This is a genomic window from Micromonospora sp. NPDC007208 (assembly GCF_042869175.1).
Classification (GTDB): Bacteria; Actinomycetota; Actinomycetes; order Mycobacteriales; family Micromonosporaceae; genus Micromonospora; species Micromonospora foliorum.
The window spans coordinates 151726-209396 of record NZ_JBIAFG010000003.1 but is presented as its reverse complement, the minus strand read 5'-3'; the positions used below and the strand labels follow the sequence as shown (position 1 = coordinate 209396).

The 57671-nt window shown below is 72.0% G+C and carries 46 protein-coding genes and 1 tRNA gene (2 of these 47 only partly in view); 29 read left to right on the top strand and 18 right to left on the bottom strand.

Annotated features, from left to right (window positions below; all coding sequences use genetic code 11):
- Positions 1-84, top strand: partial view of a chitinase gene (locus ACFYL6_RS07335; protein ID WP_387168708.1) — the 3' end only. It extends 1302 nt beyond the left edge of the window; the window shows 84 of its 1386 coding nt (coding positions 1303-1386); its start codon lies beyond the left edge, outside the window; the stop codon is at positions 82-84.
- A gap of 52 nt (positions 85-136) precedes the next feature.
- On the opposite strand, the gene ACFYL6_RS07330 is transcribed toward ACFYL6_RS07335, so the two are convergent.
- Both ACFYL6_RS07330 and ACFYL6_RS07325 read right to left on the bottom strand, forming a co-directional pair.
- On the bottom strand, positions 137-808 hold the full coding sequence (locus ACFYL6_RS07330; protein WP_387168705.1) for a DedA family protein: 672 nt from the start codon (positions 806-808) through the stop codon (positions 137-139).
- Positions 809-877: 69 nt separating this feature from the next.
- Positions 878-1492, bottom strand: coding sequence for a DUF1349 domain-containing protein (locus ACFYL6_RS07325; RefSeq protein WP_387168702.1), 615 nt, complete (start codon positions 1490-1492; stop codon positions 878-880).
- A gap of 77 nt (positions 1493-1569) precedes the next feature.
- On the opposite strand from ACFYL6_RS07325, the gene ACFYL6_RS07320 reads away from it, so the two are divergent.
- Positions 1570-3222, top strand: coding sequence for an alpha-amylase family protein (locus tag ACFYL6_RS07320; RefSeq protein WP_387168700.1), 1653 nt, complete (start codon positions 1570-1572; stop codon positions 3220-3222).
- Positions 3223-3311: 89 nt separating this feature from the next.
- On the opposite strand, the gene ACFYL6_RS07315 is transcribed toward ACFYL6_RS07320, so the two are convergent.
- On the bottom strand, positions 3312-7040 hold the full coding sequence (locus tag ACFYL6_RS07315) for a S8 family serine peptidase (protein WP_387168697.1): 3729 nt from the start codon (positions 7038-7040) through the stop codon (positions 3312-3314).
- Between the two features lie 171 nt (positions 7041-7211).
- Between ACFYL6_RS07315 and fabG the strand changes: the two genes are divergently transcribed.
- A complete protein-coding gene (fabG, locus tag ACFYL6_RS07310) occupies positions 7212-7970 on the top strand; it encodes a 3-oxoacyl-ACP reductase FabG (RefSeq protein WP_387168694.1) in 759 nt (252 codons plus the stop codon).
- A gap of 86 nt (positions 7971-8056) precedes the next feature.
- Here fabG and ACFYL6_RS07305 read toward each other — a convergent pair whose 3' ends face one another.
- From ACFYL6_RS07305 to ACFYL6_RS07295, 3 genes are all read right to left on the bottom strand, one after another.
- Positions 8057-8473 (bottom strand): hypothetical protein, encoded by a 417-nt coding sequence (locus ACFYL6_RS07305; protein ID WP_387168692.1) that lies wholly within the window; start codon positions 8471-8473, stop codon positions 8057-8059.
- Positions 8466-8858 carry a hypothetical protein gene (locus tag ACFYL6_RS07300; protein WP_387168689.1) on the bottom strand — a complete coding sequence of 131 codons (393 nt, stop codon included), beginning with the start codon at positions 8856-8858 and terminating at the stop codon, positions 8466-8468. Before ACFYL6_RS07300 ends, ACFYL6_RS07305 begins: the two co-directional genes overlap by 8 nt.
- Before the next feature lie 117 nt (positions 8859-8975).
- Entirely contained in the window at positions 8976-9317 is a 342-nt protein-coding gene (locus ACFYL6_RS07295; protein ID WP_387168686.1) for a cupin domain-containing protein, read from the bottom strand.
- Between the two features lie 284 nt (positions 9318-9601).
- Between ACFYL6_RS07295 and ACFYL6_RS07290 the strand changes: the two genes are divergently transcribed.
- Both ACFYL6_RS07290 and erm read left to right on the top strand, forming a co-directional pair.
- Positions 9602-10510, top strand: coding sequence for a Gfo/Idh/MocA family protein (locus ACFYL6_RS07290; protein WP_387168683.1), 909 nt, complete (start codon positions 9602-9604; stop codon positions 10508-10510).
- A 495-nt stretch (positions 10511-11005) separates the two neighbouring features.
- Positions 11006-11803 (top strand): ErmE/ErmH/ErmO/ErmR family 23S rRNA (adenine(2058)-N(6))-methyltransferase, encoded by a 798-nt coding sequence (gene erm / locus ACFYL6_RS07285; RefSeq protein WP_387168680.1) that lies wholly within the window; start codon positions 11006-11008, stop codon positions 11801-11803.
- 8 nt (positions 11804-11811) lie between these two features.
- Here the strand turns inward: erm and ACFYL6_RS07280 are convergent, their stop codons facing one another.
- Positions 11812-12003 carry a DUF2795 domain-containing protein gene (locus tag ACFYL6_RS07280; protein WP_355237418.1) on the bottom strand — a complete coding sequence of 64 codons (192 nt, stop codon included), beginning with the start codon at positions 12001-12003 and terminating at the stop codon, positions 11812-11814.
- Between the two features lie 128 nt (positions 12004-12131).
- Between ACFYL6_RS07280 and ACFYL6_RS07275 the strand changes: the two genes are divergently transcribed.
- Positions 12132-13388 carry an erythromycin esterase family protein gene (locus ACFYL6_RS07275; RefSeq protein ID WP_387168677.1) on the top strand — a complete coding sequence of 419 codons (1257 nt, stop codon included), beginning with the start codon at positions 12132-12134 and terminating at the stop codon, positions 13386-13388.
- A 141-nt stretch (positions 13389-13529) separates the two neighbouring features.
- Here the strand turns inward: ACFYL6_RS07275 and ACFYL6_RS07270 are convergent, their stop codons facing one another.
- From ACFYL6_RS07270 to ACFYL6_RS07260, 3 genes are all read right to left on the bottom strand, one after another.
- A complete protein-coding gene (locus ACFYL6_RS07270) occupies positions 13530-15755 on the bottom strand; it encodes an MMPL family transporter (protein WP_387168674.1) in 2226 nt (741 codons plus the stop codon).
- Positions 15755-16342 (bottom strand): TetR/AcrR family transcriptional regulator, encoded by a 588-nt coding sequence (locus tag ACFYL6_RS07265; RefSeq protein WP_387168671.1) that lies wholly within the window; start codon positions 16340-16342, stop codon positions 15755-15757. Before ACFYL6_RS07265 ends, ACFYL6_RS07270 begins: the two co-directional genes overlap by 1 nt.
- Positions 16343-16442: 100 nt before the next feature.
- The gene (locus ACFYL6_RS07260; RefSeq protein WP_328652330.1) at positions 16443-16877 is read right to left on the bottom strand and encodes a helix-turn-helix domain-containing protein; all 435 of its coding nucleotides are present in this window, start codon (positions 16875-16877) and stop codon (positions 16443-16445) included.
- Positions 16878-16952: 75 nt separating this feature from the next.
- Between ACFYL6_RS07260 and ACFYL6_RS07255 the strand changes: the two genes are divergently transcribed.
- The 5 genes from ACFYL6_RS07255 (at position 16953) to ACFYL6_RS07235 (ending at position 22865) form a co-directional block, all read left to right on the top strand.
- Positions 16953-18437, top strand: a complete 1485-nt coding sequence (locus tag ACFYL6_RS07255) for an MFS transporter (RefSeq protein WP_387168668.1) — start codon at positions 16953-16955, stop codon at positions 18435-18437.
- Between the two features lie 31 nt (positions 18438-18468).
- Positions 18469-19428 carry a DNA polymerase domain-containing protein gene (locus ACFYL6_RS07250; RefSeq protein WP_387168665.1) on the top strand — a complete coding sequence of 320 codons (960 nt, stop codon included), beginning with the start codon at positions 18469-18471 and terminating at the stop codon, positions 19426-19428.
- 160 nt (positions 19429-19588) lie between these two features.
- Positions 19589-20038: a helix-turn-helix transcriptional regulator gene (locus ACFYL6_RS07245; RefSeq protein ID WP_387168663.1), complete on the top strand. Its 450-nt coding sequence runs from the start codon at positions 19589-19591 to the stop codon at positions 20036-20038.
- 5 nt (positions 20039-20043) lie between these two features.
- A complete protein-coding gene (locus ACFYL6_RS07240; protein ID WP_354995274.1) occupies positions 20044-20454 on the top strand; it encodes a VOC family protein in 411 nt (136 codons plus the stop codon).
- Between the two features lie 29 nt (positions 20455-20483).
- The gene (locus tag ACFYL6_RS07235; RefSeq protein ID WP_387168660.1) at positions 20484-22865 is read left to right on the top strand and encodes an ATP-binding cassette domain-containing protein; all 2382 of its coding nucleotides are present in this window, start codon (positions 20484-20486) and stop codon (positions 22863-22865) included.
- 21 nt (positions 22866-22886) lie between these two features.
- On the opposite strand, the gene ACFYL6_RS07230 is transcribed toward ACFYL6_RS07235, so the two are convergent.
- Positions 22887-23345 (bottom strand): hypothetical protein, encoded by a 459-nt coding sequence (locus ACFYL6_RS07230; protein ID WP_387168657.1) that lies wholly within the window; start codon positions 23343-23345, stop codon positions 22887-22889.
- Positions 23346-23467: 122 nt separating this feature from the next.
- Here ACFYL6_RS07230 and ACFYL6_RS07225 point away from each other — a divergent pair, with 122 nt between their 5' ends.
- Complete coding sequence (locus ACFYL6_RS07225) at positions 23468-24847, top strand: hypothetical protein (protein WP_387168653.1); 1380 nt, start codon at positions 23468-23470, stop codon at positions 24845-24847.
- Between the two features lie 49 nt (positions 24848-24896).
- Here the strand turns inward: ACFYL6_RS07225 and ACFYL6_RS07220 are convergent.
- The 4 genes from ACFYL6_RS07220 to ACFYL6_RS07205 all read right to left on the bottom strand — a co-directional run bounded on the left by ACFYL6_RS07220 (position 24897) and on the right by ACFYL6_RS07205 (position 27533).
- Positions 24897-24971: transfer RNA gene (locus ACFYL6_RS07220), tRNA-Arg, on the bottom strand.
- Positions 24972-25061: 90 nt separating this feature from the next.
- Positions 25062-25754 carry a winged helix-turn-helix domain-containing protein gene (locus tag ACFYL6_RS07215; RefSeq protein ID WP_238657378.1) on the bottom strand — a complete coding sequence of 231 codons (693 nt, stop codon included), beginning with the start codon at positions 25752-25754 and terminating at the stop codon, positions 25062-25064.
- A gap of 301 nt (positions 25755-26055) precedes the next feature.
- Positions 26056-26724: a DUF305 domain-containing protein gene (locus ACFYL6_RS07210; protein WP_387168650.1), complete on the bottom strand. Its 669-nt coding sequence runs from the start codon at positions 26722-26724 to the stop codon at positions 26056-26058.
- Positions 26725-26732: 8 nt separating this feature from the next.
- Complete coding sequence (locus tag ACFYL6_RS07205; protein WP_387168648.1) at positions 26733-27533, bottom strand: DUF3105 domain-containing protein; 801 nt, start codon at positions 27531-27533, stop codon at positions 26733-26735.
- 97 nt (positions 27534-27630) lie between these two features.
- Between ACFYL6_RS07205 and argS the strand changes: the two genes are divergently transcribed.
- From argS to ACFYL6_RS07155, 10 genes are all read left to right on the top strand, one after another.
- Positions 27631-29295: an arginine--tRNA ligase gene (gene argS, locus ACFYL6_RS07200; protein WP_387168645.1), complete on the top strand. Its 1665-nt coding sequence runs from the start codon at positions 27631-27633 to the stop codon at positions 29293-29295.
- Position 29296: 1 nt separating this feature from the next.
- Positions 29297-30682, top strand: coding sequence for a diaminopimelate decarboxylase (lysA, locus tag ACFYL6_RS07195; protein WP_387168642.1), 1386 nt, complete (start codon positions 29297-29299; stop codon positions 30680-30682).
- An 8-nt stretch (positions 30683-30690) separates the two neighbouring features.
- Positions 30691-32001 carry a homoserine dehydrogenase gene (locus ACFYL6_RS07190; RefSeq protein ID WP_387169506.1) on the top strand — a complete coding sequence of 437 codons (1311 nt, stop codon included), beginning with the start codon at positions 30691-30693 and terminating at the stop codon, positions 31999-32001.
- A 139-nt stretch (positions 32002-32140) separates the two neighbouring features.
- Complete coding sequence (gene thrC, locus ACFYL6_RS07185) at positions 32141-33190, top strand: threonine synthase (protein ID WP_387168639.1); 1050 nt, start codon at positions 32141-32143, stop codon at positions 33188-33190.
- Between the two features lie 129 nt (positions 33191-33319).
- A complete protein-coding gene (locus tag ACFYL6_RS07180) occupies positions 33320-36598 on the top strand; it encodes an efflux RND transporter permease subunit (RefSeq protein WP_387168636.1) in 3279 nt (1092 codons plus the stop codon).
- Positions 36599-36741: 143 nt separating this feature from the next.
- Positions 36742-37578 carry a polysaccharide deacetylase family protein gene (locus ACFYL6_RS07175; RefSeq protein ID WP_387168634.1) on the top strand — a complete coding sequence of 279 codons (837 nt, stop codon included), beginning with the start codon at positions 36742-36744 and terminating at the stop codon, positions 37576-37578.
- 11 nt (positions 37579-37589) lie between these two features.
- Positions 37590-38834 carry an MFS transporter gene (locus ACFYL6_RS07170; protein WP_387168631.1) on the top strand — a complete coding sequence of 415 codons (1245 nt, stop codon included), beginning with the start codon at positions 37590-37592 and terminating at the stop codon, positions 38832-38834.
- A 64-nt stretch (positions 38835-38898) separates the two neighbouring features.
- A complete protein-coding gene (gene thrB / locus ACFYL6_RS07165) occupies positions 38899-39843 on the top strand; it encodes a homoserine kinase (RefSeq protein WP_387168628.1) in 945 nt (314 codons plus the stop codon).
- 297 nt (positions 39844-40140) lie between these two features.
- The gene (gene rho, locus ACFYL6_RS07160; protein ID WP_387168625.1) at positions 40141-42294 is read left to right on the top strand and encodes a transcription termination factor Rho; all 2154 of its coding nucleotides are present in this window, start codon (positions 40141-40143) and stop codon (positions 42292-42294) included.
- A gap of 157 nt (positions 42295-42451) precedes the next feature.
- Positions 42452-45946: a phosphodiester glycosidase family protein gene (locus ACFYL6_RS07155; protein ID WP_387168622.1), complete on the top strand. Its 3495-nt coding sequence runs from the start codon at positions 42452-42454 to the stop codon at positions 45944-45946.
- Between the two features lie 44 nt (positions 45947-45990).
- Here the strand turns inward: ACFYL6_RS07155 and ACFYL6_RS07150 are convergent, their stop codons facing one another.
- A complete protein-coding gene (locus ACFYL6_RS07150) occupies positions 45991-46887 on the bottom strand; it encodes an AAA family ATPase (protein ID WP_387168619.1) in 897 nt (298 codons plus the stop codon).
- 275 nt (positions 46888-47162) lie between these two features.
- Here ACFYL6_RS07150 and rpmE point away from each other — a divergent pair, with 275 nt between their 5' ends.
- Both rpmE and prfA read left to right on the top strand, forming a co-directional pair.
- Entirely contained in the window at positions 47163-47387 is a 225-nt protein-coding gene (gene rpmE, locus ACFYL6_RS07145) for a 50S ribosomal protein L31 (RefSeq protein WP_030333150.1), read from the top strand.
- A 133-nt stretch (positions 47388-47520) separates the two neighbouring features.
- Positions 47521-48609: a peptide chain release factor 1 gene (gene prfA, locus ACFYL6_RS07140; RefSeq protein WP_387168616.1), complete on the top strand. Its 1089-nt coding sequence runs from the start codon at positions 47521-47523 to the stop codon at positions 48607-48609.
- 136 nt (positions 48610-48745) lie between these two features.
- On the opposite strand, the gene ACFYL6_RS07135 is transcribed toward prfA, so the two are convergent.
- Positions 48746-50290, bottom strand: a complete 1545-nt coding sequence (locus ACFYL6_RS07135) for a diguanylate cyclase domain-containing protein (protein ID WP_387168613.1) — start codon at positions 50288-50290, stop codon at positions 48746-48748.
- A gap of 73 nt (positions 50291-50363) precedes the next feature.
- Here ACFYL6_RS07135 and prmC point away from each other — a divergent pair, with 73 nt between their 5' ends.
- From prmC to ACFYL6_RS07115, 4 genes are all read left to right on the top strand, one after another.
- Positions 50364-51311: a peptide chain release factor N(5)-glutamine methyltransferase gene (gene prmC / locus ACFYL6_RS07130; RefSeq protein ID WP_387168610.1), complete on the top strand. Its 948-nt coding sequence runs from the start codon at positions 50364-50366 to the stop codon at positions 51309-51311.
- A complete protein-coding gene (locus ACFYL6_RS07125) occupies positions 51311-51958 on the top strand; it encodes an L-threonylcarbamoyladenylate synthase (protein WP_238661293.1) in 648 nt (215 codons plus the stop codon). Before prmC ends, ACFYL6_RS07125 begins: the two co-directional genes overlap by 1 nt.
- Complete coding sequence (locus tag ACFYL6_RS07120) at positions 51959-52570, top strand: phosphotyrosine protein phosphatase (protein ID WP_387168607.1); 612 nt, start codon at positions 51959-51961, stop codon at positions 52568-52570.
- Between the two features lie 106 nt (positions 52571-52676).
- A complete protein-coding gene (locus tag ACFYL6_RS07115; protein ID WP_387168604.1) occupies positions 52677-54788 on the top strand; it encodes a transglycosylase domain-containing protein in 2112 nt (703 codons plus the stop codon).
- 158 nt (positions 54789-54946) lie between these two features.
- Here the strand turns inward: ACFYL6_RS07115 and ACFYL6_RS07110 are convergent, their stop codons facing one another.
- Positions 54947-56407, bottom strand: a complete 1461-nt coding sequence (locus ACFYL6_RS07110; protein WP_387168601.1) for an SDR family oxidoreductase — start codon at positions 56405-56407, stop codon at positions 54947-54949.
- A 35-nt stretch (positions 56408-56442) separates the two neighbouring features.
- On the opposite strand from ACFYL6_RS07110, the gene glyA reads away from it, so the two are divergent.
- Positions 56443-57671, top strand: partial view of a serine hydroxymethyltransferase gene (gene glyA, locus ACFYL6_RS07105; protein ID WP_091405895.1) — the 5' portion only. It continues 61 nt past the right edge of the window; 1229 of the gene's 1290 nt are visible here — the first part of the coding sequence; it begins with the start codon at positions 56443-56445; its stop codon lies beyond the right edge, outside the window.

Genomic DNA, 57671 nt, shown 5'->3' with positions numbered 1-57671 from the left:
ATGACCTGGTCGGTGAACTGGGACGTCAGCAACGGCAACGGCTTCGCCAACACGGTGGGCCCGCACCTGGACACCCTGCCCTGACCGTGCTCGCCGGCGTCCGTCCAGGGCGCCGGCGGGTGGGCGGTAACGCGGATCAGCGACCGGCGGTCACCGACCGCCGGTCGTCGCGCCGCCGACGCTTGCGGACCTTACGGATGACCCAGGTGGCCACCATCACGACGAAGACCGCGACGATCGCGTAGTTGAACCAGTCGCTGTAGCGGGCCACGTCCTGCCACTGGTTGCCGAGCGCGTAGCCGGCCCCGACGATGAGACCGTTCCACACCCCGCTGCCGATGGTGGTGAGCAGGATGAACTCGCCCAGCGGCATCCGGTTTGCCCCGGCCGGAACGGAGACCAGACTGCGAACCACCGGCACCACCCGGCCGATCAGCACCGCCCACCGACCGTGCCGCTCGAACCACTTGTCGGCCTTCTCCAGGTCGTCGCTGTCCACCAACGGGATGTGGTCCAGCCAGCGCTTGAGCCGGTCCTCGCCGAGCGCCGCGCCCAGCCAGTAGAGCACCAACGCGCCGACCAGCGAGCCGACGGTCGCGGCCAGCACCACGACGAAGACGTTGAACTTGCCCTCGTGGGCCAGGAAACCGGCGAGCGCCAGCACGACCTCGCTGGGGATCGGCGGAACGATGCTCTCCAGTGCCACCAGCAGCGCCACGCCGACCGGGCCCATCGCCTCGATCACCGTGGCCACCCAACCGGTCAACCCGGTGAACCCGGACGGGTCGCCAGCCTGGGCGTACGCCATGGTCGTCCTTCCGGTCGGCAGTCGGGGATCGGAGGGTCATACCCACCGAAGCCCGGCCTACACCTGCGCTCAGTGCTCCGGGTGCAGCGCGGTGTCCGCCGGCCCCTGCCGCCAGCCGGTGAAGACCACGGTAAGGCCGGCGCGGGACGGGGCGCAGCAGAACGGGCCGGCGACGGCGTCCGCCGCCGGGTCCAGTGGGGCGAGCCGGACCAGTCGCCACGGCTCGTCGTCGACCCGGGCGCGGACGGTCAGCGCGTCGCCGACCCGGCTGACCCGGACGGTCACCTCCCGGCCCGCCCACTCCGGCACCGGTCCCACCGACCAGTCGGAGAACTCCCGGGTCACCACCGCGCCGAGCTGCACCTCGCCGTCGCTGACCTCGACACCGGCCTTGGTCCAGGTCCGCTCGTCGACGCGGACGTACACACCGGCCTGGTCGAACTGCGCCGAGAAGTCGAGCCGGAAGCTCACCTCCATGGCGGTGCCCACCGGCAGCGGTGCCAGCAGGGCCGGGCCGTTGTCGTGGACGAAGCCGTAGCTGGTCCGCCGCCAGAAGTCGCTGTCCGCCGCCGGCTCGACGACCAGCTCGCCGGCCGGGCCTCCCTCGACGCGCACCGGCGGGTGCAGCCAGGCGCCCCGGGACCAGTCCAACAGTTCGCTCGGCGGTACGAGGTCGTTCTCCATGACGGCACGGTAACCAACGCCGCCCCCGGCCGCCGGACGGGTTTGCCGCGGTGATCGAACGGAGATGTTCCTTCGGCATGGGTGACCGTTGGTATTCCGAAGCCGTCGTCTACTGCCTCGACATCGACACGTACGCCGACTCCGACGGCGACGGGGTCGGTGACATCCGTGGGCTGATCGGGAGGCTGGACTACCTGGCCCGGCTCGGGGTGACCTGCCTTTGGCTGCACCCGATCCACCCGTCGCCCAACCGCGACGACGGCTACGACGCCACCGACTTCTACAACGTGGACCCGCGCTTCGGCACCCTGGGCGACTTCGCCGAGCTGCTGCACCAGGCGCAGAACCGGGGCATCCGCGTGATCATCGACCTGGTGGTCAACCACACCTCCGACGAGCACCCGTGGTTCCAGTCCGCGCGTTCCTCGCCGGACTCGCCGTACCGGGACTGGTACGTCTGGTCCGACACCGAACCGGACGACCGGCACCAGGGCATGGTCTTCCCCGGCGAGCAGGACGAGACCTGGAGTTACGACCGGACCGCCAAGGCGTGGTTCTACCACCGGTTCTACAAGTTCCAGCCGGACCTCAACTTCGCCAACCCGCAGGTCCGGGCCGAGATCAAGAAGGTCATGTCGTTCTGGCTCCAGCTCGGCGTCTCCGGTTTCCGGATGGACGCGGTGCCGTTCATCATCGAGCTGACCGAACCGGGCAACCCGAACTCCCCGAAGGACTTCGAGTTCCTCACCGAGATGCGCCAGCACGTCCAGTGGCGCCGCGGTGACGCCGTCCTGCTGGCCGAGGCGAACGTCGAGCCGGACCAGCTACCGACGTTCTTCGGCGACGCCAGCGGTTCCGGCAACCGGATCCACATGCTCTTCGACTTCATGCTCAACGGTCGACTCATGCTCGCCCTGGCCCGCGAGGACCCGGAGTCGCTGATCGAGGCGCTGCGCGACACCCCGAAGCTGCCGGTCGGTGGGCAGTGGGCCACCTTCCTGCGCAACCACGACGAGATCGACCTGTCCCGGCTGACGACCGAACAGCGCAACCAGGTGTACGCGCAGTTCGGCCCGGACGAGAACATGCGCATCTACGACCGGGGCATCCGGCGGCGGCTCGCCCCGATGCTCGGCAACGACCGGCGGCGCGTCGAGCTGGCGTACGCCCTCCAGTTCTCCATGCGCGGCACGCCTGTGCTGCGCTACGGCGAGGAGATCGGGATGGGCGAGGACCTGTCACTGCGGGGTCGGGACGCGATCCGTACCCCGATGCAGTGGTCGTACAAGCCGAATGCCGGCTTCTCTACCGCGGACCCGGAGAAGCTGGTCCGCCCGGTGATCGACAAGGGTGAGTTCGGCTACCAGAACGTCAACGTCACCGCCCAACGGAGCGACCCCAAGTCGCTGCTCGCCTGGTTCGAGCGCATGATCCGCACGCTGCGGGAGGCCCCGGAAGTCGGCTCCGGCTCGACGACCCACATCGACGTGGCGATGCCGGCCGGCGTGCTCGCGCACCGGGCCGACGGGCCGACCGGGACGATGGTCTTCGTGCACAACCTGGGCACCGAGGACGTCGAGGTGGACCTCAGCAGCCTCGAACCGGAGGCCGACCAACCGATCGACGTGCTTGCCGACCGTGGCTACGGAGAGTTGGGCAAGCTCGGCGCGGTGAAGGTCTCCGGCCACGGCTACCGCTGGATCCGGCTCTGCCGGGGCCGCGAGTTCTGAGCTGACCCGGGGGACCGCGCCGCTCGGCGTCGCGGTCCCCCTTTGCGTGCCCCATCGGACGATGTCACGCCCTCATCGCGGTGTGCCGATCAGCGAACGCCGAAGGCGCGGATGACGGTCTGCTCGACCGAGTTGCCGGAGCCGTCGGTGGCGCCGGCCCGCAGGGAGACGAACGTCGCCCCCTTCGGTGCCTGCAGCTTCGCCGTCCAGGAGCCGTCCTTCGCACGGCCCAGCGTCTGCTGGTGCCAGTGCGCGCCATCGTCGTACGAGATCTCCAGGCTGACCGGCCGGATGCTGCCGCAACCGGTGGCGCCGGGCAGATGCGCGGCGGAGAGGGTCAGGTCGGTCCGGGCCTTCGCGGTGCCGGCGGCGTCGGTGTCGACGCCGTAGTCGAGCTGGAGCAGCGGTAGCACGCTCGACTCCACCCCGGCGGCCGGCGCCTTCGACCGGAACGTCCACTCGGTGCTGGTGCTGGTGGAGTACCGGCCGACGGTCGGGTCCTGGGTGGTCCCCACCACCAACCGGTACGGCAGGTCACCCGCGCTCGGCGCGGTGCCGCTGATCCACGTGCTGGTGCTCTCGCCGAGCAACGTCCGGCCCTGGTAGAGCTTGTTGGTCTGCCCTGCGGCGCTCATCGCCATGCCGACGTGGTCGGCACCGCCCCAACCGGGCACGTCGAGGTTGAGCGCGTCGCCGGAGCGGGTCGGCAGCTTGAAGTTGTTGTTCAGGTGCGGCCGTTCGATCGGCTCGAAGAACTGCTCAGTGCTCCTGCTGCCAGCGCGGAAGCTGGTCCGGGGGTCGATCTGGTATGTCGCGGAGTCGAGGTACGCCTCCTGACCCCACGTGTACAGGTCGCCGGTGGACACCCAGTCGGTACGGACCGCCGCGAGCGGCCGGTTGCTGGTCTGGCCGATGCCCCAGTTGTTGTACGACGGCCAGTCGTACCGGAACTCGCCACCCCGGGTCTGCGGCGTCGGCACGTTGAAGCCGACGTCGATGCGGGCCAGCGTCTTCGGGGTCTCGACCCGGCTCAGGTCGCGCGGAATCCGGTTGTGGTACGCCTGGACCAGGTCGTACACGTAGTCGGCCACCGGCTGCGAGACCACCTCGACCGTGGTGGACCCGCGCTGGATCTGCCGGATCAACGCCTCGCCCTCGTCGGTGCTGAGCATCGCCACCTCGATCGGGGTGGGTGTGAAGAAGTCGATCGAGTAGTCGCGTACCTCGCGCCACGGGAAGTCGTTGACCACCAGCATCATCTTCGCCCCGGCGGCGGTCGCCGCGGCGGCCTGCTCGGAGTCGCTGACCTCCCAGTTGCGCCGGACCACGGCCACCGCGCCCCGGGCCTTCAGCCCGGCGTAGTCACTCGCCGCACCGTTGCCGGCGAAGACCGTCGGCAGGGTCCACCTGCCCTTCGGCAACTGGGTGGTGCCCTGCTGGCGCACCACGTCGTCGAAGTTCACAGTCGCGGTGCCGACGGTCAGCGCCGGCTGCTCCTTGCGCCAGCGGGCACCGAGGTAGAAGTCGCCGTGTCGCACGTCCCGGCTGGTGGGCTGCGCCCAGAAGCTGTCGAAGAACACGCCACCGGCGATGAACGAGCGCCACCGGCCCTCGCCCTGGGACCGGTAGTAGTCCAGCCGGGTGAAGGTGTCGGCGGTCTGCTGCGGCACCGACGACTCGACCCGGCGGGCCGCCTTTCCGTCCAGCCGCACCGTGGCGTCCGTGCGCAGGTCGATGTCGGGGTTGCCGAGCAGCGCCAGGCCGAGTGAGTTCGGGCCGTGGCTGCCGGTGACGTTTAGGAAGCTCATCGCCGAGTAGACGCCCTCGGGCAGGTAGAGATCCGCCGTGCCGTCCGGGTCGGTCTCGACGAAGCTGATGTCGTAACTGCCCGGCTGGCCCAGCTCGATGATGCCGCTGGCGGGCTTGCCGGCCCGGTCGGTCATCTCCAGGCGAAGGCGGTGGTACGGAGTGAACGTGCCAAGCCCGATGGCGGTGCGAGCCAGCACGGCCCGGTCCGGCCCCGCCGCGACGACCTGACCGGTGTAGCGGCTGCCGGCGCTGGCCCGGGAGCTGTCCGTTGTCAACGTGACAGTGGCGGTGCCGTTCGCCGGGACGGTCAGCTGCGCCGCGGACAGCGTGAACAGCCCGGCCGGCGCGCTCGGCGCGTCCACCGACAGGCCCAGCGTGATCGGCTGGCCGGTGGTGTTCGTGTACGTCACCGGGTGGGTGACCTTCGTGGCGTCCTTGCCCACGCTTGTGGAGACGGTGCCGGTGGCGACGATCGGGGCGCGCACCGCGGCGGCCACGTCGACCCGGCCGGTGCCGGCCTGGAAGGCGTCGTACTGCGGCGTGGCCTTGGTCGTGCTGACCAGGGCGTCCTTGAGCTGCTGGCCCGTCCAGTCCGGGTGCTTCGCGGCGAGCAGGGCGGCAGCGCCGGCCACGTGCGGCGCGGCCATCGAGGTGCCGTCCATGGTCTGGTACGAGCCCTCGCCGGGCGCGTACTGGGAGCGGGCCGCGAGCACCCCGACACCGGGCGCGGTCAGCTCGGGCTTGATGGCCTCGTCGCTGATCCGGGGGCCCTGGCTGGAGAACGAGGCGAGCTGGTCGCCGCCGTCGACCGCGCCGACGGTCAACGCCGCGTCCGCCGCGCCCGGGGCACTCACGCTGCCCGGCAGGCCGGCGTTGCCGGCGGAGATGACGAACAGGGCGCCGGTCTCCGCACTGAGCGTGTTGACCGCCTGGCTCAACGGGTCGGTTCCGTCGCTGGGCTGGTTGGAGCCCAGGCTCATGTTGACGACGCTGGCGTCGGCCTCCCGGGCCGCCCACTCCATGCCAGCGAGGATCCAGGAGTCCATTCCGTAGCCGTCGTCGCTGAGCACCTTGCCGACGGCGAGCCGGGCGTCGGGGGCGACACCCTTCTCGCGGCCACCGGACGCGGCGCCGGTGCCGGCGATGGTGGAGGCGACGTGGGTGCCGTGCCCGACCCGGTCGGTGATCTCCTCGCCCGGCACGAACACGGCGGACGCACTGATCCGGTTGGTCAGGTCCGGGTGGGCCGCGTCGATGCCGGTGTCCAGCACGGCAACCCGCACACCCGTGCCGGTGTCGCCGCCGGCCCAGACCGCGGGAGCGCCGATCTGCGCCGTGGTGTCGGCCAGGTCGGCGTGTACCCGCCCGTCCAGCCAGACCTTGGCGATCCCGCCGGAGAAGCGTCCCTTGTCGCCGGTCGCTGCGGTCGCCTTCGCCGTGGAGGCGGCCGTGATCGCCGCCCAGAACTCGTCGGCCCTGTCGCGATCCTCGCTCAGCGCGGCGCCCGAGATGCTGCTCAGCGTACGGGTGCGGGTCGCACCGGTGGGTGCGGCGCCGGCCCGCAGGCCGGCTGCCCCGGCGTCGTACGACACGATCAGCGGAAGGTGGTCCACCCGCTCGTCGTCATACCCGTCGGCGATCAACCGGGTGACGTTGAACAGCCGCTTGTCCAGGGTGTTCGCGGCCACGTAGGGCAGCGCCGACTGCGGGTAGACGTACAGGTCGTCGCCGGCCTCGACCACCCGTACCGGTGTCGAGGCGCCGTCTGGACGCCGTACGTCGAGGGTGCCGCCGTTGGCGCTCTGGCGGGTGGTGACCCGGTCACCGGTGATCAGGGTGACCGAGTGGGTGCCGGGTGGGGTGGGCAGGTCGGTCGCGGGGGCGGGGGTGGCGCCGGGATCGGCCGGGGCTCCGGGGGCGGCGGCCAGGGCGGATGATCCACCGGTCGCCGCGAGCGCCGCGGAGACCACGGCGGCGAGCCAGGCTCCACGGGTACGCGAGAATGTCACGTGATGTCGTTCCTTACCTCGTCGTCTGTTCGCTGGCAGGTGACAGCGATCGCGACGCTACGCGCGGAAGATCATCTCGTATAGATCATGAATCAAACCATGGTCAGCACCGCTAACTAGCAGTGGAAGGTTAAGCTCCTTCGATCGACCCCACGTTACCGGGAGGTAATCATGTCGGAGGAGCCCCGCGTCGCCATCGTCACCGGAGCCGCACGCGGCATCGGCGCGGCCACCGCCCGACGGCTGGCCGCCGATGGAATGGCCGTCGCCGTGGTCGACATCGAGGAGGCGGCCACCAAGGAGACGGTGGACGCCATCGCCGCCGCCGGCGGCCGGGCGCTCGGGGTGGGCGCCGACGTGTCCGACCGGGACCAGGTCGAGGCGGCGGTGAGCCGGGTCGCCGCCGACCTGGGCGCGCCCACCGTGCTGGTCAACAACGCCGGTGTGCTCCGCGACAACCTGCTGTTCAAGATGACGAACGCCGACTGGGACACGGTGATGGGGGTGCACCTGCGCGGCGCATTCCTGTTCAGCCAGGCCGCCCAGAAGCACATGGTGGACCGTAAGTGGGGGCGGATCGTCAACCTCTCCAGCACCTCGGCGCTGGGCAACCGGGGCCAGGCGAACTACGCCGCCGCCAAGGCCGGTCTGCAGGGCTTCACCAAGACCCTCGCCATCGAGCTGGGTCCGTTCGGGGTGACCGTGAACGCGGTCGCACCCGGCTTCATCGTCACCGACATGACCGCGGCCACCGCCGCCCGCATGAAGGTCGACTTCGACGACTTCCAGAAGCACGCCGCAGCCGAGATCCCGGTCCGTCGCCCGGGCTGGCCGGAGGACGTCGCGCACACCATCTCGTTCCTGGCGAGCGAGGGCGCCGGCTTCGTCTCCGGTCAGGTCATCTACGTCGCGGGCGGCCCACGGGACTGACCCGTACCCCCGACGAGGGCGCCCCGGCACCCGCCGGCGGCGCCCTCGTCGCCGTTCTCAGCGCGGCGCGGCCGGTGTACGGCGGGTCAGGCGGGTGCGCGCCGGGTGCGCCAGAGCCAGATCAGGCCGAGCACTGGCAGCACCAGCGGGATGTAGCCGTACCCGCTGCCGAACTGCGACCAGACCGTCTCGTCCGGGAAGAGCTCCTTGTCGACCAGGCTCAGGATGCCGACCGCGACCACCCCGACCAGCTCCACCGAGCAGCACGCCAGCGCGACCCGTCGACCGGTGTGCCCGGCGCGGGCCAGACCCACCGCCGCCACGATGTAGATGAGCGCGGCCACCCCGGAGAGCAGGTACGCCACCGGCGCCTCGTCGAACTTGGTGGCGAGTTGCAGACCCGCCCGACTCGTCGCCGCGATGGCGAAGAGCAGGTAGACCGCGATCAGCAGCCGACCCGGGCCGGAGTTCGTACGCCGCTGGGCAGGTCCGGTCTCAACCACCGAGCACCTCCCAGGTCTGCTGCAACCGGACCACCACCACCGGAGCCACCAGGCAGACCGCGCACACGATCGCCGAACCCCAGCGGGTCGGTTCCATCCGGGCCAGCACCCAGGCCAGTGGCGGCAGGCACACAAGCGTGACCAGATAGCCGTAGAAGGCGCCGGGCTCGCCGGGCTGATCCCCGCCGCCGACCGCGACGAGCGCCAGCACGGTCAACACCAGCAACACCACTTCGAGTACGGCCAGACCGACGAACTGCACCCGGTCCGGCGGCCGGTGGCGTACCGCCGCCACCAGCGCCCACACCGCCACGAGCAGCGACAGCACGATCGGCACGGTCGCGACGATCCCGTCCACCGGCGAATCGGCGCCCACGCTGGTCACCGGCACCACCCGGTCGTTGCCTCGGTCACCGGCACAGCCTACTAACCGTCGTAGTAAACGGGCGCCCTGCCTCTCCGGGTGTGACGCGCGCCCGTGCCCACGCTTCTCGAATGGGCGTCAGTCGCCTTCTTGCAGCCAGTAGACGGAGATGGCATGGAGCGGGTCCGGTCCGTCGTTCCGAATCTGGTGCGGCACCCTGCTGTCGAACGCCGCGACGTCTCCGGCCCGCAGGACGACCGTCTGGTCGGCGAACGTCAGGGTTCCGCTTCCGGACACGATGATCCACACCTCACGGGACCGGTGGACGTCGAGGTCATTGGACGTCTTAGGGGCCACCGACCAGCGGGCAACCTCGAACGGCGCGGGCGTCGTCGACGGAAACGGCAGCAGCGCGCGGTGCACGGGACCGCCCTCGGCGAAGTCGTACCAGTGTTCAAACGTCACGACACCGCTGGTCATCGCTGGATTCGTGCTCGGCATGTCGTCGAGACTGCCGCGCCGCACCCCGTGCGTCTGGCGGCAATCGGACCTGACGCTACCGAGGGCGGCGGGGACGGTGCCGGCAGGCCACGAGGGGACCGCCGCACCGACAGTTGGCCCCGCGGATAGCTCCAACCACCGAACCGAAAACGGAGGTGAGCTGCTTCGATTGGTCGAACCCGCCGCCGTCATGGCCGCCGGGGCGACTAGCGTGGATCACGTCCGTGGCGTTGCCACGGTGCGGGGAGACAGCGGAGGTACACGTGCTGCGGTTCGGTTTGTTCGGCACCGGTCACTGGGCGATCGAGACGCACGGGAAGGCGCTGCACGCACACCCCGACGCGGAGTTGGTCGGAGTGTGGGGTCGTAACCCGGAGCGGGCCTCCGCGCTGGCCGAGCGGTACGGGGTGCCCGCCTACGCCGACGTCGACGCGCTGATCGAGCAGTGCGAGGCGATCGCCGTCGCCCTGCCGCCGGACATCCAGGCCGACATCGCCGTCCGGGCGGCCCGCGCCGGCCGGCACCTGCTGCTGGACAAGCCGGTGGCGCTCAGCGTGGCCGACGCCGACCGCGTGGTGGCCGCCGCCGAGGAGTCCGGGGTCGCCTCGGTCGTCTTCTTCACCCAGCGGTTCCAGCCGAACGTGACCGCGTTCCTCGCCGCCACCGCCGCCGCCGGGGGCTGGCAGCACGGCCGGACCACCGCGTTCGCCTCGATCTTCCAGGAGGGCAGCCCGTACGGCGGCTCGTTGTGGCGTCGGGAGCACGGGGCGCTCTGGGACATCGCCCCGCACGCGCTCTCGATCCTGCTGCCGGTGCTGGGCCGGGCGACGCAGGTGGCGGCGATGGACGGACCGAACGGGATGGTGCACCTGCTGCTCACCCACGAGGGCGGCGCCACGAGCAGCGCCTCGCTCTCCCTGGACGCCCCAACCGAGTCGATGGCCCGGGAGTTCGTCTTCTACGGCGAGAACGGCATCGAGAACGTCCCGTTCGGCGAGAACGACGCCGCCACCGCGTTCGGCGTCGCCATCGACCAACTCATCGAGCAGGTGCAGGCCGGCACCCGGGACCACCGCTGCGACGTCCGCTTCGGCCGTGAGGTCGTCACCATCCTCGCCGCCGCCGAAACCGCCCGAACCGAATCCCGCACAATCCCCGTCCCCCTCCCGTAACCCCACCCACCCCCACCCCCACCCCCCACCCCCACCCCCACCCTCGTGATCAAGAGGTTTGGGTCACGTCGCGCGGCGTGTCGTGACGCAAACCTCTTGATCACCGCGCCAAGGCCGCGGGGTGGGGTGGGGTGGAAATGGGTGGGGGGTTGAGGTTCGGGTCGGTAGGGTGGCAGCCATGTTTACGCATGCCCTGATCGAGGGGGTCGGTACGCCGGCCGCCTGGGGTGCCCTGCTGGTGTCCCGTCCGCGTGTCCGGCGTCCGGCCCTGACGGGCTGGGACGTGACCTGCCGCTGATCGGTCCACTTCGCGGTGCGCCGGGGCTGCCGCCCCGCCGCCGCTGATCCTTCGCCACGGCACGAGGCTGTCGCCTCGTCATCGCGTACCCGCGCATCGTCCAGGGCCGTCCGAGTCCCGATCCATTCGGACAGGTCCGGCAATTCCTGCTGCCTGTCCAGCCCGTCGCCGAGCGGCGACAGACAGGACGACGACCCGTGGCGCCCCGCCCGTTTCGATCAACCGAACGCGACCGGTCCCGTCGCGTACTCAGTCAGAACTTTCTCGTCGACCGCGCGGCCGTCCAGCGGGTGGTCCGTGCCGCCGACCCCGATCCGGCCGGGCTCCTGCTGGAGGTCGGCGCCGGCCGGGGCCAGCTCACCCGACCGCTCGCGGCCCGGTGTGGGCGGCTGACGGCGTACGAGGTGGACCCGGCTGCCGGCCGCGCGTTGGCCGCCGTCTGCGCGACGCTGTCCAACGTGGAGCATCGACAGGCCGACTTTCTGGCCGCCGAGCCGCCACCGGAGCCGTTCGCGGTGGTCGGCAACATCCCGTGGTCGCTGACCTCCGCGGTGGTGCGGTGGTGCCTGGCCGCGCCCCGGTTGCGGTCCGCGACCCTGCTGACCCAACTGGAGTACGCCCGCCGCCGCAGCGGCGACTACGGTCGGTGGACCCGGCTCACCGTATTGACGTGGCCGGAGTTCGGGTGGCGGTTGGCGGGACGGGTGCCGCGCACCGCATTCCGGCCGGTGCCGGCGGTCGACGCCGGGATCCTGCGCATCGAGCGGCGAGCGGAGCCGCTGCTGCCGGTGGCGGCTCTGCCGGCGTACCAGAGGCTTGTGGGGTGGGGTTTCGAGGGCGTCGGCGGCTCGCTCGCGGCGACTCTGCGCCGGCACCACCCGCCGGCCCGGGTCGCGGCCGCCCTGCGCGCCACCCGGATCGGGTCGGACACCCCCGTGGGGTACGTCTGGCCGGAGCAGTGGCTGGTGCTGTTCCGGCTGCTGTACGCGCGGTGACCGGCCGGTCAGGCGAGGGTGGTCAGCGCCTCGCTCAGCTCGGCCGGCGACTCGAACTGCTCGGCCGGCAACGCCTGCAACATCTGCAACATGGCCGTGCTGGCCCCGTTCTCCTGCCCCCAACGGATGAGGTCCTCGCGGGAGACCGGGTAGTCGAGCCCGGCCAGGTACTCCTGCAACTGAACGCCGGTGACGGTCATGTCGGCCGGCTACCCGCTCGCGGTGGTCGTACACCGGCTTGGTTGGCACCCACGACGGCCCGGCGGTCGGCGTGTCGGCCCGCGACGCGCCCACGGTTTGCCGCAGCGGCGGCCGGGTAGCCGCTGGCATGCTGGTTCAGCGGCTCGGCGCGCCGAGCGATTTCGACCCGTTGCTGGAGCGCGTCCGGAACGCCCGGGTGGTGATGATCGGTGAGTCCACCCACGGCAGTTACGACTACTACCGGTTGCGCGAGCAGCTCACCCGCCGGCTGATCGCGGAGTGCGGCTTCTCCTTCGTCGCCGTGGAGGGTGACTGGCCCGACTGTGACCGGGTGCACCGGTCGGTGACGGCCGCCCCGGGCGGCGCCCTTGAACCGCAGCTCGCGCTCCACCAGTTTGAGCGATGGCCGACCTGGATGTGGGCCAATGCCGAGGTGGCCCGGTTCGCCAGCTGGCTGCGGGCCTGGAACGTGGAGCGGCCGGAGGAGCAACGGGCCGGGTTCCACGGGCTCGACGTGTACAGCCTCTGGGAGTCGATGCAGGCGATCTTCGACTACCTGGGGGAGGAGGACCCGAAGTCGCTGGAGGCGGCGCAGGACGCCTACCGGTGTTTCGAGCCGTACGGCAAGAGGGTCGAGGAGTACGGCGCGGCCAGCCGGTTCGTCTCCGCCCGCTGCGAGGAGGAGGTCGTCCGGTTGCTCGCCCGGACCCGTGAACACGCCCTCTCCGACGGCCCGGACCGCTTCTCGGCCTGGCAGAACGCGGAGGTGGTGGCCGGGGCCGAGCGCTACTACCGGGCGATGGTGGCCGGCGGGCCGGACTCGTGGAACATCCGCGACACCCACATGCAGGACACCCTGGACCGGCTGCTGGACCGGTACGGCCCCGACGCCCGGGGCGTCGTCTGGGCGCACAACACGCACGTCGGGGACGCGCGGGCCACCGACATGGCCGCCGACGGGATGGTCAACATTGGTCAGTTGGCCCGGGAGCGGCACGGCGAGGACGCGGTGGCGCTGGTCGGCTTCGGCAGTTACCGGGGCACGGCGATCGCGGCACCCCGCTGGGGTTCGCCGCCCGAGGCGATGGTGGTTCCCCCGGCTCGGGAGGGGTCGATCGAGCGGCGGCTGCACGAGCTGATGCCGGAGCGGGCGGTGCTCATCTTCGGTGGCGACGACCAGCCGGGCTGGGTCACCGACACCGTGGACCACCGGGCGATCGGGGTGGTCTACGACCCGTCGTTCGAGTCCTGGGGCAACTACGTGCCCACCCGGCTCGGCGACCGGTACGACGCCTTCATCTGGTGCGACGACACCACGGCCCTGCACCCGCTACCGGTGCCCGCGGCCCCCGGTGAGATGGAGACCTATCCGGCGGGTGTCTGACCGGCGTCGGCTGCGTCGATCCCGTCGGCTGAGTCGATCCCGTCGGCTGCGTCGATCATGGAGTTGTGGTGCTGGACGAAGGCCTCTGATCGGGGCACGACGGGCACCACAACTCCATGATCGACCGGGTGGGGCGGTGGGTCAGACGTGCGTCGGGGTGCGCTCTTCGAGGTGGGTGCGCAGGCCCTCGCCTTCGATGTCCACGTTGGGCAGGGCGCGGTTGAGCCAGCGGGGCAGCCACCAGGCGCGGTCGCCGAGGAGGGACATCACCGCCGGGACGATGGTCATCCGGACCACGAACGCGTCGATGGCGACGCCGATGGCGAGCGCGAAGCCCATCGACTTGATCACCGGGTCCTCCAGGAAGACGAAGCCCCCGAAGACCGAGATCATGATCAGCGCGGCGGCCGTGACCACCCGGGCGCCGTGCCCCATGCCGCTGATGGTGGCCTGTCGGGCCGTCTCACCGTGGACGAAGTCCTCCCGCATCCGGGACACCAGGAACACCTCGTAGTCCATGGCGAGCCCGAACAGGATGCCGATGAGCAGGATCGGCAGGAAGCTGATCAGCGGGCCGGGCGTGTCCAGGCCGACGAGGTCGGCGAGGTGCCCCTGCTGGAAGACGGCCACCGTGATGCCGAACGTGGCGGCGACGGTGAGCAGGAAGCCCAGCGCCGCCTTGATCGGCACCAGCAGCGAGCGGAACACCAGCATCAGCAGCAGCACCGAGAGCCCGACCACCAGCAGCAGGTAGATCGGTAGCGCGTCGGAGAGCTTCTCGGAGACGTCGATGCCGATGGCGGTGACGCCGGTGAGCAGCACGTCCGCGTCGGGGATACCGCTCACCGCGCCCCGGATGTCGTGCACCAGGGTCTCGGTGGCCTCGTCGGTCGGGCCGGTCTTCGGCACCACGCCGAGCAGCGCGGTCCGGCCGTCCGGGCTGAGCTGCGGCGGTGCCACCGCGAGGACGTTCTCGGTGCGCTGGAGCAGGGCGGTGACCTGCGGCACGGCGGCCGAGGTGGCCTGTGGCGTGTCACCGGCGACCACCACGGCGAGCCGGCCGGTGAAGCCCGCTCCGAAGCCCTCGACGGTCAGGTCGTTCGCCACCCGGGCGGGTGAGCCGACGGCGGCCGTCGCGGCGCCCGGCAGGGCCAGCCGCATGTCCGGCGTGGGCAGCGCGAGCAGCCCCAGGCCGAGCAGGCCGACCAGGATGACAGGTACGCGGAACCGGGTGACCAGTCGCGCCCAGCGGAAGCCGAACCGGTTGCGCTCGTCGGTCGTGGTCGCCTGCGCGGCCGGCCGGTCGGTGACGTCGCTGTCGTCCTCGTCGGCGGCCGTGCCGTCGGTGGCAACGGAGCGCAGCCGGCGGGGGAGCACCCGGCGACCGGCGAAGCCGAGCAGCGCCGGCTGGAGGGTGATCGCGACGAGTACGGCGACGGTGACCGTGCCGGCGGCGGCGAGACCCATCACGGTGAGGAACGGGATGTCCACCACGGCGAGCCCGGCCAGGGCGATGACCACTGTGGCGCCGGCGAAGACCACGGCCGAACCGGCGGTACCCACGGCCCGGCCGACCGCCTCCTCCGGGGACAGGCCGTCGAGCAGGTTCTGCCGGTGCCGGGAGGTGATGAAGAGAGAGTAGTCGATGCCGACCGCGAGACCGAGCATCAGCGCCAGGATCGGTGCGGTGCTGGTGAGCTGGACGACGCCGCTCAGCGCGAACAGCCCGGCCATGCCGGCGCCCACGCCGATCAGCGCGTTGAGCATCGTCATGCCGGCGGCGACCAGGGAACCGAACGTGATGATCAGGACGATCGCGGCGACCAGGACGCCGAGCGCCTCGGTGGAGCCGATCTCCGGCTCGCCGCCGAGCACCTCACCGCCGGGGGCGACCTGCCAGCCCTGTGCCTTGGCCGCCGCGCCAACCTGCTCGTACGCGGTGCGCTGTTCGTCGGTCACGTCGTCCCCGCCGGTGGCGAACTGGACCTGGACCAGCGCGTACCGGCCGCTGGGTGAGACCGCGCCGACCTGGAACGGGTTGACCGCGCCGACCACGCCGGGCAGTGTCGACGCCTGCTGGACGAGTTCCTGCACCACGGCCTGACCCTGCGGGGTGGCCAGTTGGCCGTCGGCGGGCGCCTTGACCGTGATGGTGCCGGTGGCGCCGCTGGCCGCGGGGAACTGGTCGGCCAGCAGGTCGAGCGCGCGCTGGCTCTCGGTGCCGGGCATGGTGAAGTTGCTCGCCGTCGGGCCGCGCAGGGTCGCCGCGGCCAGGCCGGCGACGACGAGTACGACGAGCCAGAGCGCGACGACGAGCCGTCGCCGGCGCAACGCGCCCCGGCCGAGCCGGTAGAGCAGGGTGGCCATCAGGAGTCCTTGTCCTCGGTCGTGGGTGGATGGGGCAGGGGTGCGTCGACGGGCTCGACGGCCCGCCGGGCGAGGGCGAGCAGGGCGGGGCGCAGCTCGTCGTCGGGGATGTCGACGAACTCGGCGCACGCCTCGGAGATGCCGGCGAGCAGCACCAGCGCGGCGATCCGGGCGCCCGGCCGGTCGGAGTGCCCGGCCAACGCGTCCCGCAGCCGATCGGAGATCTGCTGGATGTGTGCGAAGGCCGGCTGGCACAGCAGCTCCGGGAACTCGCCGCGCAGTACGGCGATCTCCTGCCGGAACCGGACCGCGAGGTCGACGAAGCCCTGCGCGGCGACCTCCTGGGCGGCCGCTCCGGTCAGGCCGTTGAGCCGGTCGTCGAGGCTGCGGAGCACCTCGATCGCGGGGGCCATCAGCTCGGCGAGCAGGGCTTCCTTGTTGGCGAAGTGGTAGAGCACGGTGGCCTTGGAGCAGCCGACCTCCCGGGCGATGTCCTGCAGGGAGGTGCCCCGGTAACCGCTCACCGTGAACTGCCGCGCCGCCGCGGCGAGGATCTCGCCGTGCGTGTCGGGTACCGCTCTGACCATGCCCGGTCCACCTCCCGCAGACCAGCATGCCTGACCGATCGGTCAGACCCTGACCGATCGGTCAGACGGAAGCGGTGGCGTTCACCACACCCCGGCCGGTTTAACCGGCGTGCTGGGCGTCGTACCTGGTCCGCGCCTCGGCGATGGCCCGGCGGTGCCGCTCGGCCCAACTGGTCAGCGCGACCAGCGACTCGTAGAGCTCCAGCGCCATCGGGGTGGCGGTGTATTCGACCTTGGGCGGGACGGTCGGGTAGACCGTGCGGTGCAGCAGGCCGTCCCGTTCCAGGTTGCGCAGCGTCAGCGTGAGCATCCGACGGCTGATGCCCTCGATGTGCCGCTCCAGCTCGGTGAAGCGCACCGGCCCGTTCGAGGCGGCCACCAGGATGCCGATGCTCCACTTGCCGCCGACCCGGTCCAGCACCTGGCGGACGGTGCATGCCCGGGCCTGACCAGGGGTGAACGGCACGTTCTCGGCCGTGCAGGTCAGCTCGGCCTCGACCAGTGCGGACACATCGCTGTTCCTCTGGGACATCAAAGTGCCTCCTTCCGCTCCGGTTCATGGTCACAGACGATGACCTCGGTAACAAACCGTGCACCAAGGAGGGTTCTCGTGGAGCGTGTCGTCCCGTCCCGCTGGCCGGCGCTGCTGGTGCTCTGCGCCGGCAGCCTGATGATCATCCTGGACGGCACCGTCGTCGCGGTGGCGCTGCCCGCCGTCCAACGCGACCTGGGCTTCACCGCCGCCGGCCTGGCCTGGGTGGTCAACGCCTACCTGGTCGCGTTCGGCGGGCTGCTGCTGCTCGCCGGCCGGCTCGGCGACCTGCTGGGCCGACGGAGGGTCTTCCTGGCCGGCGTCGCGCTGTTCACGGTGGCCTCGCTGGCCTGCGCGGTCGCCACCGGGCCGGCCCTGCTGGTGGGCGCGCGGTTCGGGCAGGGCGTCGGCGGGGCGCTTGCCATGGCGGTCAGCCTCGGCATGATCGTCCGGCTCTATCCCGAACCGGCCGAACGGGCCCGCGCCATCGCCGTCTTCAGCTTCACCGGCGCGGCAGGCGCGTCGGTCGGCACCGTCGCCGGAGGGGTGCTCACCCAGGCCGCCGGCTGGCGGACGATCTTCCTGGTCAACGTACCGATCGGGGCGGCCATCCTGATCGCGGCCCTCCGCCGGCTCCCGGCCGAACGGGGGATCGGCCTGCGCGCCGGCCTGGACCTGCCGGGCGCGCTGCTCGCCACCGCCGGTCTGATGGCCGCCGTGTTGGGCATCGTGGGGACGGGTGAACACGGCTGGACCAGCCCTCGGACGCTCGGCGCGGTGGCCCTCGCGGCGCTGCTGCTCGGCGGTTTCGCGCTGCGCCAACGGGTGGCGGCGACCCCGCTGGTGCCGTCCCGGGTGCTGCGCATCCCGGGTCTGGTGGCGGCGAACGCCGTGCAGTTCCTGATGGTCTGCGCGTACTTCGGGTTCCAGTTCCTGCTCGCCGTGGAGCTGCAACTGGTGCTGGGGCTGGACGCCGCCGCCACCGGCTGGGCCTTCCTGCCCACCCCGGTCGTGATCGCCGTGGTCTCGCTCGGCCTGGCCGGTCGGCTGATCGCCCGCTTTGGTGCCCGGATGGTTCTGCTGGTCGGGCTCGGCCTGGCGACCGTCGGTTTCCTCCTGCTCGCCCGACTGCCCGCCGACGGCGCCTACGTCGTGGACGTACTCCCCGCGATGTTGATCTTCGGGGTGGCCGGTGGCCTGACCCTGCCGGCGGTCACCACACTGGCCATGGCCGGCGCGACCGACACCGACGCCGGGCTCGCCTCCGGCCTGGCCAACACCACCCAACAGGTCGGCGGCGCGGTCGGCCTGGCCGCGCTGGCCACCCTGGCCGCCACCCGCAGCGACGGGCTGCGGGCCGCCGGCTGGGCCGAGACCGCCGCGCTCGCCGGCGGCTACCGGACGGCGTTCGCCGTGGCCGCCGGCCTCGTGGCCGCCGCGTGGCTGGTGGCGCTGACCACCGTGCCCCGACGCTCGGCCGGGCCGTCGTCGGTCGCCGATCCGGCGGGCCCGGCCGGAGTGGATGCCGGAATTGATCCGTACCGAAGCGCCGCGTCCGGTTGACCGACGGCACCGGGGCCGGGAGGGTGGTCGGGTGAGCGAGGCTGACGAGACCCGGGACGGCGTGGCCCTGACCAACCTGGACCAGCCGCTGTCCGACCGCGACGACGCGACGAAGCGTGACTTGGTCGACTACCTCGACGCGGTCCGGGACCGGATCCTCCCGCAGCTGCGGGATCGGCCGCTGTCGGTGATCCGGGTCCGCCCCGGTCAGCCGCCGTTCATGCAGAAGAACCTGCCCCGCTACACCCCGGACTGGGTTCGCCGGGCGCCGGTCTGGGCGGAGGCGTCGCACCGGGAGATCTCGTACGCCCTCTGCGACGACCGCCGCACCCTGCTCTGGTTCGCCAACCAGCGGGCGGTGGAATACCACCCGACACTCGCCACCACGGCGGATCTGCACCGCCCGACCCACCTGATCCTCGACCTGGACCCGCCGGACGGCGACGGGTTCCGCGCGGCGGTCGACGCGGCCCTGCTGGTCCGCCAGGCGCTCGCCGACGCCGGCCTGGCCGGTGCGGTCAAGACCAGCGGCGCCAAGGGCGTGCACGTCTTCGTCCCGGTGACCGGCGAACCCACGGCCGAGGAGTTGGCCGCCGCCACCCGGGCGCTCGCCGTTCGGGCCGAGCGGCTCGACCCGGCGCTGGCCACCACGGCGTACATCAAGGAGGACCGGGGTGGCCGGGTCTTCGTGGACGCCACCCGCGCGGGCGGGGCGACCGTCGCGGCCGTGTACAGCCCCCGGCTGCGCCCCGGGATGCCGGTCTCGTTCCCGGTCGACTGGGCCGACCTGACCGAGGTGAGCCCCGCCGACTTCACCATCCGGACCGCGCCCGCACTGCTCGCCGACAGCGACCCGTGGGCCGCGCTGATGCCGGCACCGCAGTCGCTCCCCGCCGACCTGGTGGCCGAGGGCCGGACCATCCCGGTGGCCCGGGTGCAGGCCATGCACGAGGGCAAGCGTCGGGCCCGCGCCCGCCGCGAGGCCAGCTGACCGGCTCGCCGGCTCCGCTCGCCCCGGCTCGTCGGCTCCGCTCGGCCCGGCTCGCCGGTCCCGCTCGGCTCCCGCCCGGCACCGGCCCGACCCCCCGCTCGGCCCCGGCTCGCGTCCGGCGAGCGGCCGATTGTCGGTGGGTTGTGGCACGATTTCGCAGGTGAGCAGCAAATCCGACGCCTCGCAGCGACTGGGCGACCTCGCGCGGCTGCGCCGGGTCCGCGACCGGATCGACCGGGAGTACGCGCAGCCCCTGGACGTCGAGGCGCTGGCCCGTGGCGCGCACATGTCGGCCGGGCACCTCAGCCGCGAGTTCCGCCTCGCCTATGGCGAATCTCCCTACAGCTACCTCATGACCCGTCGGATCGAGCGGGCGATGGCCCTGCTGCGCCGTGGCGACCTGAGCGTCACCGACGTCTGTTTCGCGGTCGGTTGTTCGTCGCTGGGCACCTTCAGCACCCGCTTCACCGAGCTGGTCGGCGTGCCGCCCAGCGTCTACCGGCGGCAGGCGGCGCAGGCGACGGCGGGCATGCCGTCGTGCGTGGCGAAGCAGGTGACCAGACCGGTCAGGAATCGAGAAGCGCGGGCCACCGAGCCGCAACTAGCGTGACCAGCATGGACATCACCATTCACTCGAGTTTCCTGCCGCACACCGATCCGGAGGCCTCGCTGGTCTTCTACCGCGACATCCTCGGCTTCGAGGTCCGCCTCGACGTCGGCTACGAGGGCATGCGGTGGATCACGGTCGGGCCGGTCGGCCAGCCCAGCACAGCCATCGTCCTGCACCCTCCGGCCGCCAACCCCGGCATCACCGACGACGAGCGCCAGACCATCCTTGAGCTGATGGCCAAGGGCAGCTACTTCGGCGTCAACCTGGCCACCACCGACCTCGACGCCACCTTCGCGAAGCTGGAGGCCAGCGACGCCGAGGTGGTCCAGGAGCCGACCGAGCAGCCGTACGGCGTGCGTGACTGTGCCTTCCGGGACCCGGCGGGCAACATGATCCGCATCCAGGAAGTGCGCTGAGTCCTGCGCGCCCGACAGATGGAGACACGATGAGCAGGGCCATCCAGCCGTCCGCGCCGCACGTCGCCGACAGCCACGACCTGATCCGGGTGCAGGGCGCGCGGGTGAACAACCTCAAGGACGTCAGCGTCGAGATCCCGAAGCGGCGGCTGACGGTGTTCACCGGTGTCTCCGGGTCCGGCAAGAGCTCGCTGGTGTTCGGCACCATCGCGGCCGAGTCCCAGCGCATGATCAACGAGACCTACAGCGCCTTCGTGCAGGGTTTCATGCCGACGCTGGCACGCCCCGAGGTCGACCTGCTGGACGGCCTGACCACGGCGATCATCGTCGACCAGGAGCGGATGGGCGCCAATTCCCGCTCCACCGTCGGCACCGCCACCGACGCCAACGCGATGCTGCGCATCCTGTTCAGCAGGCTCGGGCAGCCACACATCGGCTCGCCCAACGCGTACTCCTTCAATGTCCCCTCGGTGAAGGCGACCGGGGCGATCACCGTCGACCGCGGCGCCGGCAAGACGAAGACCGAGAAGGCGACCTTCAACCGTCTCGGCGGCATGTGCCCGCGGTGCGAGGGCATGGGCGCGGTGACCGACATCGACCTGTCGGCGCTCTACGACGACAACCTCTCGCTCAACGAGGGCGCGATCACCATCCCGGGTTACAGCATGGAGGGCTGGTACGGCCGGATCTTCCGTGGCTGCGGCTACTTCGACCCGGACAAGCCGATCGCGAAGTTCAACAAGCGGGAGCTGCACGACCTGCTCCACCGGGAGCCCACCAAGATCAAAATCGACGGGATCAACCTGACGTACGCGGGCCTGATCCCGTCGATCCAGAAGTCCTTCCTCGCCAAGGACATCGACGCGTTGCAACCGCACATCCGCGCCTTCGTGGAGCGTGCGGTGACGTTCACGACCTGCCCCGAGTGTGCCGGCACCCGGCTCAGCAAGGAGGCCCGGTCGTCGAAGATCAAGGGAAAGAACATCGCCGACGCGTGCGCGATGCAGATCAGCGACCTGGCCGCCTGGGTGCGCGGGATCGAGGAGCCGTCGGTGGCCCCCTTGCTGGCCGGCCTGCAACACCTCCTCGACTCGTTCGAGGAGATCGGGCTGGGCTACCTCTCGCTCGATCGACCGTCGGGCACCCTCTCCGGCGGCGAGGCGCAGCGCACCAAGATGATCCGCCACCTCGGCTCGTCGCTCACCGACGTCACCTACGTGTTCGACGAGCCGACGATCGGGCTGCACCCGCACGACATCCAACGGATGAACGAGCTGCTGCTCCAACTGCGCGACAAGGGCAACACCGTCCTGGTCGTGGAGCACAAGCCGGAGGCCATCGCCATCGCCGACCACGTCGTCGATCTCGGGCCCGGAGCCGGCACCGACGGGGGGACCGTCTGCTACGAGGGCACCCTTGACGGTCTGCGGGCCAGCGGCACCATCACCGGCCGCCACCTCGACGACCGGGCGGCCCTCAAGGAGGCGGTGCGGACGCCCACCGGCAAGCTGGAGATCCGGGGCGCCACGGCCAACAATCTCCAGGACGTCAACGTCGACGTACCCCTCGGGGTGCTCGTCGTGGTCACCGGCGTCGCCGGCTCCGGCAAGAGTTCGCTGGTGCACGGCTCGATCCCGGCCGGCGCGGGTGTGGTGTCGATCGACCAGGGCGCGATCCGCGGCTCACGACGCAGCAATCCGGCCACCTACACCGGGCTGCTCGACCCGATCCGCAAGGCATTCGCGAAGGCCAACGGTGTGAAGCCGGCGCTGTTCAGCGCCAACTCCGAGGGTGCCTGCCCGAGCTGCAACGGCGCTGGTGTCATCTACACCGACCTGGGGATGATGGCCGGCGTCGCCGCCCCCTGCGAGGACTGCGAGGGCAGGCGGTTCCAGGCGTCGGTGCTGGAATACCGCTTCGGCGGTCGTGACATCAGCGAGGTGCTCGCGATGTCGGTGACGGAGGCCGAGAAGTTCTTCGGCGCCGGCGAGGCACGTACGCCGGCAGCGCACGCCATCCTCGACCGGCTCGCCGACGTGGGGCTCGGCTACCTGAGCCTGGGGCAGCCGCTCACCACCCTCTCCGGCGGGGAGCGGCAACGGCTCAAACTGGCCACCCACATGGCCGAGAAGGGCGGCGTCTACGTCCTCGACGAGCCGACCACCGGCCTGCACCTGGCCGACGTCGAGCAACTACTCGGTCTGCTCGACCGCCTGGTCGACGCCGGCAAGTCGGTGATCGTCATCGAGCACCACCAGGCGGTCATGGCGCACGCCGACTGGATCATCGATCTCGGCCCCGGCGCGGGCCACGACGGTGGCCGGGTCGTCTTCGAGGGCACTCCCGCGGACCTCGTCGCCGCCCGCTCCACCCTCACCGGCGAGCACCTGGCGGCGTACGTCGGCACCTGACGGGTCGCCTCCGGTCGACCGTCACGCCACCGGCGGTCGGACGCGCCGTGCCGTCGTGCTGGCCAGGGCTCCGCAGGTGGCGGCGACCACACCGAGGGCAGCCGCGCCCTGGTTGACGTACCCGGGCACGGACGAGGTGACGTAACTGCCGCCACCGCTGAGGCGGCACTCGAAGCGGAGCGGTAGGAAGCTGACGTCGTACCCGACGACCAGGCTTGCCATCTGTGGTCCGGCCCGGCGGCAGGGTTCGATCGGGGAGGATCCGGCGCCGCCGTCCTCGGCCCGCAGCACCGCGTAGCCGAGGTGGAGCAGACCCCAGGCGTACAGGGCGACGGCAACCGCACCGACGAGGAACGCCGCCGCCCGCAGGCGGCCCGACCGTTCGCGGCTCCGGAACACCGCACGGAGCCCGCGGACGGTGAGGACGGTCGCGATGACGCCCCCACCCAGCGCGGCGAGGAGCAACCCGAGAAACAGCACGACGACATTCTTGATCTCGTGGCGTCGCGGATCCTCGTCGGGGGCGGAACGCGGCGACTGGCGCCGCCTGCTCCGCCGGGTCGAGAGGGCGACGCGGACAAACGCGCGACGCGGGGTACCGGGTGGTCGTTGCACCGGGTGTGACCTCCGGCCCCGTCGACTCGCCCACCGCCACCCGCTGGGGACACCGCATCGTCATCGGGCTCACGGTGGCCGCGTTCGGCCCGTACCTCGCACCAGGCCTCCGTACCGAACAGGTGGCCGTGTACGGTGCCGCCACCCTCCTGTGCCTGGTCGGGTTGTGGTTGCGCCCCCGCTTCACCGGCACCGCTGTCTGGGCCCTCGGGGCGCACCTCAGCCTGGTCGCGGTCGCCACCATCGGGGTGGTCCTCCCGCCGCAGAACCACACGATGTACGAGGCCGGGGACGTCGTCGCCGGCTTCGACAACATCGTCCTGCCGCTGGTGGTCGTCGCGGTCGTCGCGATGCTCGTGGGGGCTGGCGCGGACCCGGCCCGGATGCTCCGTGGGGTGTGCACGGTGACCGTCCTGGCGATGGCTGCCAACGCCCTCATCGCCGTGTCGTCGGCTGCCGGGGTCGAGAGCGACCTACTGGCCCGATTCCGGCTCTTCGGCGAGGGGGAGAGCGTCGCCGACCGCGCCGAGCAACTGGGCCGCTACTCAGGGATCTTCAACCAGCCGGCCGAGGCGGGGGTGCTGTACTCGGTGGCCGTCCTCGCCGCCCTCTACCTCTATCAGCGGCAGGTCGGCAAGCTCGCGGTCGCGCTGCTGCTGCTCAGCGTCGGCGGGGTCCTCTCCGTCTCGAAGATCTTCCTGCTGGTCGGAGCGCCGATCGGGATCGCCTACGTCATCCTGGCCTCCGGCCGGCGGCGGCGACTGGTGGCCGCCGCCGCGGCGAGCATCGCCGCCTGGTTCGCCGCCGACGCCTACCTGGACCAGTGGGACGGGCAGCGGTTCGCCATGCGACTGCTGCCCGGCAGCGGCGGTGACGACCAGCTCAGCCTCTACACCGCCGGCCGGGTCGGTGGCCAGTCCAGCCTGCAGCAGGCCGTGGACGTCATGACCACACTGTCCCCGGCGTCCGGGATGGGCTTCGGTGGGCTGCGGGTCGCCTACGACAACGGCTGGGTGGAGGCGCTCGTCGTCGCGGGCGTCATCGGCGTCATCCTGCACACCGCCGTCCTGGCCGCGCTCGCCCTCGGCTGGTTACGCAACCGGAGCCACCGCCCCGAGTCGCCGTTCACCGGCGCGCTGATCCTGATGCTCATCGGCGCCTCGACCGGGTTGCCCGCCCTCACGGCCAACCGCTGCGCGACGATCGTGTGGCTCCTGCTCGGGCTCCTGCTGCTGGTGAGAGCCGACGGTCGGGCCGGCACCTGGTGGCAGCGCCCCGGCCGTGGGCAGCACCGGCAACCACCGGCGGTCGTACCGAAACCGGTGCCGGCGGCTGCCCTGTCGGCGGGTGTTCGACAAACACGATGAAGGCCCCTGACCGAAATACTGGTCAGGAGCCTCTCGTGCAGATCAATCTTGGTGCCCCCGGCAGGATTCGAACCTGCGCCCCCGCCTCCGGAGGGCGGTGCTCTATCCCCTGAGCTACGGGGGCTCAGCGACTGGAGAAGACTAGCAAACCTCCCCTGCGTACGCCGAATCGGTATCGGGTGAGCCGATCGTGTCGGATCGGCCCACCCGGTGCTCAGGCGGCTACCGCCCGCCCGCAGCTGGGCAGCGGGTGCAGGACGATTCGCCGGGGGAGCCGGCGCGGCCACTCGTTGCGCGGCCAGGAGCCGTCCACGATCAGGTGGACGGTGCGCTGCTCCTCGCCGCTGAGCCGCAACACGAAGTCGCGGGGGAGCGGCGGGTCCACCGACGGCGTGGTGATCATGAAGCGCACCCGACCGCGCGACGAGACGGCGGAGATCACGTCGGCTGCCGGCATCGTGCCGCGCAGCCGGACCCGACCGATCCAGTAGACCTCCGCGAGGTGCTCCTGGGCGGCCCGGGTGATCGCCGGGTACTCGCTGCGGACCCACCGCTCGACCGCGCTGACGCAGAGCCCGCAGGCCCGCTCGCGCGGCTCCCGCGGACCCAACCCCCAGGCCCGCAGGTACGCCCCGACCGCTCCAGCGTCCAACGGCAGTTCGAAGCGCCGCTGGATGAGCGTGGTGAGGCTCTGCCGCGTCCACAACTCCTCGTCCAGGCCGAACTCGTCGGGGTGGACGCCCCGCAGCATGTCGATCAACTCGAGTTCCTGTTCGCGGCTGAGCATTCCCGGCTCGCCCTGCCGCTGTCCGCGACGGACGGCTGCCACCGCCCCGTCACCACCGATGGTGTGGCGTCGGCACCAACTGGTGACCGAACGCCGTGCGTCTCTGAGTGCAACCCCCACGTCTTGGGCAACGAGCCCGAATCGCAACTGGTCACGATATGTGGGGAGAAAACTCTCTAAGCAACGTAATCGCCTGTGCCACGCAAAACACCCACCAGGGACAAAGTGGGGCGTTTGAGCCGCAACCGGTCACCCCAGCCGGCCTTGATCGACTCGGGTTCCTGGAAGTCGGCCTGTCCCGATCGCCCGGACGGCGCGCTTTCCTGCAAACCGAGTCGATCAAAAGGCTCTCGACATGGCGCGGCCCGCGTCACCGCCACAGAGGGGCGGGGACGCGGGCCGGGTGCGCCCGTCCGGTCGGTCAGCCCTTGGCCTGCGCCTGGAGCTGCCGGAGGTTGTTCAACTCGGTCTGCTGGGTGGCCTTCATGGTGTTGGCCACCCGTACCACCTCGGCGTTGTCGGTCGCCCCGAGCGCGGCGTCGATCATGTGGATGCCGCCCAGGTGGTGTGCGTACATCAGGGTCAGGAACTGTCGGTCGACCTCGATGCCCTGGGCGTCGCGCAGGGCGGTCATCTGTTGCGGAGTGGCCATGCCCGGCATCAGGCCGTCCTTGACGGTGGCGCCGTCGGACATCCACGACATCGGCGGCTTCGACCCGGTCGGGCTGAGGCCCCATTCGCGCAGCCAGGTCTGCATGGCGCCGATCTCGCCCTGCTGCCCGGTGGCGATGTCGACGGCGATCTGCCGCACCTCGGGGAGGGTCGCCGACCGGTACGCGATCAGGCTCATCTCGACCGCCTGCGCGTGGTGGGTCGTCATGTCCCGGGCGAAGCCCGCCTCGACCGAGGCGTCACCGGGGCGGGTGAGCCGCGGGGTGAGCAGACCGCCGGCATACCCGAGGAGAAGCCCCACCACCAGCATGATGGCGAGTGCCAGCACGCCGTAGCGCGACGCCGGGGCCCGGCCGCCCTCGTCCGGGGCGGCCGGGATCTCGTCGTGCTCGCTGTCGGTGGTTGCCGGAGCGGTCATTGCCGTCCTTACTGGGTGGGCTGCTGCTGCTGGAGCTCACGCGGCGTGGTGCCGGTGGCGGTGATGCCGGTGTTGCAGAGCGCCGTCGGGCCCTCGACGGAGGCGTTCACCCGCAGGTCCTTGATGAACTCGTCGATCCGCGAGTCGTCGGCGTTGTCGAGCTTGAGCTGGTAGCCCCAGGCCTGCAGCGAGATCGGCTTGTCCAGGCCCTCGTACGGGCTCATCAGCATCTTCTCGACGCCGCGCACCTTGCTGGCGAGCTTGTCGACCTGGTCCTTGGGCAGGTCCGGGCGGTAGGTGATCCACACCGCGCCGTGCTCCAGGCTGTGCACCGCGTGCTCGCTGGCGATCGGGGCGTCGTAGACGTCGCCCATGCAGTTCTGCCAGGCGGCGTTGTGCACCCCACCCACCGGTGGCGAGTACTTGTAGGTCAGCGGGCCCGACTTGTGCGACTCGTACTTCAGGCTGTCCGGGTCGGACTTGCGGATATTGGCGATGCCGTCGATGGCGTTGGCCCGCTTGTCCCACGGCTTGGAGCCCTGGAACGACGCCCAGGCGCCGTACCCGATGATGCCGGCCGCGAGCACGCCCACCGCGACGAAGAGCGCGATCGGCCCCCACGCGCGGCCCTGGCTCACCTTGACCGGGGTGACCGGCTTGCGCGGGCCCTTGCCACCGGCGCGGGGGGAGCCCGTCGGCTTGCCGGAACCGGCCTTGGCGCCGGACGCCGGCCGGCCCGCGGCCGGCTTCTTGCCGGTGCTGACCACGGTCGGGCGGCGCTCAGGGCCACCCGGGGTGCTGATGCTCATCGTGCCTCGTCAAGTCGGTCGGTCAGGGGAGTGGCGGGCCGGATGACGCGCAGGGGAGCCGCCGAGTGCCCGAGTCTACCCCCGATAACATGGTTGGGTGACTCCTGCAGAACTAGCCTCGGTCGTCCTTGCCGCCGCCCACGCCGTCTTCGAGCAGCGTGGGCTCGACCGCGCCGCGCTGCCGGCGAGCACGGTGGTGGAGCGACCGCGCAACCCCGAGCACGGCGACTACGCCTCCACGCTCGCTCTGCAGTTGAGCAAGAAGGTTGGCGTCCCGCCCCGGGAGTTGGCTACGGCCCTGGCCGACGAGCTGGGTCGGGCGGCGGGTGTCAAATCGGTGGAAATCGCCGGGCCGGGCTTCCTGAACATCCGGCTCGACGCCGCCGCGGCCGGTCAGCTCGCGCGGGTGATCGTCGAGGCCGGCGCCGAGTACGGCCGCAGTGACCGGCTCGCCGGCGAGAAGATCAACCTGGAGTTCGTCTCGGCCAACCCGACCGGGCCGGTGCACATCGGCGGGGTCCGGTGGGCGGCCGTCGGTGACGCGCTGAGCCGGCTGCTGCGGGCCACCGGTGCCGACGTCGGCACGGAGTACTACTTCAACGACGCCGGTTCGCAGATCGACAGGTTCGCCCGGTCGCTGCTCGCCGCCGCCAAGGGTGAGCCGGCGCCGGAGGACGGCTACGGCGGGGCGTACATCGCCGAGATCGCCAGTGAGGTGCAGGCCCGCCGGCCGGAGGTGCGCTCGCTCGACGACGCCGCCGCCCAGGAGGTCTTCCGGGTCGAGGGCGTCGCGCTGATGTTCGACGAGATCCGCACCTCGCTGCGCGACTTCGGGGTGGAGTTCGACACGTACTTCAACGAGAAGGACCTGCACGACCGGGGTGAACTGGACCTGGCGTTGAACCGGCTGCGCGCGCAGGGGCACCTCTACGAGTCCGAGGGCGCCACCTGGCTGCGCACCACCGACTTCGGCGACGACAAGGACCGGGTGCTGCGCAAGTCCAACGGCGAGTGGACGTACTTCGCCGCGGACTGCGCCTACTACCTGGACAAGCGCGAGCGCGGCTTCGAGCGGGTCGTGATCATGCTGGGCGCTGACCACCACGGCTACATCGGCCGGATGAAGGCGATGTCCGCCTGCTTCGGCGACGACCCGGAGCGCAACCTGGAGATCCTCATCGGGCAGCTGGTCAACCTCCTGCGGGACGGCGCCCCGATGCGGATGAGCAAGCGGGCCGGCACCGTGATCACCCTGGAGGACCTGGTCGACGCGATCGGCGTGGACGCCTCCCGGTACGCGTTGGCCCGCTACTCCAGCGACTCCCCGATCGACATCGACATCGAGCTGTGGACCCGGGCGACCCGCGACAACCCGGTCTACTACGTGCAGTACGTCGCAGCCCGTACCGCAAGCGTGGGCCGTAACGCCGCTGAGGTGGGGCTGACCCGGGGCGACGCGGACGCGTTCCGGCCCGAGCTGCTCGCCAACGAGAAGGAGAACGAGCTGCTCAAGGCGCTCGCTGGGTTCCCCGCCACGGTGGCAACGGCGGCCGAGCTGCGGGGCCCGCACCGGGTGGCCCGCTACCTGGAGGACCTGGCCGGGGCCTACCACCGCTTCTACGACGAGTGCCGGATCCTGCCGCGCGGCGACGAGGAGGCCACCGACCTGCACCGCGCGCGGCTCTGGCTCAACGACGCCACCCGCACGGTGATCGCCAACGGCCTGTACCTGCTCGGCGTCTCCGCACCCGAGAGGATGTGACATGAGGGCTCATGAGGCTGGTGCGCTGCACGCGGACATCAGCAACCGGGAGCCGGCCTGGCTGCGTACCCCGGAGGACGTCAACGCCCTCATGCCGGCGCTGTGGCCGCGGTCGGTGACGCGCGGCGCCGACGGCGCGGTCGCCGTCGCGGGCCTGAGCGTCCGCGACATCGCGGCCGAGTTCGGCACCCCGGTGTACGTCCTGGACGAGGCGGACCTGCGCTCGCGCTGCCGTGACTTCCGGGCTGCCTTCCCGACCGAGGACGTCTTCTACGCGGGCAAGGCGTTCCTCTGCCGCGCGGTGGTCCGGATGATCGCCGAGGAGGGGTTGCACCTGGACGTGTGCACCGGTGGTGAGCTGGCCACGGCGCTCTCGGCCGGAATGCCGCCGGAGCGGATCGGCTTCCACGGCAACAACAAGTCGGTCGCCGAGCTGGGCCGGGCGCTGGACGCCGGGGTGGGCCGGATCATCGTCGACTCGTTCACCGAGATCGACCGGCTCACCGCGCTGGCCCGTGATCGCGGGGTCCGGCCCCGGGTGCTGGTCCGGGTCACGGTGGGCGTCGAGGCGCACACCCACGAGTTCATCGCCACCGCCCACGAGGACCAGAAGTTCGGCTTCTCGCTGGCCGGTGGCGCGGCCGCGAACGCCGCGTTCAAGATCCTCGACGAGGGTGTGCTGGAGCTGCGCGGTCTGCACTCACACATCGGCTCGCAGATCTTCGACGCCAGCGGCTTCGAGGTCTCGGCCCGTCGGGTGCTCGCCCTGCAGGCGCAGATCCGCGACGCGCGCGGGGTGGAGCTTCCCGAGCTGGACCTGGGTGGCGGCTTCGGCATCGCGTACACCTCGCAGGACGACCCGGCGACACCGCAGGATCTGGCCAAGCGACTTCGCAAGATCGTCGATTCGGAGTGCGCGGCGGAGAACCTGGCAGTGCCGCACCTGTCGATCGAGCCGGGCCGGGCCATCGTCGGGCCGGCCGTGTTCACCCTCTACGAGGTCGGCACGGTCAAGGACCTCGACGGCCTCCGGACGTACGTCAGCGTCGACGGCGGGATGAGCGACAACATCCGCACCGCCCTCTACGACGCGTCCTACTCGGCCACGCTGGCCTCGCGGGCCTCCGACGCGCAGCCGTTGCTCGCCCGCGTGGTGGGAAAGCACTGTGAGTCCGGGGACATCGTGGTGAAGGATGAATTCCTGCCCGCCGACGTGCAGCCCGGAGATCTTGTCGCGGTGCCCGGCACCGGTGCGTACTGCCGAAGCATGGCCAGCAACTACAACCATGTGCCCCGGCCACCGGTGGTCGCGGTGCGCGACGGCCAGGCGCGCCTGATCGTCCGGCGGGAAACCGAAGAGGACCTGCTCGCTTTGGATGTGGGATGACGTCACCTGTGCGCTTGGCGCTGCTCGGCTGCGGCACGGTCGGCCAGGAGGTGGTCCGGCTGCTGCACGAGCAGTCGGCCGACCTGGCCGCGCGGATCGGCGCTCCGCTGGAGATCGCCGGCATCGCCGTCCGTCGGCTCGGCCGGGACCGGGGTGACCTGCCGGTCGACGAGGACCTGTTCACCACCGACGCGCTCGGCCTGATCAAGCGCGACGACGTGGACGTCGTGATCGAGGTGATCGGCGGCATCGAACCGGCCCGCAGCTGGCTGGTCGAGGCGCTGCGCGCCGGCAAGAGCGTGGTCACCGCCAACAAGGCGCTGCTCGCCGAGGACGGCGTGACCCTGCACGAGGCGGCCGCCGAGGGCGGCGGCGACCTCTACTACGAGGCGTCCGTGGCCGGGGCCATCCCGCTGCTGCGCCCGCTGCGGGAGTCGTTGCACGGCGATCGGATCAACCGGGTGACCGGCATCGTCAACGGCACCACCAACTTCATCCTCTCCGCGATGGACGCGACCGGGGCCGGCTTCGCCGAGGCCCTCGAAGAGGCCACCGCTCTGGGGTACGCGGAGGCCGACCCGACCGCCGACGTGGAGGGCTTCGACGCGGCGGCGAAGGCGGCGATCCTCGCCTCGCTGGCGTTCCACACCCGGGTCGGCGCCGCCGACGTGCACCGCGAGGGCATCACCGAGGTGACCGCCGCGGACATGGCCAGCGCCCAGGCGATGGGCTGCACCATCAAACTGCTCTGCATCGCGGCTCGCGGCGTCGACCCCACCGGCCGGGAGACGGTCAGCGTGCGGGTGCACCCGGCGATGATCCCGCGCAGCCACCCGCTGGCCAGCGTCGGCGACGCGTTCAACGCGGTCTTCGTGGAGGCGGACGCCGCCGGGCAGCTGATGTTCTACGGTCGGGGCGCCGGCGGCGCGCCCACCGCCAGCGCCGTGCTCGGTGACGTGGTCGCGGTGTCCCGCAACCGGCTCGCCGGGGTGCGCGCGGCCAGCGAGAGCGCGTACGCGGACCTGGCGGTCCGGCCGATGGGTGAGGCGTTGACCCGCTACCACGTGAGCCTCGACGTGGCCGACCGCCCGGGTGTGCTGGCCTCGGTGGCGAGCGTGTTCGCCCGGCACGACGTGTCGATCGCGACCGTGCGGCAGGGCTCGGCCGGCGGGCCGGCGGGCCGCGACGGCGACGCCGAGTTGGTCATCGTGACGCATGTGGCGCCGGACGCCGCGCTCGCCGCGACCGTCGGCGAGCTGCGTGGTCTGGACATTGTCCGGTCGGTGACCAGTGTGCTGCGGGTCGAGGGCGACGCCTGAGTCGTTGCATCATCGACGGGACGACTCGCGCGTCCCGCCAGGTGGGTAAGCCGGGGTGTGCCATCGACCACTGCGGCAGGCTGGTCCAGGGTGGCCCTGATGCTCGGGTGGGCGCGGCGGTAGAGGCGAGGAGAACGACATGTGGCGGGGTCTGATCGAGGCGTACCGGGATCGGCTGCCGGTCACCGCGGCCACGCCGGTCATCACGCTGCACGAGGGGAACACCCCGCTGCTGCCGGCGCCGGTGCTGTCCGCCCGGCTCGGTTGCGACGTGCACCTCAAGGTGGAGGGCGCCAACCCGACCGGCTCCTTCAAGGACCGGGGGATGACCCTCGCGGTGTCCAAGGCGGTCGAGGCCGGCAACAAGGCGATCATCTGCGCCTCCACCGGCAACACCAGCGCCTCCGCCGCGGCGTACGCGGCCCGGGCCGGGTTGACCTGTGCCGTGCTGGTGCCGCAGGGCAAGATCGCGTTGGGCAAGCTGGCCCAGGCGCTGGTGCACGGCGCGAAGCTGCTCCAGGTGAGTGGCAACTTCGACGACTGCCTCGCGACGGCCGCCAAGCTCGCCCAGGACTACCCGGTCGCGTTGGTCAACTCGGTCAACATCGACCGGCTGCACGGCCAGAAGACCGCCGCCTTCGAGATCGTCGAGGCGCTCGGTGACGCGCCCGACATCCACTGCCTGCCGGTCGGCAACGCCGGCAACATCTCCGCGTACTGGATGGGCTATTCGGAGGAGCTGGCCGCCGGCGCCACCACCCGGACGCCGAAGATGTACGGCTTCCAGGCCGCCGGGGCGGCCCCGATCGTGACCGGCCAGGTGGTGCCGGAGCCGTCGACAATCGCCACCGCGATCCGGATCGGCAACCCGGCGAGCTGGACCAAGGCACTGGATGCCCGGGACGCCTCCGGTGGCCTGATCGAGTCGGTGACCGACCGGGAGATCCTCTCCGCGTACCGGCTGCTCGCCCGCGAGGTGGGGGTCTTCGTCGAGCTGGGCAGCGCGGCCAGCGTGGCCGGCCTGTTGCAGCAGGCCGCGGCGGGCGCGGTGCCGCCCGGTTCCACGGTGGTCTGCACGGTGACCGGCCACGGGCTGAAGGACCCGGAGTGGGCGATCTCGACCGCGCCAGCGCCGTTGACCATCGCGAACGACCCGCTGGCCGCGGCCCGCGCCCTCGACCTGGCCTGAGCGCGCCACCGTCCGGGTGGTGATCGACGGCGGGTAGGCGGCCCGGGGGCGGCGGGGGTCGAGGTATGCGAGTCCGGCACACTTTCGGGTATCCCCGCCCGCATTCTCGTTCAGGAGTGAGCCAGGCCGATGTCGCTGCTCGCCAGATTCAGCCTCGCCAACCGAGGGCTGATCGCCCTCATCGCGGTGGTGACCACGGTGTTCGGAGCGTTCGCCGTGCCGTCGCTGAAGCAGCAACTGCTGCCGTCGCTCGAGTTCCCGGCCGCGTTCATCGTGGCCCCCTACCCCGGCGCCGGCCCCGAGATCGTCGAGTCCCAGGTGACCGAGCCGATCGAGAACGCCCTCCAGGGCATCCCCGGGTTGGACAAGGTCACCTCCACGTCCCGCGAGGGCGCGGCCACCGTCCAGGTGACGTACGAGTTCGGTACCGACCTCGACGACGTGGTCAACAAGATGCAGACCGCGCTGAGCCGGATCGGCGCCCAGCTGCCGGAGAGCGTCGACCCGCAGGTCATCGCGGGTAGCACCGACGACCTCCCGGCGGTGGTGCTGGCCGCGGCCGGCGCGGCGGACGAGCGGGCGCTCGCCGAGAAGCTGCGCGCCACGGTGGTGCCGGAGCTGGAGGGCATCGAGGGGGTACGCACGGTCGAGGTGACCGGCACCCGCGACGACGTCGTGGTGGTCACCCCGGACCCGGCGAAGCTGGCCGCCGCGAAGATCCAGCCGACGGCGATCGGCGCGGCGCTGAAGACCAACGGCGTGGCGATTCCGGCCGGCGCGGTGACCGACGGTGCGCTGGCCCTCCCGGTGCAGGTCGGCACGCCGATCGACACCCTGGAGGAGCTGCGCGGCATCGTGGTCGCCCCGGCTGCGGCACCCGTCCGCCTCGGCGACGTGGCGACTGTCGAGCAGCAACTCGCACCGGCCACGGCGATCACCCGCACCAACGGCAAGGACAGCCTCGGTATCGCGGTCACCGCGGCGCCGGACGGCAACGCCGTGCAGATCTCACACGAGATCCGCGACCGGCTCGACGACCTGAAGGACGCCTCCGGCGCGGAGCTGACAGTGGTCTTCGACCAGGCGCCGTTCGTCGAGAAGTCGATCGAGTCGCTGACCACGGAGGGCCTGCTGGGCCTGGTGATGGCGGTCATCGTCATCCTGGTCTTCCTGCTCTCGGTGCGCTCGACGGTGGTCACCGCCGTCTCCATCCCGCTCTCCGTGCTGGTGGCGCTGATCGCCCTGTGGATCGGTGACTACTCGCTCAACCTGCTCACCCTCGGTGCGTTGACCATCGCGGTCGGTCGGGTGGTGGACGACTCGATCGTGGTGTTGGAGAACATCAAACGACACCTGGAGTACGGCGAGGAGAAGCGGCACGCAATCATCACCGGCGTCCGGGAGGTGGCCGGTGCGGTGACCGCGTCCACCCTCACCACGGTGGCGGTGTTCGCGCCGATCGCGCTGGTCGGCGGGTTCGTGGGCCAGCTCTTCGCGCCGTTCGCGATCACCGTGACGGTGGCCCTGCTGGCCTCATTGCTGGTGTCGCTGACCGTGATCCCGGTCCTCGCGTACTGGTTCCTCAAGCCGCGCGGCGGCACCGCGGATGACGAGGCGGTACGGCACGCCGCCGAGGAGAAGGAGCTGCGCAGCCCGTTGCAGCGGGCGTACCTGCCGGTGATCGGGTTCGCCACCCGCAAGCGGTCGACCCGTTGGATCACCGTCGGGCTCGGCCTGCTGGTGCTCTTCGGCACGTTCGGTCTGGCGCAGAAGTTGGAGACCAACTTCCTGGACGACTCCGGCCAGGACACCCTCAACATGAGCCAGGAGCTGCCGGCCGGCAGTGGCCTGGCGGCCACCGACGCGGCGGCCAAGCAGGTCGAGTCGGTGCTGTCCCGCACCGGGGGCGTCGAGACGTACCAGGTGACCGCGGGCGGTGGGGACAACCCGTGGGCGGGCGGCGGCGGCAACAACGTCGCCAGCTGGTCGCTGGCGCTCGACGGTGACACCGACGCCAAGCAGATGCGCGAGGTGCTGCGCAAGGAGTTCGACAAGCTCGGCGCCGGTGTGGGTGAGATCAGCTTCGGTGGCGGGCAGGAGGCGTCGACCAGCCAGCTGGAGGTGATCGTCCAGGCCAGCGACCCGGAGGTGCTGACCCGGGCCGCCGAGGAGGCGCGGGCCGCGATGGCCGGCGTCCCGGACGTCGAGGACGTCTCCACCAGCCTGGCCGCGCGGGTGCCGCGGGTCGACGTGACTGTCGACCGGGTCGCCGCCGGTCGGGTCGGGCTCACCGAGGCCGCCGTGGGGCAGCTCGTGTCGCAGGCGTTCCGGGGAGCGCCGCTGGGTCAGGTCGCGCTCGACGGTCAGCAGCAGAACGTGGTGCTGCGGTTGGGCACGCAGCCGCCGGTGACCGTCGAGGAGCTGCGGGCGCTGCCGGTGGGTCCGGTCAAGCTGGACGACATCGCGGACGTCACGCAGGGTGAGGGTCCGCAGCAGGTCACCCGGATCGACGGTGAGCGCAGCGTGTCGGTGACCGGCGCGGCGACCGGCTCGAACCTGGGCGCGACCAGCAAGGAGTTGCAGAAGCGGCTGGACGGCATCAACGTGCCGGGCGCGAGCTTCACCATCGGTGGTGTCAGCGCGGATCAGGCCGATGCCTTCGCGGACCTGGGCCTGGCGGTGCTGGCCGCCATCGCGATCGTCTTCCTGATCATGGTGGCCACGTTCCGCAGCCTCACCCAGGCACTGATCCTGCTGATCTCCATCCCGTTCGCGGCGACCGGTGCGATCGGCCTGCTGTTGGTCACCGGGACGCCGCTCGGCGTGCCGGCGCTGATCGGCGTGCTGATGCTGGTCGGCATCGTGGTGACCAACGCGATCGTGTTGCTGGACCTGATCAACCAGTACCGGGCGCAGGGCATGGGGGTCCGGGAGGCGGTGGTCGAAGGTGGCCGTCGCCGGCTGCGCCCGATCCTGATGACGGCGGTGGCGACCATCTTCGCGCTGCTGCCGATGGCGTTCGGGTTGACCGGTGAGGGCGGCTTCATCTCTCAGCCGCTGGCCGTCGTGGTGATCGGTGGTCTGCTCAGCTCGACGCTGCTCACGCTGATCCTGGTGCCGACGCTGTACTCGATGGTGGAGCACACCAAGGAGTCCCTGCGGGCCAGGCGTGCACGGCGGCGCTCCGGGGGGTCGACGGTGACAACGACGGAGACGGACGAGGCGTCGGCCCCGAACCAGGTCGCGGTGCCGAGCGGCGCGCCCGCCCCGGCTGCGACCGAGGGTGCGCAGCCGGCCGGCCGACCCGCGCCGTCGGCCGCGTTGGTGGAGGGCACGGACCAGTTCGAGGTGCTGCGGCTGCCCCGTAGCCGCACCTCGCCACTGCCTCCGGCGGAGCCCACCGAGTAGGTCGGAACGCGGTTCGGAACGCCCCCGGCGGATCTTCCGCCGGGGGCGTTCCGGCTTCATCCGACCGAAAACACTCCGACTCGACGGACCCGCACTTTGTGTAACTTCTTGCATACTCCTCGTAGGTAGGCCGGGAGGTGTGGGTGAAGCGGGGCGGGCGGATGGCCGAGGGCGCACGCGGGTGGGGGCGACGTGACCTGCTGCGCGGTGGCCTGCTGGTGGTGGGCGGTGTGGCCCTCGGTGCGGGGACGTCCGAGGCATGGTGGATCACCCATCATCGGGTGCCGATCGCCGGTGGTTCGGCCAGCACCACCTTCGGTAGCGGCCAGCAGGATGTCGGCCCCGGCGCGCTGGAGGTCTTCTGGTCCGGGCGCACCAACCAGCGCCTGGTGGCCCTCACCTTCGACGACGGGCCCGCACCACAGTGGACTCCGATGGTCCTCGACACCCTGGCCCAGCACCGGGTTCCGGCCACCTTCTTCATGGTCGGGGCGCAGGTTCGCCGGCACGCCGACGTCGTCCGCGACCGGCTCGCCGAGCACGAGGTGGGCAACCACAGCTGGGACCACCGGGACCTGGCCGAGCTGGACGCCGCCGAGGCGTACGACGACCTGCGCCGCAGCCACGACGCCATCACCGACCTGACCGGCGCGCCGCCGGTGCTCCTCCGCCCGCCGTACGGCCACCTGGGCGGGGCGGTGCTGCACGCGGCGGCCCGGTTGGACTATCGGCTGGTGCTCTGGTCGTTGCAGATGGTGGAGCGCGAGTTCCCCGGCGATCCGGCCGGCCACGCCCAGCGGATCGTGGCCGACGTCCGACCGGGAACGATCGTGCTCGGCCACGATGTGGGGGCGCGGCGGCGACTGGTCGCACTGCGCGGCCTGACCGACATGATCAACGGGCTTCGGTCGCGCGGTTACACATTCGTCACGGTCTCGGCGCTGCTGGGAGCGGGCGTGGGTCCGACACCGACGGGGTAGGGTCGCGCTCCGTGGCGTCCACCCTCTCGGTTCTGACCGGCAATCGGAGCTTCCGCAACCTGTTCTTCGCCGAGTTGGTGGTCTTCGGCGCCGACTGGTTCGTCATGGTGCCGCTGCTGGTGCTGCTGCCGCACCTGACCGGCAGCGGCGTCTGGGGCGCGCTGGTGTTGGCGGTGGACACCGGCATCGTGGCGTTGCTGCTGCCGTACACCGGCACGATCGCCGACCGCTTCGATCGCCGGAAGATCATGATCGCCGCGAACGTGGCCGCGCTGGCGGGCGTGCTGCTGCTGCTCGGCGTGCGGAACGCCGGGACGGCGTGGCTGGCGCTTGTCGCGATCGGCGTGGTGGCGGTCGCCAAGGCGTTCTACTCGCCCGCCGCCCAGGCCGCGCTGCCCAACGTGCTGGAGCCACACGAACTCGCCGCGGGCAACGCCGTCGCCGGCTCGGCCTGGGGCACCATGACCGTGGTCGGTGCCTCGCTGGGTGGCGTGCTCAGCACCGCTGCCGGCCCGTACGTCTGCTTCTGGGTGGCGGCGGCGGGCCTGGCGGTGGCCGCCGGCCTCGCCACCCGGATCCGCCGGCCGTTGCAGGCGCCCCGGGACGCCGACCAACCCGCCCAGCGGACCTGGTCGGCCGTCCGCGAGGCGCTCGGCTACATCGGTCACCGCCCCCGGGTGCTCGCCCTGGTCACGGTGAAGTCGGCGGTGGGCCTGGGTAACGGCGTGCTGACCGTCTTTCCGCTGCTGGCCGGTGTGTACGGTGTCGGCCCGCTCGGTGCCGGCCTGCTCTTCGCGGTACGCGGCGCGGGAGCGTTGGTGGGGCCGATCCTGATGCGCCGGGTGCTGACCAACCGGGCCTGGCTGCTGCCCGGGCTCGCGCTGTCCATGTCGCTCTACGGCCTGTCCTACCTGGGCACCTCGGTGGTGCGCTGGTTCCCGCTGGTGCTGCTGCTGGTCTTCGTGGCGCACTTCGCGGGTGGCAGCAACTGGGTGATGTCGAACTTCGCCCTGCAGGGCGAAGTCCCGGACCGGTTGCGGGGCCGCGTCTTCGCCACCGACATGATGCTGGCGACGCTCGCGATCTCGGTGAGCCAACTGGCGGTGGCCCTGGTGGTGGACACGGTCGACGAGCGGGTGGTGCTCGCCGGCTGCGGTCTGATCACCCTCGTGTACGCGGTCGGCTGGCGGATCGCCACCCGCCGGCTCTCACTCACCGATCCGGCCGCCGAGCCGGTCCCGGACCCGACCGGCTGAACTCGGCGATCCCAGGCAGCGGGCGCGGCGCCGGTTCGTCGGTGCCGAGCCCTAGCATGAGCGCGTGCCGACCAACTTCACCGCCGGGCCGGTCCGGGTCCGGGTTCCCGCGACCAGCGCCAACCTGGGCCCGGGCTTCGACGCGCTGGGCCTCGCACTCGGGCTCTACGACGACGTGGCCGCCGAGGTCGGGTCGGGCGATGTCCGGGTGACCGTGACCGGGCAGGGCGCCGGTGAGCTGCCCGACGACGACCGGCACCTGGTGGTGCGGGCCATGCGCGCCGCGTTCGACGTGCTCGGGGCCCACCCCGACGGGCTGAGCGTGGAGTGCGTCAACCGGATCCCCCAGGCGCGCGGCCTGGGCTCCTCGTCCGCCGCGATCGTCGCCGGGGTGCTGCTGGCCCGTGCCCTCGTCGTCGACGGGGAGCACCGCCTCGACGACGCCGGCGCGCTCCGGCTGGCCGCCGAGATCGAGGGCCACCCCGACAATGTGGCGCCGTGCCTGCTCGGCGGGTTCACCGTGGCCTGGTCCGAGCCGGGCGGTGCCCGGGCGGTGTCGCTGCCGGTCGCCGACGCGGTGCGGCCCACCGTCTTCGTCCCGGCGGAGCGCGGTCTGACCGCGACCGCGCGGGCGGCTCTGCCGGCAACCGTGCCGCATGGCGACGCCGCGTTGACCGCCGGGCGGGCCGCGCTGCTGGTGCACGCGCTCACCACGGCCCCGACCCTGCTGCTGCCGGCCACCGTCGACCGGCTCCACCAGGATTACCGCGCAGCCGGGATGCCCGGCACATCTGCCCTGGTCAGCGCGTTGCGAGGGGCCGGTGTGGCGGCTGTGGTCAGTGGGGCGGGGCCCACCGTCCTGGCGCTCAGCGAGCCGCCAGCGGGCTTCGGAGTGGGAACAGACTGGGAGATCTGGCAGTTACCGATAGACGTCAGCGGCGCGCGGGTCGCGCGGGGTAGACTTGGACACGCCGAGCGGGACCCTGTTGCCGCAGGTCGGAAGAGTTGATTACGCTCTAGACCTAGCACAGCCGCGAAGCACGCGATCTCCTGCGGGGCGGCGCACCCCCGAAGCTCTCGGCGGTCAGCCCGTCTACCCCTGCCAAAGGCCCACGCCGCACCGCAGTTTCCACAGGTCGCCGCAGACGGCGAGACCTGCTCACCGACGTTGGTGAGTCGGGATACCGACCGGCTGCTGTGTCACAGACTCCCGCGACGCGTCCTTGCGAGGCGGGTGCACCGAGGCCGCCCGGCCACCTGAGCTCCGACTCCGGGCAGTCCCGGCCTTATCGAGGGAAGGAATCCATTGAGCGACACCACCGACGTGACGTCGGATGTTTCCAACGTCGCTGGCGATGCCACCGCCGCCGCTCCCGCCCGTCGTCGGCGTAGCGGCACCGGTCTGTCGGCGATGCTGCTGCCAGAGCTGCAGAGCCTGGCTGCGTCGCTCGGCATCTCCGGCACGGCTCGCATGCGCAAGGGCGAGCTGATCGCCGCGATTTCCGAGCGGCAGGGCGGCAACGCCGCCGGGACCCCTCGACCACGGGCCGAGGTCGCGGCCGCGGCCGCCCCGACCCGTGAGGGAGTTCGCGCCGAGGTGCGGGAGACCGCCGACCGGCCGGCAGCCGAAGGGCGCGGTGCCGAGCAGGCGCCGGCCGAGCCGGCCGCCGAGACCGAGGGCCGTAGCCGCACCCGGCGGAGCCGGACCGCAACGGCGGAGGCCCGTGCCACCGAAGCGCGCCCCGCTGAGGCGCGTGCGACCGAGGCGCGTGCGACCGAGACGACGCGTACCGACGAGGCGGAAGCCGGCGAGCGGGCCGACCGTGGCGAGAACCGCCGCGACCGGGCCGAGCGTCCGGAGCGCGCCGAGCGGACCGACCGGACCGAGCGTCCCGAGCGTGCCGATCGCGGCGAGCGGACCGAGCGTGCCGATCGCGGCGAGCGTGCCGACCGGGGCGAGCGGACCGAGCGTGCCGATCGTGGCGAGCGTTCCGACCGGGGCGAGCGTGCCGAGCGGGGCGAGCGCAACGACCGGGGCGAGCGTGCCGATCGTGGCGAGCGCAACGACCGGGGTGAGCGTGCCGATCGTGGCGAGCGGGCCGAGCGGAACGACCGACCCGACCGCGGTGACCGCAACGACCGCAACGACCGTGGTCAGCGGGCCGAGCGGACCGAGCGGGACAGCGACGACGATGACGGCGAGGGTGGCGGCCGGCGCGGCCGGCGCAGCCGTTTCCGGGACCGTCGCCGTGGGCGCGGCGAGCGCACCGAGACCGGTGCCGACACCGGCGGGCGTGAGCCGCAGGTCAACGAGGACGACGTGCTCGTCCCGGTGGCCGGCATCATCGACGTGCTCGACAACTACGCCTTCGTGCGGACGACCGGTTACCTGGCCGGCCCGAACGACGTGTACGTCTCGATGTCCCAGATCAAGAAGTACGGCCTGCGCCGCGGTGACGCGATCACCGGTGCGGTCCGGGCGGCCCGCGAGGGCGGCAACAGCGGTGACCAGCGGCGCGACAAGTACAACCCGCTGATGCGGCTGGACACGATCAACGGGATGGAGCCGGAGGAGGCGCGGCGTCGTCCGGAGTTCTACAAGCTCACTCCGCTCTACCCGCAGGAGCGCCTGCGGTTGGAGACCGAGCCGCACATCCTGACCACCCGGGTCATCGACCTGGTCATGCCGATCGGCAAGGGCCAGCGGGCACTCATCCAGTCCCCGCCCAAGGCGGGTAAGACGATGGTGCTGCAGGCGATCGCGAACGCGATCACCCGCAACAACCCGGAGTGCCACCTGATGGTGGTGCTGGTGGACGAGCGGCCCGAAGAGGTCACCGACATGCAGCGGTCGATCAAGGGCGAGGTCATCGCGGCCACGTTCGACCGTCCGCCGCAGGACCACACCACGGTGGCGGAGCTGGCCATCGAGCGGGCCAAGCGCCTCGTCGAGCTTGGGCACGACGTCGTCGTGCTGCTCGACTCGGTGACCCGGCTCGGTCGGTCGTACAACCTGGCGGCGCCGGCCAGCGGCCGGATCATGTCGGGTGGTATCGACTCCACCGCGCTCTACCCGCCGAAGCGCTTCCTCGGCGCGGCCCGCAACATCGAGAACGGCGGGTCGCTGACCATCATCGCCACGGCGCTGGTGGAGACCGGGTCCATGGCGGACACGGTCATCTTCGAGGAGTTCAAGGGCACCGGTAACGCCGAATTGAAGCTGGACCGGAAGATCGCCGACAAGCGGACCTTCCCGGCCATCGACATCAACCCGTCCGGTACGCGTAAGGAAGAGGTCCTGCTCGCACCGGAAGAGCTGGCCATCATCCACAAGCTCCGGAAGGTGCTGCACTCGCTGGACTCGCAGGCCGCGATGGATCTCCTACTGGACCGGCTCAAGCAGTCCCGCACGAACATCGAGTTCCTGATGCAGATCGCGAAGTCGACGCCGGGGGAGTAACCCTCCCCGGGTGACGTCGAAGGGGCACGGCCATCTCGGCCGTGCCCCTTCGTCAAGTCCCCGGGCCCGACGCCCGCGCCGGGAGTTGATGGAATTTTCCTTCGGTTCAGTCGACAGGTATTGAAACTTCTATTCATGGCCGGGTTGACTGTCGTCCATGCGTACCCGCAGACGATCCGCCCGCCGCACCGGCGTCCTGCTGCTGACGCCGCTGCTCGCCCTGGCCCTGTCGCCGCCCGCCACTGCCGCACCCACCGTCGCCCCGCCCACCGTGGCACCACCGTCCGTGGCCTCACCCACGATCGCGGAGGACGCGCCGCCCGCGTCCTCCCGCCCCGCCGGCTCGGTCAGCCTGGCCGCCTCCCCGACAGTCGCGACCGCCCCGGCCGTCGGCGTCGGTGGTCTGGAGCCGGCCGGCGGGCTGGAGACCACGAAGGCCACCCGACCGGTGGCGCCCGGCGTGCAGTTGACGTCCTTCGACAGGTACGACGCCGACGGCTGGCTGCGCGCCGACGCGCTCACCACCGACCTGGGTGGCGGCTCCACCGTCGACTACGTCAACTCCGGCGCGGTCAGCCGGGCCGAGCCGCTGCGAAAGGCGGTGGACCAGTCGCGCGCGGTCGCCGCGGTCAACGGCGACTTCTTCGACATCAACAACTCCGGTGCCGCCCAGGGCGTCGGCGTCCGGGAGGGGGAGCTGATCCAGTCCGGGGTCAGCGGTCACCGCAACGCGGTGGCGGTCACCACGAACGGCCTCGGGCGGGTGATCGAGGTGAACTTCGACGGCAGCGCCACCCTGCCCACCGGGCCGGTCCCGCTGACCCAGTTCAACAACATGGTCCAGGCCGACGGTATCGGTGCCTTCACCGACCTGTGGGGGACGTACACCCGGTCGCGTGCCGTGGAGGGCGCGGCCCGGGTGGTCGAGGTCACCGTGACCAACGGCCGGGTGGCCGCGGTGGGAAGCGTGGCCGGTAGCGGCCCGATCGCCGCCGGCAGCACCGTGCTGCTCGGCCGTGACCTCGGCGCGGACGCGCTGGCCGGCCTGCGCGCCGGTGACCCGGTGGCGGTGGCCTGGCGGCCGAAGCCCTCCGACGGCAGCACCCTGCACGCGGCGGTCGGGGGCGGCAACGTGCTGGTCCGCGACGGCGTCGTGCAGAGCATCGCCGATCCGACCCTCGCCCCCCGCACCGCTGTCGGGTTCAGCGCCGACGGTCGAAAGATGATCATGCTGACGGTGGACGGTCGTCAGGTCGACAGCCGCGGCGTGACGCAGACCGAGATGGGCCGGATGATGGCCGAGCTGGGCGCCCACCACGCGCTCAACCTGGATGGCGGCGGATCGTCCACGCTGCTGGCGCGGGAGCCGGGCGCGCCCGCCGTGCAGGTGGAGAACGGCCCCTCCGACGGCAGCGAGCGGGGCGTGCCCAACGGCCTGGCCATCTACGCGCCGAAGGGCAGCGGGCGACTCACCGGCTACTGGGTCGAGACGGCCAGCGACCCCACCGCCGCCCCGGGTGTCTCACCGGTGCGAGGTGGGCGGCCGGACCGGGTCTTCCCGGGCCTGACCCGCACCCTCACCGCATCCGGCTACGACGAGACGTACGGGCCGGCGGCCGGCGCTCCCACCTGGCGGGCGACCCCTGCGGTACGCGGCCGGGTCGACCGTGACGGCGTGTTCCACGCCGGCGCACCGGGGGCCAGCACGGTCACCGCCGCACGGGGGCGGGTCACCGGCTCGCTGAACCTCACCGTGCTCGGCCCGCTGGCCCGGATCGGCACCACCGTGCCGCGGGTCGGGCTGACCGGCCGGGACGGTAACGCCCTGGTCGGCGTGGTCGGGTACGACGCCGAAGGCAACACCGCGCCGATCGAGCCGGCCGACCTCACCCTCGACTACGACCGGGACCTGCTGCGGATCACCCCCACCGGGGACGGCAACCTGTCCGTCGCCGCGTTGGGGGACACCGGCTCGGGCCTGGTGACCGTTCGCGTCGGCCGCACGAGCGTTGTCCTGCCGGTCACCGTCGGCCTGACCGACGTGCCGGTCGCCGGTTTCGACGACGCCGCTTCCTGGCGGTTCAGCCAGGCCCGCGCCAGCGGTTCGGTCGCGCCGGCGCCGGGCCACACCGGCACCGGCCTGCGCATGTCGTACGACTTCGGCCAGTCCACCGGCACGCGGGCCGCGTACGCCGACCCGCCCTCCTGGATCGAGGTGCCCGGTCAGCCGCAGGCCTTCGGGATGTGGATCCACGGCAACGGCACCGGGGAGTGGCCCAGCCTGCACCTGCACGACGCCCAGGACACCCAGCACGTGCTGCGCGGCCCACTGATCACCTGGACCGGCTGGCGGTACGTGGAGTTCGCGGTGCCGGCCGGGGTGCAGTACCCGGTGCGGGTACGCCGCTTCTACGTGGCCGAGACGAACGCCGCCGCGCAGTACACCAGCGAGGTGATCATCGACGACCTGGTGGCGAAGGTGCCCCCGACGGTCGACGTGCCGGAGGTGGCCTCGCGTACCGATCGGGTGGTGGTCCGCGACGGCACGGTGGACGGCGCGCCGTGGCGCTTCGCGGTGCTCTCCGACGCCCAGTTCGTCGCCGCCGACCCGGACAGCGACCTGGTCGCCCAGGCCCGGCGGACGTTGCGCGAGGTGCGGGCGGCCCGACCCGACTTCCTCCTGATCAACGGTGACTTCGTGGACACCGCCTACCCGGCCGACTTCGCGCTGGCCCGGCGGATCCTCGACGAGGAGTTGGGCGACGCGCTGCCCTGGTACTACGTGCCCGGCAACCACGAGATCATGGGCGCCCCGATCAGCAACTTCGCCGCCGCGTTCGGTGCCACCTCCCGGGTGTTCGACCACAACGGCACCCGGTTCGTGACGCTCAACTCGTCCACCGGGACGCTGCGCGGCGGGGGCTTCGACCAGGTACGGATGCTCCGCGAGACGCTGGACGCGGCGGCCACCGACCGGCGCGTGGGTTCGGTCGTCGTCCTGCACCACCACCCGCCGCGCGACCCCAGCCCGGCGCAGGCCAGCCAGCTCGGCGACCGCAAGGAGGCGGCGCTGCTGGAGCAGTGGCTGGCCGACTTCCAGCACCGCACCGGCAAGGGCGCGCTGTTCGTGGGCGGGCACGTCGGCACCTTCCACGCCGACCGGGTGGACGGGGTGCCCTACGTGATCAACGGCAATGCGGGCAAGACGCCGTCCACCCCTGCCGACCAGGGCGGCTTCACCGGCTGGACGGAATTCGGCGTGGACCCGGTGACCCCAGCCGAGGCCGACCGGGCCCGCCGTGACCCGCTCGCCGAGGGCCCGCGCTGGGTGGACGCGGAGTTCCACGCGCACGTCGACCGGCTCACGGTGGCCGCCCCGGCCAGCGTCGCGGTCGGCACCCCCGCGACGGTCACCGCCACGCTGACCCAGCCCGGCGGGCGTACGGTCCCGGTGGCCGCACCGGTCAGCGCCGACTGGTCGGCCTCGCCGGAAGTGCACGTCGGCTCGGCCGCCGGGGTGCGTCCCTGGCACACCGCCCGGTTCGACCCGGCCACCGGCACCCTGACGGCACTGCGGCCCGGCGCGCCGGTACGCCTGACGGTCGAGGTCAACGGCGCCCGTGCCGAGGCCACCATCACCGTCACCGGGTGAACTGTCCGGACGGGCCCCCACGCGCGGGGGCCCGTCCGGACACCTCAGAAGTCGCCGTCGGCCACCTGGAAGACGGTGAGGCCGAGGGATCGCCACATCTGGACCACCTGGACGCGGTCGTCGAAGACGCCGGCCACCCGGTAACGATCCTTGATCTCCCGGTCGTAGATCTCCCGCTTGACGATCGAGTCCTTCCGGGAGTCGCCCACGGCCCGCAGGTGCAGGCCGAGGTAGGGGACCCGAACGTGCCGGGCCAGCCACGCCTCGGTGGCCGCGCGGGCCGAGGCGTCCCGCCCCGAGCAGAAGACCACCCCGTACCCGGCGGCGTGCATCGCCCGGACCGCCGCGATCACCGCCGTGTTCGGCTGGTCCTGGCCCACCCGGGTCATGTCGTACGGGCTGCGGGAGACGGCCAGCGCGACGGTGCCGTCGATGTCCACCAGCACGATCTCGGGTGGCTCGGTCGACGGCGGGTGCACCACGGCGGGGCGTCCGGTGCGGGCCTGCGGCACCGGCAACGGCAGGGTCCGGCCCTCCAGGTACCTCTCGTGCAGCCGGCGGATCGCGTCCCCGCCGACCTGGTCGGCGGCCGGGCGGGCGGCGTCGCGGCGCAGACACTCGTCCAGCGGCACGTCGGTGAAGTCGTGCACCTCGAAGTCCGCGCCGTGGCGAGCGGCCAGCTCGGCCCAGTCCCGCAGCGTCCGTGCGCGCAGATTGGTGTCGTCCACGCAGACGTCCGCCCGGGCCCGCAGCAGCGCCTCGACCTGAGCCCGCTGGACGGCGGTCACCTGTGCCTCGGCCCACTGGGTGAACAGCCGTTCGCCGTGCAGCATCCGGCGCAGGTCGTCCCGGTTCACCCGCGCGACCGACGGCTGGAGCGTGCGGGCGAACGTCGTCTTACCCGAGGCGGGCAGTCCCCGGGTGGCGATCAGGCGGGTCATCGACGCACCTCCGGCTCGGCGGGCGTACCCCGGGCGGGGTACCTGGCGGCTCTCCGCCGGGTGCGCGAATGCCCCGTCGGGCGGCGGGAATGCGGACGGGTAGGCACGTGTTGACGATGCCGGACGAGGTGTGCGGCCCGATTACCGGGTCGGCTCAGGCCCATGGCACACTGGTCAATCGGCCACCGGTTCCGGTTCACGCCCGAGCCCGTCGCGTACGGCGCGACGAGCGATGACGGCGACCCGGCGACCACCAACGAGAGGACCGAGGCGAGATGAAGGCAAACATCCACCCGGAGTACGTGACCACCGAGGTCAGCTGCTCCTGTGGCAACACGTTCACGACCCGCAGCACCGCCAAGGGCGGGGCGATCCACGCCGAGACCTGCAGCGCCTGCCACCCGTTCTACACCGGTAAGCAGCGCGTTCTCGACACCGCCGGCCGGGTCGCGAAGTTCCAGCAGAAGTACGCCAAGGTTCAGGCCAAGAAGGCCAAGTAGCTCCTCGTTCGGCGCCCGCGTCCGGTTTTTCGCCGGACGCGGGCGCCGTCCGCATTTTCCTCCGTTTCCGCCCGGCCGTCGGCCTCCCGGCCCCGGCCCGGTCGTCGCGCACCGTCGAAGGAGCATCCGCAGCATGAGCAGCGAGCGTCTGGCCGGCCTTCTCGACGAGTACGCGGAGCTGGAGAAGCGGTTGGCCGATCCGGCCATCCACGCCGACCAGGCCACCGCGCGCAGGGTCGGCCGCCGGTACGCCGCGCTGGTGCCGCTGCACAAGGCCGCAGACGAGTTGGAGCAGGCCCGCGCCGATCTGGCCGCGGCTCGCGAGCTGGCCGCCGAGGACCCGTCCTTCGCGGCCGAGGCGGAGTCCATCGCCGGGTCCCTGCCGGTGCTGGAGGAGCGCCTCGCCGAGCTGCTCATTCCCCGCGACCCGCACGACGCCAAGGACGTGATCGTCGAGATCAAGGCCGGTGAGGGTGGCGAGGAGTCGGCGCTGTTCGCCGGTGACCTGCTGCGGATGTACACCCGGTACGCCGAGCGCCACGGCTGGATCACCGAGGTGATCGACGCACAGGATTCCGACCTCGGCGGGGTCAAGGACGTCTCCCTGGCGATCAAGACCAAGGGCGTGCCGGACGGCGGCAACGGCGTCTGGTCGCGGCTCAAGTGGGAGGGCGGCGTGCACCGGGTGCAGCGTGTCCCGGTGACCGAGTCGCAGGGGCGGATCCACACCAGCGCCGCCGGGGTGCTGGTGCTGCCGGAGGCCGAGGACGTCGACGTCACCATCGACCAGAACGAGCTGCGCACCGACGTGTTCCGCTCGTCCGGGCCGGGTGGCCAGTCGGTGAACACCACCGACTCGGCGGTGCGGATCACCCACCTGCCGACCGGCATCGTCGTCTCCTGCCAGAACGAGAAGTCCCAGTTGCAGAACCGGGAGCAGGCGATGCGGATCCTGCGGGCCCGGCTGCTCGCCGCCGCCCAGGAGCAGGCCGACGCCGCCGCCTCGGACGCGCGCAAGGCCCAGGTTCGCACCGTGGACCGCTCGGAGCGGATCCGCACCTACAACTTCCCGCAGAACCGGATCACCGATCACCGGATCGGCTACACCGCGTACAACCTGGATCTGGCGCTCGGTGGCGAGCTGGACGGGGTGCTGGACGCCCTCACCGAGGCCGACCGGGCCGCCCGCCTCGCCGGCGACACCGAGTTGACCCGCCGCTGACCGCGACTGCGGTTGCGCCTCGTCGATCATGGAGTTGTGGTGGGCGAATTGTCCCGCCGTGGCGTTTTCGCGAGGCACCACAACCCCTTGATCGACGCCAGCGCGTGCGGGTGGTCAGGCCAGCGCGCCCGGGTGGTCAGCTGGCGCGGGGGCGGGTCTTGGCGCGGAGCATCTCGCGGTCGGCCTGCTCGAACGCGACGCTGAGCGCGTCGCGCAGCCCGCTGCCGCCGGAGACCTCGGCGAAGCCGATGCTCACCCCGACGGGGGTGCCCGGCACCAACGATTCCCAGTCCTCCAGGCGGACCGCGGCCTCGATCCGGCGGGCCACCTCGGCGGCCTCGGCCATGCCGGTGTCCGGCAGCACCACCACGAACTCGTCACCGCCGTAGCGGGCCACGAAGTCGCCCCGGCGCATCACCCGGTTGATCACACCGGCGATGCGTTGCAGCACCAGGTCGCCGGAGTGGTGCCCGTGCCGGGTGTTGACCGCCTTGAAGCCGTCCAGGTCACAGACGCCGATCACCACCCGTTCGCCCCGGGTGACAACGGCGGTGATGTACCGCTCCAGCCGGCGGCGGTTCGGCAGCCCGGTGAGCGGGTCGGTCAACGCCTCGCCCTCGAAGCGCGCCGCCTCGCGGCGCATCTCCTCGTGGTCGATGCGGGCGGCGATGCCGTCGATGTAGACGTCACGCAGCCGGTCGTTGCGCTGCGCGGCGAGCCGGAACGCCAGCCGGTCGGCCCGGTGCGCGGAGAGGTGGTCCCCGGCGCGGGTCAGCGCGATGCTGCGCAGCCGGGCCGGCTCGGCCGCCCCCAGCGTCTCGTTCGACACCTGGACGGTGTCCAGTCGGGCGACCGCCTCGATCGGCCGCCCGTCGGCGACGGCGAGGCACACCTGCCCGAGCTGACGCAGGTCGCGAGCGCGGGCGCTGTCCCCGCCGTGGCTGATCAACCGGGCCGGCTGGGCCCCTTCGGTCGCCACCTGGTCGCCGAGTGCGGCCTGTCGGGCCGCCGCGTAGCCGTACGCGGCGAGGCTGCTCGGGCGCAGCTGGCCGGCCCGCCCGGCGCGGACGAAGCGGGCCAGGTCGGCGGCCACGTCCCGGAGCACCCGCAGGCAACCGTCGCTGTCGCCGTTGTGGTCCAGGGCCACGGCGTTGCGCAGCCGGATGCCCGGCGCGGCGAACGTCTCCTCCGGGATCCCGGCGGTCAGGCCGAGCTGCCGGGCCCGCTCGATGGCCCCCAGGGCGTACCCGTGGAAGCTGAGGTAGCTGTAGGCCATGGCCAGGTCGTGCCAGCCCCAGGCGGTGTCCCGGTCGGGGTCGGCGACGGCGCCCAGCGCCCGGGCCGCTCGGACGAGGTGCATGACGCAGCGGTCCAGTGCGCCCTGGTGGTGCGCGGCGAGTGCGGCCAGCGCGTTGAGGTGCCCGTGCAGATAGGGCTCGGCGAGGTCGCGGACGGCCGCCGACGCCTCTTCGATGGCCCGGGTGAACTCCGCGGTCCGACCGAGATTGATCAGCGCGGAGAGGCGCTGCACCATCGCGTCCGCCCGTGCCGCCGGGTCGGTGGTGGTGCGGATCACACGCTCCAGCAGAACGTACGCCTCTGCGGAGCGGCTGGCCTCCTGCAACGCCCGGGCGTGCGTGAGGGCGTCAACCTGGTCATCGACCCGGTCGAGCCAGCCCACCCGCCAACCTCCTGTCGTGCGCGCCTGGGCGCACCTGTTCGTCACGTCGCTCGCGACGCTTCATGATTATGTCGTGAGTACTTTGCCGCAACACCCCCCCGAAGGGACAGGCCCCATCCGGCCGTCGGCCGCGGTGGCCCGAACGGCCCGTGCGCTCGCCGCCGCCGGGGTCGGCTCCGCCCGGGTGGAGGCCGAGGTGTTGGCGGCGTACGTGCTGGGGGTTTCCCGGGGTCGGCTGGCGCTCGCCGACGACCTCGGCGACGACGAGTTGGCGCGGCTCGACGAGCTGACCCGCCGCCGCGCCGCGCGTGAGCCCTTGCAGCACCTGACCGGTCGGGCCGGGTTTCGGCACCTGGAGCTGTCGGTCGGCCCGGGTGTCTTCGTGCCCCGGCCGGAGACCGAGCTGTTGGCCGGTTGGGGCGTCGAGCAGGCCCGGAGCCGGCCCGACCCGGTGGTGGTCGACCTGTGCAGCGGCTCGGGCGCGATCGCCCTGGCGGTGGCTCAGGAGCTGCCGGGGGCGCGGGTGATCGCGGTGGAGCGGTCCCCGGCGGCGCTTGCCTGGCTGCGGCGCAACGCGGCGGAGCGCGCCGCGGCGGGGGACCGGCCGATCGAGGTGGTCGAGGCCGACGTGACCGCGCCGGACCTGCTGGCGGAGCTGGTGGGCCGGGTGGACGTGTTGCTCTGCAACCCGCCGTACGTGCCGGACGACGTGGTGGTCCCGCCGGAGGTGGCCGGGCACGACCCGGCGGAGGCGGTCTTCGGCGGTGCGGACGGTCTGGTGGTGATCCGGCCGGTCGTCGCCCGGGCGGCGGTGCTGTTGCGCCCCGGGGGCGTGTTCGGCGTCGAGCACGACGACACCCACGGCGCGGCGGTGCCCGGGTTGCTCGCCGAGGACGGCGGCTTCACCGCTGTCGCGGAGCATCTGGACCTCACCGGGCGTCCCCGCTACGCGACCGCGTCCCGACGGGCGGACGGCCAGCACGCCCCGATCGGGGCGGCGTGGCAGACTGACTCCTCGTGATGCTCTACGACTGCCGGTCGCCCGCCGATCGGGACCGCGGCATCGCTGCGGCGATCGAGGCGGTCAAGAACGGCGAGCTGGTTGTTCTCCCGACGGACACCGTGTATGGGATCGGCGCGGACGCGTTCACCCCGTACGCGGTGAAGGCGCTGCTGGATGCCAAGGGCCGGGGTCGGCAGATGCCGCCGCCGGTGCTGATCGGCTCGCGGCACACCCTGGACGGGTTGGTCTTCTCGCTGCCCACGGCCGCACGGGACCTGGTGGAGGCGTTCTGGCCGGGTGCCCTGACGATCGTGGTCGAGCACTCGCCGAGCCTGCAGTGGGACCTGGGCGACAAGACGGGCACGGTGGCGGTGCGGATGCCGCTGCACCCGGTGGCGTTGGAGGTGCTGCGCGAGACCGGCCCGATGGCGGTCTCGTCGGCCAACAAGACCGGCCAGCCGGCCGCGGTCACCGCCGACGAGGCGCGCGACCAGCTCAGTTACTCGGTGCGGGCCTACCTGGAGGCCGGGCCCTGCCCGGACCCGGTGCCCAGCACGATCGTGGACCTGACCGGTGAGGTGCCGCAGCTGTTGCGGGCCGGGGCGATCCCGTTGGAGAAGCTGCGCGACGTGGTTCCGGATCTCGTCGACGGTCGGGCGGCCTGAGTGCCCCCGTTCACGGTTCTGCACGTCTGCATGGGCAACATCTGCCGCTCGCCGATGGCGGAGCGGCTGCTTGCCCTGGCGGTGCGGGAGCGGCTGACCCGGCGTGCTCAGGACCCGGCTCAGGCCGAGGAGTTGGTGCACAGCCACAGCGCCGGCACGGGTGGCTGGCACGCGGGCGAGGAGATGAACCCGCCGGCCGCCCGGCAGGTCATCGGCCGTGGTGGGGACGTGGCGGGGTTCGCGGCGCGCAAGCTGCGCTCGGACCACATCGACGCCGCCGACCTGGTCCTGACCGCCACCGCCGACCAGCAGGAGTACGTGGTGGCGCTTCGTCCGGACGCGGCGGCCCGCACGTTCGTGCTGGGCGAGTTCGGCCGGCTGCTGGCCGCGGTGGACGCCGGCGCGCTGCCGCCGGGCGACGCCACCCCGGAGGCCGTGTACGCCCGGGGGGTGGCCCTGGTGGCGGCGGCTCACGACGCGCGGCTGGGCGCCTCGGCGCTGGCCACCGATGATCTGGACGACCCCTGGGGTCGTGGCGACCAGTGCTTCAGCCGGGTCGCCGACGAGATCGAGGAGACGGTCCACCCGCTGGCCGGCGCGCTGCTGCCCTGAGCGTGGTGCGAGTTTCCTCCGGGTTTGGGGAAAACCCAGGGCTAAAGGGGCGTTCCGGGTCATTCTGAACGGGTCCTAGCGTGACCGGCTCCTGCGGGGAGAGCTGATGATCCGGGCCCAATTCGACAAACTGCTGACCGTGGTGATCGCCGGGGTGCTGGCCGGGCTGGTGCTGGCCGCCGCCGCCCTGCCCGCCGCCCTGGTCTTCGGGATCGGCTTCAGCGCCCTGTCGACGCCGTACTCGGAGCTGCCGAACACACTCCGTACGCCGCCCACCGCGCAGCGCTCCAACCTCTACGCCAACGACGGCACCACCCTGATCACCTCCTTCTACCAGGAGGACCGGGTGGACGTGCCGCTGCACGAGGTGGCCCCGGTGATGCGCCGAGCGATCGTGGCCGCCGAGGACGTCCGGTTCTACCAGCACAGCGGGGTCGACCTGCGGGGCGTGGTGCGCGCGTTCACAGTCAACAAGCGCGACGGCCGGACCCGGCAGGGCGCCTCCACGCTGACCATGCAGTACGTCCGCAACGTGCTCAGCAACGACCCCCGGCTGAGCGAGGCGCAGCGGGACGCCGCCACCGAACTCACCACAGTGCGCAAGCTCCAGGAGATGCGGTACGCGCTCGCGTTGGAGCGGGAACTCGACAAGGACGAGATCCTGACCCGCTACCTCAACATCGCCTACTTCGGTGCCGGGGCGTACGGCATCGCGGCGGCCAGCAAGCGGTACTTCTCCCGGTCCCCGGCCGAGTTGACCCTGGCCCAGGCGGCCCTGCTCGCCGGTCTGGTGCGTTCGCCGGACAGCGACGATCCGATCAACGGCGACGCCGACAGCGCGGTGGCCCGGCGGTCGTACGTGTTGGAGCGGCTGGTGGAGTCGGGGCAGGTGCCGGCGGACGCGGCGGCGGCGGCGCGTGCCGAACCGTTGCAGCTGCGGCCCAGCGAGACCCCGAACGACTGCACGGGCGTGCCCGACGCGCACAACGACTGGGGCTTCTTCTGCGACTGGTTCACCCGTTGGTGGAGCAGCCAGTCCGCGTTCGGGGCGACCGCCGACGAGCGGCAGCGCGCGCTGCGCCGGGGCGGGTTCTCCATCGTCTCGTCGCTGGACCCGGGGGTGCAGCGGGCCACCACCGAGCAGGTGCTGAAGATCTACCCGACGACCAGGGCCGAGGCGGTGCCCACCGCCGTGGTGCAACCGGGCACCGGGCGGGTGTTGGCGATGTCGGTCAACCGGGCCTACAGCGTGGCGGGCAACCCGGTCGGGCAGAAGAACCGCCCGAACACCGTCAACCAGTTGGTCGCCGGCGGCGGCGCGATCGAGGGGTACCAGGGCGGCTCGACGTTCAAGCTCTTCACCCTGCTGGCCGCGCTGGAGTCCGGCCTGCCGCTGTCGACCGACTTCGTGGCGCCGACCCAGTTGCTCACCCGCTTCCCGGTGACCGGGGAGGCGAGTTGCGACGGGCGGTGGTGCCCGGCGAACGCCAGCCCGTCGTCGATGGACGGCCCCCGCACCATGTGGAGCGCTTTCGGCCGCTCGGTGAACACCTACTTCGCCTGGCTCACCGAGAGGGTCGGCGCCGACCGGGTGGTGGAGATGGCCGAGCGGCTCGGCATCGTGCTGCGGGCCGAGTCCGACGCCAAGCTGGCCCGCTACGGCGCGAAGGACTGGGGCCCGTTCACGCTGGGTGTTGCCGCCACCACCCCGTTGGACCTGGCCACCGCGTACGCCACGGTGGCGGCCGAGGGGACCTGGTGCGCGCCGCTGCCGGTGGTCTCGATCACCGACTCGGGCGGCCGGCCGGTCGACGCCGCCAAGCCGGACTGCCGACAGGTGCTCGATCCCGACGTGGCGCGGGCGGCCACCGACGCGGCCCGCTGCCCGGTCGGCGACCAGTCGATGTACGGGCGCTGCGACGGCGCCACCGCTCCCGGCCTGCGGGCGAAGCTCGGCCGTCCGGTGGCCGGCAAGACCGGCAGCTCGGAACGGTACGAGACGGAGACGGTGGTGGCGTTCACCCCGCAGCTCGCGGTCGCCTCGATGGCCGCGAACCCGGACGATCCCCGGGACGCGGTCGGTCAGGCGGTGCAGGCCCAGTTGGTGGACGCCGTCGGTGAGGTGCTCGCCTTCGCCCTGCGCGACCAACCGGTCCGCGACTTCGTCCCGCCGAGCGAACGAACCGCCTTCCAGACCCAACCCCAAGCCGGCAACTGACCCCAACCCCCACCCCGACCCCCCACCCCACCCCACCCCACCCCGCTCGCCGATCTTGCACTTCCTGCGGTGACAAAAGGTGCCGAGGTCCGCAAATCGGCAACACAAAGTGCAAGATCGCGGGGAACGAGCGGGAGCGGGGAGCGGGGAGCGGGCGGTCAGTGGGTCTGCTCGGCGTTGCGGGCTATGTTGCGGGCCATTCCGCCGAAGACCACCGTGTGGAACGGGGCCACCGACTTCCAGTAGGCGTGCCCGGCCAGGCCGCGGGGCAGGAAGACCGCGCGTTGCTGGTAGCGGCTGCCGCCGTCGTCGGCCGGCAGCACCCGCATCTCCAGCCAGGCCCGGCCGGGTAGCCGCATCTCCGCGCGCAGTCGCAGCAGCTCGCCCGGGACGATCTCCTCGACCCGCCAGAAGTCCAGTGCCTCGCCGACCTGGAGGCGGTGCGGGTCGCGTCGACCCCGGCGCAGCCCGACCCCGCCGACCAGCCGGTCCAGCCAGCCCCGGATCGACCAGGCGAGGGGGAACGAGTACCAGCCGTGTTCGCCGCCGACGCCCTCGACGACCCGCCAGAGCGCCGCGGGCGACGCGTCCACCGCCCGTTCCCGGACGTCGGTGTAGGCGCTGCCACCGGACCAGACCGGGTCGGTGGGCAGCGGCTCGGCGGGTGCGTCCGGGCCGCTCGCGGTCGACCAGCGGGTCTCCACCTGGGCGTCGCGCACCTTGGCCAGCGCCAGCGCCACCGCGTCGTCGAAGCCGGTCAGCCCGCCCGGCGGGTCGGGTACGTAGCGGGCGATGTCGTGTTCGTCCGCGACCGCCTCCTGGATCAGGCTCTCCACCAGCGGGCGGGCGATCTTGTTCGGCACCGGGGTGATGAGGCCGACCCAGTGCGAGGAGAGCGACGGGGTGAGCACCCGGACCGGCACGATGATGCGCCGGCGCAGCCCGGCCACCCGGGCGTAGCGCTGCATCATCTCGCGGAACGTGAGCACGTCCGGCCCGCCGATGTCGAAGCCCCGGTTGACGTCCGCCGGCAGAGCGGTGCAGCCGACCAGGTAGTTCAGCACGTCGCGGACGGCGATCGGTTGGATCCGGTTGCGAACCCAGCGCGGCGTGACCATGGCGGGCAGTCGCTCGGTCAGGTACCGCAGCATCTCGAACGACGCCGAACCGGAGCCGATGATCACCGCGGCCCGGAGCACCGCCGTGGGCACCCCGCTGGCCAGCAGGATCCGGCCCACCTCGGCCCGGGAGCGCAGGTGCGGCGAGGGGACCGCGTCGGTCGCCGGCAGTGGACCGCCCAGGTAGACGATCCGCCGTACGCCGGCAGCTCGCGCCGCCGCCGCGAAGTTGGTCGCCGCCGCCCGGTCGGCCGCCTCGAAGTCGGACCGGCCCAGCGAGTGCACCAGGAAGTACGCCACGTCCACGTCGGCGAACGCGGCGGCCAGCGTCTCCGGTCGGCTGAGGTCTCCCTCGACGATCTCGGCCGCCGCGGCCCAGGGCACGTCGCGCAGTCGCACCGCCTTGCGGGCGAGGCAGCGCACGGTGTGCCCATCGGCGAGCAGCAGCGGCGTCAGCCGCCCGCCGATGTAACCGGTCGCTCCGGTGACGAGGCATCTCACAGGTCCCAGTCTGCTGCCCCCTAGACTCGTTCGCTGTGGAGACCGAGACGAGCACCTTCTGGGGGCCGGATTTCGCGCAGCTCAGGGCCACCGACCCGGAGATCGCCGGGGTGGTCCTCGGCGAGTTGGACCGGTTGCGGGGCGGCCTGCAGCTCATCGCCAGCGAGAACCTGACCTCGCCGGCGGTGCTGGCCGCGCTCGGCTCGACGCTGACCAACAAGTACGCCGAGGGTTACCCGGGCCGGCGCTACTACGGCGGCTGTGCCGAGGTGGACCGGGCCGAGGAGATCGGCATCGCCCGCGCAAAGGAGCTCTTCGGGGCCGAGCACGCCAACCTCCAGCCCCACTCCGGGGCCAGCGCCAACCTGGCCGCGTACGCCGCGCTGGTGCAGCCGGGAGACACCGTGCTGGCGATGGACCTGCCGCACGGCGGGCACCTCACCCACGGCAGCCGGGTGAACTTCTCCGGCAAGTGGTTCCACCCGGTCGGCTACCCGGTGCGGCCGGACACCGAGCAGATCGACTACGACGAGGTACGGGACCTGGCGCGGGCGCACCGACCCAAGCTGATCATCTGTGGGGCCACCGCGTACCCGCGCCTGATCGACTTCGCCCGGTTCCGGGAGATCGCCGACGAGGTCGGCGCGTACCTGATGGTGGACGCCGCGCACTTCATCGGCCTGGTCGCCGGTCGGGCGATCCCGTCCCCGGTGCCGTACGCCGACGTCGTCTGCGCCACCACCCACAAGGTGCTGCGCGGCCCGCGCGGCGGCATGATCCTGTGCCGCGAGTCGCTGGCCCAGCGGATCGACAAGGCGGTCTTCCCGTTCACCCAGGGTGGCCCGCTGATGCACGCGGTCGCGGCCAAGGCGGTCGCGCTGCGCGAGGCCGCCCAGCCGGAGTTCCAGACGTACGCCCGACAGGTGGTCAGCAACGCCCAGGCGCTCGCCGCCGGGCTGGCCGACGAGGGGATGCGCCCGGTGTCCGGTGGCACCGACACCCATCTCGCCCTGATCGACCTGCGGGAGCTGGGGGTGACCGGCACCGAGGCCGAGCGACGCTGCGACGCCGCGTCGATCACCCTGAACAAGAACGCCATCCCGTACGACCCGCAGCCGCCGATGGTGGCCTCCGGCATCCGGGTGGGCACCCCGAGCGTCACCACCCAGGGGATGCGCGAGGGGGAGCTACGCCAGGTGGCGACCCTGATCGCCCGTGCGGTGCGCACCGATCCCGGCGCTCCGGGCGGGGCCGACGAGTTGAC

Bases quoted from the DNA above. Each gene is read 5' to 3' on its own strand.
- ACFYL6_RS07330 (WP_387168705.1), bottom strand. From the start codon at position 808: ATGGCGTACGCCCAGGCTGGCGACCCGTCCGGGTTCACCGGGTTGACC.
- ACFYL6_RS07325 (WP_387168702.1), bottom strand. From the start codon at position 1,492: ATGGAGAACGACCTCGTACCGCCGAGCGAACTGTTGGACTGGTCCCGG.
- ACFYL6_RS07320 (WP_387168700.1), top strand. From the start codon at position 1,570: ATGGGTGACCGTTGGTATTCCGAAGCCGTCGTCTACTGCCTCGACATC.
- fabG (WP_387168694.1), top strand. From the start codon at position 7,212: ATGTCGGAGGAGCCCCGCGTCGCCATCGTCACCGGAGCCGCACGCGGC.
- ACFYL6_RS07295 (WP_387168686.1), bottom strand. From the start codon at position 9,317: ATGACCAGCGGTGTCGTGACGTTTGAACACTGGTACGACTTCGCCGAG.
- ACFYL6_RS07280 (WP_355237418.1), bottom strand. From the start codon at position 12,003: ATGACCGTCACCGGCGTTCAGTTGCAGGAGTACCTGGCCGGGCTCGAC.
- ACFYL6_RS07275 (WP_387168677.1), top strand. From the start codon at position 12,132: ATGCTGGTTCAGCGGCTCGGCGCGCCGAGCGATTTCGACCCGTTGCTG.
- ACFYL6_RS07270 (WP_387168674.1), bottom strand. From the start codon at position 15,755: ATGGCCACCCTGCTCTACCGGCTCGGCCGGGGCGCGTTGCGCCGGCGA.
- ACFYL6_RS07265 (WP_387168671.1), bottom strand. From the start codon at position 16,342: ATGGTCAGAGCGGTACCCGACACGCACGGCGAGATCCTCGCCGCGGCG.
- ACFYL6_RS07240 (WP_354995274.1), top strand. From the start codon at position 20,044: ATGGACATCACCATTCACTCGAGTTTCCTGCCGCACACCGATCCGGAG.
- ACFYL6_RS07235 (WP_387168660.1), top strand. From the start codon at position 20,484: ATGAGCAGGGCCATCCAGCCGTCCGCGCCGCACGTCGCCGACAGCCAC.
- ACFYL6_RS07210 (WP_387168650.1), bottom strand. From the start codon at position 26,724: ATGACCGCTCCGGCAACCACCGACAGCGAGCACGACGAGATCCCGGCC.
- ACFYL6_RS07205 (WP_387168648.1), bottom strand. From the start codon at position 27,533: ATGAGCATCAGCACCCCGGGTGGCCCTGAGCGCCGCCCGACCGTGGTC.
- lysA (WP_387168642.1), top strand. From the start codon at position 29,297: ATGAGGGCTCATGAGGCTGGTGCGCTGCACGCGGACATCAGCAACCGG.
- thrC (WP_387168639.1), top strand. From the start codon at position 32,141: ATGTGGCGGGGTCTGATCGAGGCGTACCGGGATCGGCTGCCGGTCACC.
- ACFYL6_RS07180 (WP_387168636.1), top strand. From the start codon at position 33,320: ATGTCGCTGCTCGCCAGATTCAGCCTCGCCAACCGAGGGCTGATCGCC.
- ACFYL6_RS07155 (WP_387168622.1), top strand. From the start codon at position 42,452: ATGCGTACCCGCAGACGATCCGCCCGCCGCACCGGCGTCCTGCTGCTG.
- ACFYL6_RS07150 (WP_387168619.1), bottom strand. From the start codon at position 46,887: ATGACCCGCCTGATCGCCACCCGGGGACTGCCCGCCTCGGGTAAGACG.
- rpmE (WP_030333150.1), top strand. From the start codon at position 47,163: ATGAAGGCAAACATCCACCCGGAGTACGTGACCACCGAGGTCAGCTGC.
- prfA (WP_387168616.1), top strand. From the start codon at position 47,521: ATGAGCAGCGAGCGTCTGGCCGGCCTTCTCGACGAGTACGCGGAGCTG.
- ACFYL6_RS07125 (WP_238661293.1), top strand. From the start codon at position 51,311: ATGCTCTACGACTGCCGGTCGCCCGCCGATCGGGACCGCGGCATCGCT.
- ACFYL6_RS07115 (WP_387168604.1), top strand. From the start codon at position 52,677: ATGATCCGGGCCCAATTCGACAAACTGCTGACCGTGGTGATCGCCGGG.